Below are 57,671 nucleotides of genomic sequence, written 5' to 3'. Positions count from 1 at the left end.
AGGAAACGGCGCTTTGACGGCGAATATATCAACCGAGGAAGAAATTGCCTGAGCTTTTTCGGAGTTCAACCCCAAATACAATAAAGGATAACTGATGATGAATAATGTTACCAAAGCTGTTCACTCGATCACAAAAGAGCAAATGATCGAAGCCCTTCGGCCTATTACCGATCCGGAGATTCGGATTGGGATCGTCGATCTTGGACTCGTATACGATGTTGACATAAACGATGCCGGTGAGGCCAAAGTCAAAATGACGCTCACTAGTCCGGCCTGTCCGTTCGGGGAGATGATCATCGCGATGTGCCACCGGGCCATAGAAGAGCTCGATGGTGTTACCAAAGTCGATGTCGTTATTGTCTGGGAACCAGTTTGGGACCCGAAGGAGATGGCCTCAGATTTGGCCAAAGACCAGTTGGGTATCTGGTAGGATATGCTGCCTTTCCTTTTCTCTTATTTCAAAGCGCCATTGTATCGTCATTGTTAGTTGAATATGAGGGTCTAACCTCATATCCCGCTTGTCTCATTTGAAAATTATTTCACTTGATTTGGCTCTCTAATCAATAAATATTACTCAAGACCTATCATAGTTGGACAAGTGATATGCCCTTAGAAACTGAGTATGGAACCTAAAGAGAACAGAGCGGAGATATCGTCGCTCCGCATCGACAAAAGCCGCAAATTCGACGATCGTCCCAAAAGCAATGTCTGGCGGTATCTGTTGGCCGCAGTCGGCATAGTTGTACTGATACTTGTCTACTTCCAGTTTCGTGAAAAAGTCGTTCCGTCGACCAAAGTTCAATCGACGTCAGTGATCCTCTTAGGCGGCTCGGATGCAACCGCGGACCTTGTTGCGACAGGGTATGTGGTGGCTCAACGTATGGCCGAAGTGGCGTCAAAGGGAACAGGCCGGCTTGAGTATCTGGGCTTCGAGGAGGGGGATACCGTATCCGCGGGAGAGGTAATCGCGCGTCTTGATAATAATGATATGAAGGCAAATCTCAATGTCGCAGCGGCGGCTCTCCGACAGGCGGAAGTTGACACACTCAATGCAGGACGGGATTTTCGCAGACGGAAGGCATTGCTCCAATCAGGAGCTATAACGAATGCGGAGCTTGAGTTATCGGAGACAAACTATAACAATGCTCTGGCACGAGTGCAGGGCTCGGCCGCAGCGGTGACAGTAGCCGAGGTTAATCTCGAAAATACATTTATCAGGGCGCCGTTTAACGGCACAGTGTTAATGAAAAATGCCGATGTTGGCGAGATTGTCGCTCCGTTTGCATCATCGGCTTCATCGAAAGGTTCAGTGGTCACCCTTGCCGATATGAACTCACTCGAAGTGGAAGCCGATGTCAACGAGTCTAACATTGTAAAAGTACAGATCGGCCAGCGATGCGAGATTGTTCTCGATGCTTACCCCAGCGTTACCTATGCCGGTCACGTGAAAAAAATTGTGCCCACGGCAGATCGCTCGCGCGCGACAGTACTTACCAAAATTGCATTTGATGAGATAGATAAGAAAGTTCTTCCGGAAATGTCGGCGCGGGTCAATTTCTTTACTAAACAAGAAGACACAACCAGCGCCGAGGTCAATGCAATCGCCGTCGATAAAGAGGCAATAACAAGCCGTAATGGACAAAGCATTGTTTTTCGCATCGACGGCGACCGCGCAACTGCGGTTCCGGTTACAACTGGCAGAGAACTCGGAAGGCTTGTCGAAATAATAAGCGGGCTATCACAGGGTGATCAAGTTGTTCTTTCCCCTCCGGGCAAAATGACCACCGGACAAAAAATAGAATTATCATCTTAATAGCATAGTAAAGGTTCTCTGATGTCAAAAGCTATCGTACAGGTCGATTCAGTTTACAAATCGTATTACCGTGACAAGCTCGAAATCCCCGTGTTGCGAAATATTTCGCTTAGCATTCCTGAAGGGGAATTCCTCGCCCTCATGGGACCCTCTGGTTCCGGCAAAACGACGTTGTTAAATCTGATTGCCGGGATTGACCGCGTTTCCGAAGGTCGGGTCAGGGTCGGTGATGACGATATTTCCAGTCTCTCCGATTCTGAGATGGCTAAATGGCGCAGCAGACATATTGGATTTATTTTCCAGTTTTATAATCTCATGCCTGTGCTGAATGCCTTTGAAAATGTGGAGCTTCCTCTCCTGCTGACTAAGCTTAATAAAGTAGAACGTAAAAAGCAGGTCGAAACAGCCCTTGGGGTGGTGGGGCTCGCGGATCGTATGAAGCATTATCCCAACCAGTTGTCAGGGGGTCAGGAACAACGCGTAGCCATTGCCCGTGCCATTGTCACCGATCCTGATCTGATACTGGCCGATGAGCCAACTGGCGATCTTGATAAACAATCGGCCGAATCGATAATGAATCTGCTCTCGCAACTCAATCGGGAATTTAAAAAGACAATCGTCATGGTCACCCACGACCCTCGTGCCGCTGAAGCCGCGCATGTGGTCAAGCATCTCGATAAGGGGGAACTGGCCAAGTCATGAAAATACTGAAGCTCATCACGAGAAACGCCGCCCGCCATAAACTCCGCACTATTTTGACGATTCTGGGAATGGCAATAGCGGTGATGGCATTTTGCATCATTCGGAGCGCGGTTGATGCATGGTACAGCCAGACGGAAGCATCATCTCCGAACCGACTCATCGCTCGCAATGCCGTCTCGTTGATTTTTGACCTCCCCCTCGCATACGTAGAGAAAGTTAAGCAAGTTGAAGGTGTGACGGCAGTCTCTCACGCCTCGTGGTTTGGCGGAGTGTATGTCGACTCGCGCAACTTCTTCGCAAAATTTGCGGTCGATGCCGAAACGTATTTCCCGATGTATCCGGAATACCTTGTGCCGCCGGACCAATGGCGGGCATTCCTTGCCGAACGGAACGCTATAGTTGTGGGACGAAAACTCGCCGACCGCTTCGGATGGTCAATTGGGGATCAAATACAGGTTCAAGGTGATATTTACCCCGGCACATGGGATTTTGTCATTCGAGGTATTTATACCGGAGCAAAAGAAAATACCGATGAGTCAACCATGTTTTTTCATTTTGCCTATCTTGATGAACGCATGCGGGAGGAGATGCCGGGAAGAGCAGGTAAAATAGGCACATTCGGTGTGACCATAGCCGATCCTTCACGTGCCGCACAGATTTCGGATAGAATAGATGCCATGTTTAAAAATTCACTCGCTGAAACAAAAACCGAAACTGAAGAAGCTTTCACATTGGGCTTTATCTCCATGTCCGGCTCGATTATTCTTGGCCTGAGGATAGTTTCAATTATGGTCATTGGCATTATTTTGCTCGTCTTGGGTAATACTATGGCGATGACCGCGCGAGAACGGCTGAAGGAATATGCCGTGTTAAAAACTTTGGGATTTGGCACAAAGCATCTGGTCAGCCTGATATTTGGCGAGTCAATTTTTATTGCCTTTTTAGGTGGACTGACTGGATTGGGATTAACGTTCCTTATTATTCCTCTGATGCGTAGCGCCATGAGCAATTTCCTGCCAACAATTCCGCTTACCGACCTGACGATTATTTTCGCATCCCTATCCGCTCTTGCTGTCGGCGTGCTGGCGGCAATCTTTCCGACTATAAAGGCCCTCAATACAACAATTGTTAACGGATTACGGACAATAGATTAATATGCCATTACTCATTAGTTATTCAATAAAGAATGCCTTTGCTCGAAAGCTCACATCAACGCTGACCATTTTCGGTATCGCTTTAGTGGTGTTTGTCTTTTGTGCGGTGCTCATGCTGTCAAACGGTCTCCAACAGACATTAGTTGATACCGGGAGTGACAACAACGCCGTTGTCGTACGCAAGTCTGCAAATACTGAGATTGTCTCTATTTTGCCCCGGGATATGGCTGATATTGTAAAATCTGATCCGGGGATTGCCCGAACCGAAGACGGCACGCCCAAATTCGCCGGTGAGATCCTTGTGCTCATCAATCTGATAAAACGGTCAAACAACGAGCCGAGCAATGTACCGGTGCGCGGAGTGAGTGACATCTCGATAGCGATTCGGCCGAATGTGAAAGTAGTCGAAGGACGTATGTGGCAGCCGGGGACATCAGAAATTATCGCCGGAGCAAAAGTCTCGAAGAATTTCAAAGGGTGCGGCATCGGTGAAAAAGTCCGTTTTGGCCAACGTGAGTGGACAGTAGTTGGAATCTTTGAAGCCGGGGGTTCGGGTTTTGAATCAGAGTTGTGGGGAGACGACGATCAGCTCATGTCCGCTTTCGAGCGGCCGGTGTTTTCATCGTTCACCCTGCAATTAGCACAAGGCGAAACTATCGATGAGCTGAAGAAACGGCTTGAGGCAGACAGAAGACTCACAGTCGATGTGATGAGCGAAGTTGATTATTACAAAAAGCAATCCAAAAGCTTTACCGATTTCATCAATATCCTCGGCATGGTTATTTCAATCGTCTTTTCTCTGGGTGCAATTGTTGGGGCGATGATTACCATGTACGCCTCAGTGGCAAATCGCACAGTTGAAATCGGCACACTTCGCGCCCTTGGATTTAGCCAAGGTTCGGTCCTGTTCGCCTTCTTAATAGAGTCATTATCTATTGCCACCATAGGCGGTTTAATCGGAATTGCGTTGGCTAGTTTTCTCCAATGGATGGAAGTGTCGACGACTAACTTTGATACATTCGCAGAGATAGCCTTCCCATTTGAAATGTCGGCTCAAATAGCCGTAAACGCGCTCATTTTTTCTGTGGTAATGGGAATTGTCGGTGGCTTCCTTCCTGCGGTCAGCGCGTCGAGACTTCGCATCATAAACGCCCTGCGCGCAAAATAAGCACGTCGGGAACTTGTATTATACGTCGTGTGTTGATACTTTTCAAGCCTGCCTTGTTATTTCAGATTTGTGACAGCGTAGTAGAGTTGCAGGTCTTATTTTGGGATGGGGAAAGGGTCGTTTGAATGCGAGGCGAGTATTTTAGAAGGAAAACTCTTGGAAGATTGTCGAATAATTCTTATTTCGGTATGCTAACAAATAACACCACCCGGCATCGGGCCGAACCATGAGCCGCGTATGAACGGCCATACTATTGCGAGAAAGTTTTGAATTTGATAAGTCGAAGATCGGATAACCGGGCGCAATCATCACATTTTGCGATGTTTGGTATTTTTTTGATGTCAGCGCTTCTTTCCTTTACTGGATGCGGGGAGGATCAATCCGCCGAAGGCGGACCGGGTGGAGGCGGCGGTGGATTCCCGCCAATACCTGTTGAAATGGCGGCTGTGAGCCAGGAAACAGTGACTGATCGTTTTGAAGCTGTCGGTACTGTCGAAGCAAACGATGCCGTCACAATTGTATCACAGATCGACGCCTTGGTGAGGGAACTTCCCTTTCGCGAAGGGCAAGCAATCGCCAAAGGAGCAGTCATCGCACAGCTTGATGACGCCCAGCTCCGAGCCGAAGAAGCCCGCGCAAATGCTGTTTTGACTCAGCGGCAAAATGCATTTGATCGTATTCAAAAGCTTGTTGAGCAGCAGCTAAGCGCCCAGCAGGAACACGACGATGCCACCGCTGCGCTCAGTGTTGCAAAAGCGGATGTTGCGCTTATTCGCGCCCGCCTTGATAAGACACGCATTACCGCCCCGTTCTCAGGTGTCGTGGGCGCTCGTCAGGTCAGCCCCGGCGCGTTTATACGATCAGGAGATCCAATTACTGATTTGGCGCAACTTGATGAACTTCGAATTGTCTTCTCGGCGCCGGAACGTTACTACCCCCTATTGAATCGAGGGGCACAGGTCACAATCTCGACTTCTGCCTTTCCTGATTACGAACTCACCGGAACTATCGACATTATTGATCCAGTTGTCGACCAGTCAACGCGAAGCACAAGTATCGTCGCCCGTGTCAAAAATACAGACAGAAAATTTCGTCCCGGTATGTCGGCCAATGTGGCCGCAGTTCTCAATACTCGTGAAAACGCCCTTGTCATTCCAGATCAGGCTGTTTTTGTAGAGGGCGACCAGTCATGGGTGTTTGTAGTCGGCCCCGATAGCTCGGTTGCACGAACGCCGATTACTACCGGCTCGCGCCAGCGAGGTTCTGTCGAAGTCACATCGGGGCTCGAAAGTGGTATGAATATAGTCAGCGCGGGACATCAGAAGCTCTTTTCAGGGGCGAAGGTGATGCCTTTGCCTACCGGCGCGCCAAATGATTCGCAAACTCCAGCGGCGGCAGGTGGGCACTGAAGTTAAGCGAGATTTCGATCAATCGGCCTGTATTAGCCATAGTGATGAGTCTGGTTATTCTCCTTTTTGGGATAATTTCATTTACACGTCTGCCAGTAAGAGAGTATCCCGATATCGACCCGCCGGTGGTGACCATCACGACCTTCTATCGCGGAGCCAGCCCGAGCGTTGTCGAGACCGAAATCACAGATATTCTTGAAGAGCAACTCTCGACTGTTGAAGGTGTGAAAACGCTCACCTCCTCGAGCCTGGAGCAAGGCTCGGTTATAACCATTGAGTTTGAGCTTGGACGAAATGTCGACGAGGCTTCAAACGATGTCCGTGACCGGGTGTCGCGCATACGCGGCCAGTTACCGCGAGAGGCCGAAGATCCCGTTATCGAAAAAGTTGACGCCAACGCCCAACCGATAGTCTGGCTTGCACTTTCAAGTACCAGACACACAAGTCTTGAATTGACAGAGGTCGCGGACCTCATTTTAAAAGAGCGTATTCAGCGTTTTACTGGTGTCGGCTCAGTTTTTCTGGGAGGCGAGCGCCGCTACGCGATGCGCGTCTGGCTTGATCCGCAGAGGATGGCATCGCGCAATCTCACCACCGCCGATGTCGAACGGGCCATCGCCCGTGAAAATGCCGAAATACCAAGCGGGCGTGTCGAAGGAGCAGGGCGTGAATTCTCCGTTCGCACTCGAGGTGATTTAGTTACCGCCGAAGAATTTGGCGCGCTTATTGTCGCTCAGAGAGGGGATGAACCGGTTCGCCTCAGAGACATTGCCGATGTTATGGTCGGCGCTGAAGACGAGCGGACTGAAGTGCGATACGACGGTCTGCCTTCGGTCGGACTGGGAGTCATCAAGCAATCCCGGGCAAGCACGCTCGATGTGGCCGATGTTGTCATTAACGCTTTGCCTGATTTGCGCAAGCTACTTCCTGATGGAATGACAATCAGCGTTGCATATAATTCCGCAACTTTTATCAACGAATCGATAAATGAAGTGACCGACACGCTCTTTCTCGCCCTGATTTTGGTGGTTTTGGTCATTTTGGTCTTTCTCAAAAGTTTCCGCGCGACGATCATTCCAACAATCGCTATCCCGACATCGATAATCGGCGCATTCGCGGCCTCGTATTTTCTCGGCTACACGATCAATATCCTGACCCTGCTTGCGCTTGTACTGGCCATCGGATTGGTTGTCGATGACGCTATTGTTGTCTTGGAAAATATTTATCGCCACATGCAGATGGGAAAACCTCGAATGCAAGCGGCAATGGATGGCGCGAAGGAGATTGGTTTCGCGGTGGTTTCCACAACAATCACACTTGTGGCAGTCTTCGTTCCGCTTGCCTTTCTTGAAGGGAATGTCGGGCGGCTGTTCAACGAATTTGGCGCGTCGGTGGCAGTGGCTGTTCTTATTTCTGGCTTTGTTGCGCTGACACTGACGCCGATGATGAGTTCAAGAATTCTCAAACCGTTGCATGGGGCTAGCACCGGACGCACTTCTAAAGCCTTTGACTCAGCCTTTGCCAAGCTCGATAGCACCTATGGTCGAGTTGTTGATGGCGCGCTTCGTCACCGCGCTCTCGTTATAGCAGGCGCGGCTGGACTCGTTGCCATCAGCGCGTATTTATTTATTAAGCTTCCCAGCGAACTGGTACCGACCGAAGACAGAGGTCACGCTTTCGGCATTGTCATCGCGCCGGAAGGTTCGACGCTCGAATACACCGACCGCTACATGCGTCAAATAGAAGCAGTTGTGATGCGTTTACCGGAAGTTGAAGGTGTGTTCACAGCAACAGGGCTCGCCTTCGCCGGGCCGGGGCGTGTCACCAATGGTTTTGTATTTATTGCCCTCAAACCACGCGACGAGCGGGGAAAATCACAGCAACAGATTGTGGGTGAATTATTCCCCCAACTCTTCTCGATTCCGGGCGTATTTGCATTCGTCATCAATCCGCCAAGCCTCGGCGGTGATTTCAGCAATCCTGTTTCCTATGTACTTCAGGCTCAGACGTATGATGAACTTCAGGTCGCTGTCAACACCATGTCCGCCAAGGCATCCCAACTTGGTTATCTCATAAATCTCGACACAGACCTGAAGCTAAATAAGCCGCAACTTGATATAACCATTGATCGTGAGCGCGCGGCAGGACTTGGTGTATCGGTGACCGATATCGGCACAACCCTCGAATCATTCCTCGGTGGGCGCGTTGTGACTACTTTCAAACGGGGCGCCAAACAGTATGATGTCATTGCGCAAACGAGACCAATAGACCGTTCGACACCGGATGCAATCGACGAAATCTATGTTCGCGGAAGAGGCGGGATGGTCCAGCTTGCAAGCGTTGTCAATGTTCGCGAAACGGTCGCGCCAAAGGAACTGAATCACTTCAATCGCGTTCGTTCGGCGACTATTTCTGCTGGCCTTGCTCCGGGAGTCACGCTCGGACAGGCCCTTGATGACCTTGATCGTATTGCACAGGAGGAATTGTCAAGCGATGTTAAGACCGCCCTCTCCGGCCAATCTCGGGAGTTTCGCGAGTCTTCGAGCGCGCTGTATTATATGTTTCTCCTGGCCGTCATTTTTATTTTCCTTGTGCTGGCCGCTCAGTTTGAAAGCTTTGTACATCCGATGACAATTTTGCTATCAGTCCCCCTTGCCATTTTTGGTGCGCTGCTTTCACTTTTTCTTTTCGGCCAGAGCCTGAATATCTATTCTCAGATAGGGCTTATCATGCTTATCGGGTTAGTGACCAAGAACTCAATCCTGATTGTCGAGTATGCCAATCAGCTTCGGGAAAGAGGACACGATATCGTCTCTGCCGTCGCTGAGGCTTCGCGGATTCGTTTGCGTCCAATCCTGATGACATCGTTTGCGACTATTTTCGGCGTCCTGCCGATTGCGATAGGTCTCGGCGCAGGGGCGGAAGCCCGACGTCCTTTGGGTATTGCCGTCGTGGGCGGGATGGTCTTCTCTACTTTCCTCACGCTTGTCCTTGTACCCGTAGTCTACTCCCTCCTTGCTCGGTTCACAAAGGGACACCGCGTTGTTATGTCCGAGGATACCAAAGAACCTGTCCCTGTTAAAATGGAGCATTGAAATTACCGAGTCTTTGATCTAAGTTGTCAAAAATATTCCAAACCAGCCGCAAAAACGGGTGGTTTTTTGTTTACTCTCGGTCCCTAAACAGGCGTGCAGTCACCTTGAGCCGTTGTACACGATCCTTTTTTGATAAGTTCTAATGCTTCTAAATCCTAAGATTGAACTGTGGTTTTATACATGCATCGTATCAGAATGCTCGAATGTGAAGATATGCCATAGAATCAAATGATTCGGAAATATTATAGGCGTTATGCCGTATAAAGATGTGTTAATTGCAGATGCTGGTACGACAGCCTTGAGCCTGTTGGTTAGGGCGCTATTATGGATCTTGTAGAATCTATACGAAGATTAGATAAACACTCTAAACTCAGTTGTTAGCTGTAAAGGAGTCGAATATGCTTGGCACTCTCATCACTATTTTGTTAGTCGTCGCAATTGTCGTCGTTTTAGTGCGCGTCATTCGCGGCGGTCGGCCGGTTTAGCGGTACTTGAAGTCGGCGCGGCAAAAGACGCGCTCTACAGGAGGATTCTATGAATACGAAAAAACGTGCGGGGATAGTTCTCATAATTGTGGGAGCTCTTTTGCTGGCATTTCAGGGTGTCTTGTTTTCTGACAACGAAACAATCGCTGATGTCCCGGGTGGCAGTATAGCTGTCGAAGAAGATCGGACCTCGCTCCCAGCCATCTTTGGAGGCTTGGCGCTCGTTGGCGGTATTATCATGCTTCTGGTTGGCTCACGCACAGATGATAATACACCGGTCCGTGTTCGACGCGATGACAACATTCGAACAGCCTAATATTCGAATTTCAGCAATCGTGGAGCGTTACTCAAACCGTTCCACGACTGTTTCTTTTATCACTACTCAATAACTTGATAATCAGCTAAGAATGGTAGGGCGATTCGGCAATTCATTGCTGTCGCCTTCCAGTCGTGGAAAATGCAGCGCAAGGTCCTTGCCGACTTCATCGATTGCCTTGATCATGCCTTCGCTGTGCTTATGATCGCTCAATCCCTTGACAATGAAAGAATGAATCTCGTCCCATCGCTGTTGTGTAATTTTCTCCGCGATGCGCTTGTCGGCGATAACAGCCGCTTGTGATTCGGCCAGCGAAATAAATAGCAGCACACCCGTCTTGCCGCGAGTGGGTGTGAGTTGAGAGAATAAAAGAAGACCGCGGTTCCATACCAGTTTTCGCTTTTCTTCTCGGCGGCCAAACAGAAGCGGAAAAAGCAGATACCCCGCAACAAAACCTAAAATGGCACCGAGAGCCCCCTGTGCAAAATTGTAAGATATCCCCCAATTGTTTTCTTGGGTGATAAATAGAGCAAGCCACAATCCTGCCAGCGCAAAGGCGGCTGAAACAGAAAGCCTATACATTGTCCAGTTGCGGGAATAAGGCGCAATCTGGACCGCGATCTCCCCTTCTGTTTTTTGTTCAGCGCGGTTAACCGCTTGCTCAATTGCCGCAAGGTCAAATTCGGAAAAATATTTCTCAACGAGCCTTTTCATATATAATCCCCAGTAGTTTCAACCTACCAGCCTCCGCTCGCGCCGCCACCGCCTGAAGAGCCGCCACCAAAGCTAAAGCCACCCCCACCGCCTCTCGAGCCGCCACCAAAGCCTCCCAGCATTCCACCACCTAATCCTCCGATAAAGGGCCCGCCGAATGATCCAAAACGCCTGCCGCCAGGACCCAATCGGTTTCGTCTCATTCTTGAACGAAGAATAAAGAATAAGGCAAATAGTGAGAAGAGAATTGCTGGGGATAAACCCCTTGATTTCTTCTTTCTGGCCTCTTCCGGAATCACGTACTCGCCGCCGATAGCCGTAATTACTCCTTCAATTACCGACAGTATCCCCGAGGGATAATCACCTGAACGAAAATGCTCGGCCATGAGTGAACTGCGGCCAACCAGCCGACCAGATTCGAGGTCGGTTAGTTCCCCTTCAAGTCCATAGCCAATTTCAAGACGCGCTTTGTGGTCATCGACCGCTATCAGGAGAAGCACGCCGTCGTCTTCCTTGCCCCTACCGATTCCCCATTTCTTGTAAACATTGGCCGCAAAATCCTCAAGGCCCTCATTGTCAAGGCTCTTAATTGTAAGTATCCCGAGTTGGTGAGAAGATTGGCTGCGATACTGTTCAATGAGTGCGCTTAGCTCTTCTTCGACCTGACTGTCCAGAATGTCTGCGAGATCGGTTACCGGTCCCCGATAGGATGGCACTTCGAGGGCGGCTGCTGTCTTCCACATCGCAAAACAGCACACAGCCAAAAGTGTGAATTTAAAATATCGCCGCAAGTTTTTCATCTATCTATTTATCTATTTCTTATTCGGATCAAAAGCATCCCGAACGCTTGGAGCGGTTTGGGCCTCCGAAGTCGCCGCAAAGTAATCACGCTGATATGGGAATCCAAAGATGGCTCCGGCGATGAGTGCTCGTATCCCCGTTTGACGATAGGTGTTGTAATCGCGAACGATTTCATTGTAGGTTCTTCGCTCCTGCACAATTCTATTTTCGGTTCCTTCGAGCTGAACAAGCAAATCAGAATACAATTGCTCACCCTTTATCTCAGGGTATCTCTCAGAAACCACATTGATGAACGAGTTTAATTGTCGTGAGAGTAGCGTCGAGATTGAATCGAGCAATTGCGGGTTCTGGGTCAGCAGCGCCGAATCACCCGAGGCTTTTAAGTCAATGACGCGCTGGCGCATGGCAATGACTTCGGTGAGTGTCTCTTGTTGGCGCATCATAAAATTATCGACCGATGCCACCAAATTCGGCACAAGATCAAATCGTCGTTGATAGACATTCTGCACTTGGCTCCATTTTTCATCAACCGCCTGCGATCGGCTGACAAGAGCAGAACGTCCTCCCCAAATCATAACAGCCGCCAATACAAGCAATCCAACGATTACCAACAGGACGATTCCTGATTTCTTCATTATCATTTCCTTTCATACACATATCTTTTCCACTCGGTTTTGAGCCACTCTTGATTTACTCATAAACAGAATGGCGCATTGCCTACTCAAGGGGTGAAGATACATTGACAGCAAATGAGGGTCAAATGGATAATGCAGGTCAATCTTTTGAGTCGGTGTGAACCAAACCGGTGTGGCATCGCTCACGATAGAGCTGACCGATGACCGCGCCGAGAATAAAAACAATCCCGGTATAATATATCCAGGTCACAATAATAAGCGCAACCACATACGGACCGTACATGTCTTCAAGTGAGAGCGCATTCTGGATATAAAATCCGAATGCCTTTTGCGCAATGACAAGAAGCGCCGCCGCCGCAAGGGCGCTTACCGCAATGGCTTTCTTTTCGAGTCGCTTATAGGGAAGAAGAAAATATAAAAGAAAGAAAGCGGCAAAAAGTGTCACGACCGAGCTAACAATCATAACAAGTTGGTCAACGATCTTGAATTCCGTATAGTTCCCGGTATTTAACCAAGCAGCTTTATCAATTACTGAGTTCAGGAGAGGCAGAAGGGTGATTGAGAGTAGAATCAGCAGAAGGAAGTAAAACATGAGTTTGAAGTCGCGGAGTTTGCTCAAAATGATTGATTCTGTAGACCGAATATGATGAATGGCGTTGAGGATAGTCCTCATGCTGGAGAAGAGTGTTGTGGCGGCAAACAAGAGTGATACAAGGCCAACCAGGCCCAGCGTCTTTTTATCTTCGCCGTATGCTTGTGCACGACCTATGAGTAATTCTTTTGTCGCTTCGGCATATTTCGGATAGGGAATTGCTTGATCAATCATAGCGCTTAAGTCCCCTTCAATTGCGGCTTGCTCGACGACCATGCCCAACACCGCATAAGCGCACAACACCATAGGGACAATGGTAACAAATAATGAAAAGGCAAGCCCGCTTGAGAGAAGAAAGATTGGATGTTCATCAAACTTGTGATAAAGGCCTCCCAAGTAATGAGAAGCAAAATCTTTGACATTCACTACCAGTTTAGGAAAGAAGCCCGCCACCTTTGAGGCAGGCGACCGGGAGATTGAAGAAGCAGCGGCCGGGCCAGAAAGTGCTTTGTGGTGTAATTCACCTTCCCCGAACACTTTTCCACTCTGTGATTTCATATTTCCCCTGTATGCTCCTCTTCTCTCTTTATACGATGGAATAGAAGAGAACAGGGAATCTTAATTCTTTAGAATTAGTTGCTTAAATTGGCGGTGTCGGTTTTGGCATTGGAAAGATCATCGTGGCCTAAGAGCATTCCCCAAGGCTGTAATGACTCACTTCTATCAAAAATAACTTTTAGAATAGCTACGATAGGCAGGGCGAGAAAGAGGCCTGGAAGTCCCCAAATGAGACCACCAATCAATACGCCCATGATCGAGGCCAAGGCGTTCAAGCTTACTTTCGAACCGACAATTCTGGGCATTATTATATTGCCGTCGACAAATTGTATGACTACAAATATCCCTATTACCGCCAGCGCGTACCACGAAGATTCCTTGGTTATGAGAGCCACGAGCGCAGGGAGTACACTGCCTATTAGCACGCCTATATATGGAATAAGATTGATTATGGCTATTATTATTCCCAGCAGAACGGCATAGTCGATACCAAGCAGTAGCAATGTCACAATTGAAATAACAGCGATAACTGCCGTTTCTATTAGCAATCCGACCAGATAATTCTGTATGACGCCTCGAGTATCACCAATTACCGTTCGCACATCTTTGCTGTCAGTTCTGCTTGTTCCCGCAATTATTTGAACAATAGACTCGACAATAAGCGGCTTGTAGAGAAGCAAAAGAAAGACATAGAGAGGCACTAAAGTGATTATGACTAATATATCGGTTATGACGAGAAATGTCTGCCCAACAAGCGATGCGCTGCCTTCGAGAGCAGTAGAAGCGCGCTCTCTAATCCACGCTATCTGTTTTTCGGTCTGAATGCCGAATTTTTGCTCCACTGTCAACTGCGTCTCATCAATAAACTCTGAGAATTGTGTTTGAAATCTGGGGAAGTCTTCTGTAACCCTTGCTACCAGAAAAATGATAAAAATCAACACTCCCGCGACAACGGCTATGGCAATGAGCAGCGTCATCGATATGGATAAAGTCTCTGGCACCTTTTTTTTATCGAGAAATCTCTTAATTGGATAGAGCAGTGCAGCGAGCAGGACGGCAAAGGTAAATGGAATAAGAATGCTTTTGCTTATATAGAGAATGAAAAAGATTCCAATAATTCCAAGCACAGTAATAAAAGTCCGGGTGGATCGTTGAATGCGGACGTCTGTTACCATGTCTGAATGCTCCCCTTCTTCCTGGTCGTTCTATTTCCTAATAATTTTATTTCGGACGTATAGGCTGTAACACAATGACCGGCTGTCCGGTCTTCCTCGCAGCCTTCTCAATCTGCTCATTTGCCTCTTTATGGTCTTCGTGGTCTGCAGTTGGAGCCGTATGTTTCTGGATTGCTGTAGGCTCATAATTGAGTTTAATAAACATGGGAAAGTGGTCTGATCCTAATTTCGCAAGACGTTCAATCTCCACAAGCTTGAAATGATCCGAATGAAAGACATGGTCGAGCGGCCAGCGGAAGAAAGGTATGTTGGCGCTGAACGTATTAAAAAAGCCGCGTCCTATTCGCGGATCAAGCAGACCGCTTATTTTTTGAAAGAGAGCCGTCGAATGAGACCATGCGACATCATTGAGATCTCCGGCGACAATTATTGGCAAACGTGAGGATTTTACGGATTTAGCGACAATCAGCAATTCGGCGTCCCGCTCAGTGGACGTATCGTTTTCCGTGGGACTTGGGGGCTTAGGATGCAGACAATGCAATTCAATGTGCTCCCCTGAAGACAACCTGACAATCGAATGGATCGAGGGGACATTTTTTTCGATTAGAAACTCCACGGTCGGATTGATTAGTTCTAAGCGCGACTGTAAGAACATGCCATAGAAGTTGTCCAGTAAATGCGATACTGAATAGGGATAAGATTCATCCAGAAACTTTAGCCTCTCCTGCCACCATTGGTTGGTTTCGAGTGTTAGAACAAGATCGGGATTTTTCTCCTGAATAATTGACAGCAATTGCTCAGTATTGCGATTGTTCATCAGCACGTTGGCGACAAGCAGACTGATTGTGGAGAGTCCCGGTGAAATGACGCACTTTTGAACCTGCACCTTCGACAGGAGGGTATATGGATACATGGACATGCTTTGAAAGAAGACGGTCAATCCAAGGCCGGCGATAAATAAGTTTTCAAGAAGTGAAAAATTATCGAAGTGCCACAAATAGACCACGAGGCAGGCAAGGGTAATAAGAGCTATTTGGCCGCGAGGAAAGTCAAAGACTCGTATCCACCATGCATTGGTCCGAACCGTTGGAAGGATTGTTGCTACAATCATGAGGATTCCCACGATTAACAATGCTATTTTCATGCCCATTTTCCTCAACCTTCTCGAAGACAGAACGAGTTATTTACAACCCAAAAGAGTTCTGCTTCTGTTTTTTAGCAGGATACGTATCCAAAAATCCAGAAGAGGATGACAAATATGAGGATAGTTGACAAGCATCCACCGCCGAGCTTCTTAGCTCCGTATCCGGCCAGCAAGGCGCGAAATATTCCCCTCATAGTCCGTTCCCCCCTCCTGTCATTGTCAATCACGCAAAGGAAAGCGAATTACTCTTCACAAATCTTTAAAGTAATGGGATTGAATTCAACGATAAAATGCGAATCATCACGCGTAGTACCACAAATATCGTCGCCTTCGGTCTGTCCCATGGCCCTGATTACGCAAAGATCAAAGCTCTTGCTGTCATAGTCATTATCTTCATCATTATATTTCCACTCTTCCGTTTGAGAACCTTCAATTCGGTCAATCTTCCATCCTGATGGAGCAGTAAAGCCGAGGTATAATTCCTGTGAGGTTTGTGCCTTTGAATTATCTTCGCTATCCTCCTGAATTTCCATAGAAATTACCGCCCAGAGCTCTTTACCGGAATTCCTGAGAACCAGCTCAATCAATATCTTGACCTCGGGGCCACTCCCTCCTCCGGTGATTGGACTACCATCATTGCCTACTGCAAGACTGCAGTCACCTTGCACCAATACTGGCCAAAATGGACCGTGCACTCCAACTGTGTGCCCGATGTTCTGACATTGTGGTACAGGAGCTGTGATCGTTATGTATCCAGACTCCGTCTTAGTATCCGAACCGCATGAGCCGTTTACTGTGAGTTTGACGGTGTATGTGCCTTCTGCAGTATAGGTATAACTCGGATTGGCCCCGGTTGAAGTTCCGCCATCACCGAATTCCCAGGAGAATGTGTCATAAAGTCCTGTGGATGTATTTGTAAAACTGACTGTTAAGCCTGGCATGCCTGAACGTGGATTTCCTGTAAAATTGGCAATGGGGGACGCACAACTAACAGTAATATAATTGTTCTTAACTTCTGTGTCGGATCCGCCCGACCCCAGCACACTGAGGGAAACATTATAGGAACCATTCGATGTATATTGGTGAGACGGATTTCTTTGAGTCGAGGTAACCCCGTCTCCAAAACTCCATTCTCGAGATGAAATTGATCCTGTTGACTGGTCACTAAAACTAACACTTAACGGACTATTACCTGACCTGGGACCTGCGCTGAAAGCCGCTCGAGGCGCCGGTGAGGCGACGGCAATATACCCGCTCTTGGTTGTCGTGTCTGAACCATCGGGGCCCAGTACCAGTAACGAGACATCGTAAACCCCAGCCGACGTGTACTGGTGGCTGGGGTTTGTTGATGTCGATACCCCCCCATCTCCAAAAGACCAGACATTCGCGCTGATATCGCCAGTTGAGCTGTTTGTGAATTGAACAGTCAAAGGGGGTGCGCCGGAAAGCGGGCTCCCGAGGAATTCAGACGTGGGCCGGACATTTTTTACTTCGATAAAGTTGGTGCGTACCAGTTCGTCCGACCCACCGGGCCCGGTGACTTTCAGCTTTACTGTATATTTCCCTTTTTGATTGTACGTATATGACGGGTTCTTGCTTGACGAGGTCGCCCCGTTGCCAAAGCTCCAGCGATACGTTGAAATCGTCCCTGATGACGTGCTCGTGAACTGTACCTTGAGTGGCTTGGGTCCGGAGGTAGGCGTGGCCGAAAAATTTGCCACAGGGACATTGGTTGTAGCAGAGATATAGTCTGTTCTGATAGATGTATCTGCTCCCGTCGCTCCCACAACAATCAATCGAACTGTGAAGCGCCCGTTGCTCGAATATGTGTGACTTGGTGTTTGAGCATCAGATGTCCCGCCGTCGCCGAAAGACCATTGATACGATGTTATACTGCCTGTGGATTGATTTGCAAATTGAACCGCGAGGGGACTGTTTCCCGATGTTGGCGATGCCGTAAATTCAGCATTGAGAGGCGCGGGACCAGTTGTCGCTGTGATGAAATTTGTCTTTGTGAGGGTGTCTGTTCCAGCCGAGTCACGACAGACCAGCGTCACACTGTAGCTTCCCTCTCGTGCGTACACATGTGACGGATTATTCTCAATTGATGTCGCGCCGTCGCCAAACGACCACGAGCGTGAAATAATATCCCCCTGAGTTTGGTTTGTAAAGGTGACATTAAGAGGTATATTCCCGGTTGTGGGATTTGCCGAGAAGGCGGGGCCAGTAACTACTCCCGGGTTAGGTGGCGGATCATTGAGATTGATATCGCGGCAACCTGTCGTCGTACAGGAGACTGCGACGGAAACCAATAGAATCGCAGTGTACGCTCCATAGAGTGACTTGCATTCTCTTCTCCACATTGCAGCTGTCTCCTTGTCTTAAGAGTTACGAAACGATTGTATCCTAGCCTCTTTCCCTCCTTATTTTTACAGCAGACAGGCAGTTATGTACCGATTTGCAGAAGAGAATACATCTAAGGATAAAAATGGCTCATCCCTGGGCTTGTTAAATAGGTCCATTTTAGATGCTCGACTACTGGTCTCTGGTCACCCTTGCGCTAATTCCGGTAGTCGCTCATGAAACAGATAACTTGAGCAACAAAGAGTATTTCGGTCCTGTTCATGGTTATGCAGCAGAACCGAAATATTCAACTAATGTAAATCGTAAACCAACCTAAAGGTTAAAGCATGGGATAAACTGCCCATACAAGTATCGAGCCGCGAGTTTAGCGTGAAGTCGGTCGCTTTACACTCTCACATGCCCCTTTGGCTTCAGGATTTATATAGCTTTCGGCAATGGATGAGAGCTTTTCGTCGGCCGCATGTTCCTCTCTGAGGGTTTCATCAAAAAGGGTAACGACCTTGGTGAGGCCCAGAGTTTCTGCGAACGTGCGAAGCGAACCGTAGGTGGCAATCTCATAATGTTCGACTTTTTGAGCTGCGCAAATAATACCGGCATCAATTACTTCCGGAGTGCCGTCCATATTCATAATTTCGGTTGCTTCTTCAACCAATCCTTCCATTGCCGGACATCTTTTCCCTTGGGCGGATATGCCCAATTCTTTAAAAACGCTCTCCAGCCGGATAACCTGATTTTCAGTCTCTGTAAGATGGTTTTCCAAAGCTTGTCGAAGTTCTTTGGACTCTGTCTTCTTCATCATCTTGGGGAGTGCCTTGGTCAACAGTTTTTCCGCGTAGAATATGTCTCTTGTTTGATCAACAAGAAGATCATGCAATGTTTCAAGCTTAGACATAATTTCAATTCCTTTCAATTGTTTTGATATACAGCACAATCCACGTATTAGGGTTGTGCTGGGTCATATGTATAAACGGGCGAGAAGCCCTGATAAAAAATCTGGATTTATTTAACTTTTGCGCACAGTGTAAACTGTATGTTTCTTGCCAACGATGGCACGATACAGCAACAAAAGAAGAACCGCGCCGATAAAGCCAGCTGATTGATCATCAGGATATAAACCGAGTATTTGGCCGAAAAATGTTGCCATTACCGCGCCAGCGACACCAAGCAGTGTGGTCATGATAAAGCCACCAGGGTCTTTACCAGGCATAAGGAGCTTGGCTACCAAGCCAATGACAATTGTTGTAATAATCGACATATTCTCCATCTCACTTTCAGTTATTGTTTAACGCCGAAGCCGCATTAGAGCGTAACTCCCGAGCCCCTCGGATGGGGATTATATTCGACATGGGTCCGTTTTGTCGACGGTTCGCATTTATAGGCTTTGAGCAGCCGCCCTTGCGATGTCACTATGCGCTCTTCAGGTTGTGATTTTAAATCCCAAAACATATTGTTTCCCCTTTCACGCTCGATTATCACGCTTCGATTATTCTACTCCTGGTATTGATTAGAACAATCGACCATCAATCTTTCATGATAAATCTACCTTACATCCCCTCTCAGCGAAATCGGCCAAAGTGACCAAAATAGGAGTAGTCCCCTGGGTTAGTTTTTCCCTAACCCAAGGGATACTGCTTCTCTACTGTTCCTGATCCATAGAGGACTGGGTTACCGGTGCGTCCGGGTCGACAGTCTGGCTCAAAGTGAACTCTCTAAAGCGGAGCTTTTGCATGTATTCATCTTTTTGTCCAGACTTTGCTGCGTTCGCTTTTTCGGTATAGGCTTGACGGGCTTCATCAACCGACATATTTCCGGTGATGATGTCGTGAGCCAAGTTAAGGGCCAGAAAGTTATTCTCTTCCTTGTCGCACCGGGCTGTCATTGTTCCTTTGGTTCTTTCAACAATAAGACTGCCGTCGAATTCTGCCAAGTCGTCGTACATTTCAGTCGGTACTTTGTACGCTACTTCTTGAGCAAGCATATCGGTGTGTGGGAAAGGGAACCGGTGAGAAATTTCTTCTTTGTCCACCTTGATTCCGACCCAGGGGCCTTTATCTTCCCAAATCAAACAGTTCGCGCCAACAACCTGAGGCTGTCCATACTTCTGAATCATTTCGGTTGCTGCATTGCGAGATGCTTCAGGCCAGTCGGTAATAACACGCTCAGCTCTCAGTTCAGACTTCATTGCGCCGTTATCAGACATGGTGTTATCATCGTCTGGGGCGTCATCATTTTTCCCCATTGAATAGGTTATAGCCGCGGTGACGAGAATGCCTAGGCAAAGGGCAACTATCAATTGTGGGTTGAATTTGTTTTTTGTCATACTTTTTCCTTTCAAAGTATTAATGACGGTTGTCGAGTTTTCCGCATGCCATGCCAAAACGAATATGTAACTTTTTCGTGTGACTGACACGGCACTGCTATCTCCAAGAAAAAGATAGCTGCTCATCTTTCTTATAGCATTTAGACCATAAAGTTGAGGCTCACCCAAAATGCTGAAAAGAGTATTAGCACCTCTGAGCGCCAAAAGTGATTAATTATTTGAGAGGATATATTATTAGCATTCCAGCCGAGAACTGGTGTGTATTATATGTTAACGAATCAAGGGAAACGAACTAATTATATATTTGAGGTTTTTGACACATTAAACATAGAGAAGGAACGCTGGTGATCGAACAAGCAGATATTCTCGATGCCGAGATGCATCTTCATTCAGGTATTCGCAAAACTCCTTTTCTCGATTCGCGTTACTTCAGCCAAGTAACAGGCGCGGATGTGTGGCTGCTAAACGAAGCCGCCCAAAGAACCGGCTCGTACAAAATCCGCGGGGCTTGGAATGCCATGAGGAAACTGTCGCCCACAGAGTTAGGGCGCGGCGTGATTACTGCTTCAGCTGGCAACCACGCTCAAGGAGTGGCGTTGGCTGCAAAATGGATTGGCTGTAAGGCTACTATTGTTATGCCCTTAACAACACCGCTGGTCAAAGTCGACCAAACCCGATCGTATAACAGTCCAGCCATTCTCCTTTACGGGGAGAATTATGACGAAGCCGCGGAGCATGCCGCCCAACTTCAGCGGAAAACTGGCGCGACCTATATCCATCCTTTCGACAATGACGATGTTATTGCCGGTCAGGGTACAGTCGGGCTGCATATTCTCAGACACCATTCTGATGTAGAAACAATTATTGTTCCCGTAGGCGGTGGCGGGCTTATCTCAGGAATTTGCGTTGCGATAAAAGCGGTTAATCGGAAGATATCTATTATAGGAGTGAACGCCTCAGGCGCAGCCTCAGCGGCGAGGTCATTCAGGGAACAGTCACGAATCCGGCTTGATAACGTAAATACAATTGCCGATGGCATCCGTGTCCAGCAAATAGGGGAACGGACATTTGATATAATATCAAAGTATGTTGACGATGTTTTAGAGGTTTCCGATGACCAAATATGCGAGGCTCTACTTTTACTCGAAGAAAAGCCCAAGCTGATTATCGAACCTGCCGGAGCGACGGGCGTGGCGGCGCTGCTTGCCAGTGCGGAACGATTTGCGCGAAAAAAGACAATGGTTGTTCTCACAGGGGCAAATGTGGATTTCTCGGTGATGCAAAAGCTTATGGCACACGCTATGCGTCTGTCTGGGAGATTGACTACAATTGAAGTTCAACTGGCTGATAATATGTCGTCACTGGCGGGATTAACAAAAATCCTCGCTGACGCACAGGGAATAATCATCAGTATTGATCTCAGGCGCAATAAGGTTGGTATGCCTCTCGAAAGAATGGTCTGCATGTTAGACCTGCAGGCAAGATCGAGTGGGCATATGCAAGAGATCCTCGACGCGATGAGAAATGGTGATATGACATTCTTCATCGTCTAAAAGTAGCGAATTTTTATTTCTTATGTATTGTTGTATTGCCGCTTAAATGGTATACTGATGTGTATTTATGACTGACGAAACTTTTGAAGCCTCCGCTTATCAATCTATTTTTGTTAAGCTATTCAGTAATCGCTACCGGGCGATGCAGCTTCTCCTTGCCTGCTTTTTGATTACTTCGACTGCTGCAAGAGTTATTCTCGTTATTGCGAACTTTTCGCAATTGAGTGATTCTTGGCTTTTATTGTTTCCGGCTCTGGGGATTGGCTTTTGCTTTGATTTAATCGCTGGACTTTGGTTGCTACTTCCTTTTAGCTTTTTCCTACTTGCGGCGCCAGACCGTTGGTTTAGCAGAAGAGCTGTCCTTTGGACTTGCCAATTACTGCTCTTTGTCTTCATTTTTAGCCTACTCTACCTCGGCGCAGCAGAATACTTTTTCTTTGATGAGTTCAGCGCGCGTTTCAACACAGTGGCGGTCGACTATCTTATCTATCCCCATGAAATATTTGTTAACATGTGGGAAACTTTGCCCCTTGCAAAAATCTTAGCCGCTACCTTTCTCATTGCCGGCTCGGCATTTGTGATGTTACGCAAAAGATTCCTTAGTCTGCTCATTCTTAATACTTCGATGCGGGTGCGGTTTCTTTTTTTCGGGGCGCATTTCCTACTCCTTACAATTGTATGCTTCGGATGGGACATTCGATACGCCCGCATAAGCGACAATCGGGTAATAAATGAACTCGCATTAAACGGCCTGTATTCGTTCGGGTCAGCAGCGAGAACCAAGGAGCTCGATTATGATCAGTTTTACGCCCGGCTACCCGATTCAACCGAGGCATTTTCCAGACTAAGAAGAATCCTGTCGGCTGATGGAAGCAGATTCATTGATTCTGCTGATCAATTATCGATTGACAGACTAATTGTAACCGGCAAGCCGCCGCGTCCCTTAAATGTGGTTATTATTTTGGAGGAGAGCTTTGGTTCCAAATTTATTAAATCGCTCGATTCCACAGGCCCCGGAGTTGCCACTGAGTTTGAGAAACTTGCCGATAACGGCCTTCTTTTTACTCATATCTATGCAACCGGCAATCGTACCGTGAGAGGCATCGAAGCTATCCTCGCAAGCTTTCCGCCGCTTCCGGGCGAATCGATCGTGCGAAGGCCGGGCGGGCGTAATGTTTTCACAATTTCTGCTCTGTTGAAGTCATTTGGTTACTCCACTGCGTTTATATATGGAGGCCTGGCCTATTTTGATAATATGGGAGATTTTACTTCGTCGAACGGATTCGAGCAGGTTTTAGACCGAACCAACTTCACCAAAAAGACTTTTACTACCATTTGGGGAGTGTGCGATGAAGACCTTTTTGACAATTCACTGATTATCCTTGACAGCCTTCACAGGGAGAACAAGCCTTTCTTTTCGTTATTATTGACAGTCTCAAATCATTCCCCCTATACATTTCCAGACGGCCGAATTCCCACCAATCCAAAAGAGCATACTCGGGAGAACGCTGTGAGGTATGCCGACTATTCACTTTCCAAATTTCTGCATGATGCTGAATCTCACCAATTTTTTGACAGTACAATATTTATTGTCGTAGCAGATCATGGCGCGCGTATCTATGGCTCCCAAGAAATACCGATGGATTCCTACGAGATACCCCTGCTTTTTTACGCGCCAAAGATCATCAAGGCTGGTCAACGAAATAATACCCTTGGTTCACAGATGGATGTGGCTCCTACAATAATGGCGCTCCTACAATTCCAATATATGAGTCAATTTTTCGGCCATGATCTCCTTTCCGCCCCAAAATCTGCTGAGCGCGCTCTGATGAATCATAACCGAGACATTGCTCTTTATTCGAAAGGTAAGCTTGCTGTTCTTGGTCTAAAACAAAGGACAGAATTGTGGAAACATGACTCCGCAAGCGGAGATTTTTCACCGCTCCCGATTTCCGAAGACTCTTCATTTGTGCTTGATGCCGTCGCTTATTTTCAAGGAGCCTATTATTTATTTTCTCATCGTAAACTTCACCCACCGGATCAAAGCCCGCAATTATAATTGCGGCGCGCAAATTCCCGAGGAAATTAGATTGTTCTTGTGACTTCCGCAATCAGTTCGTAATTTATTGATTAATGACTTCGAAGCGAACCAAATCCAAGCCAATGTCCAATCGATCTTCGATTCTTTTTATCATCGGTTCGCTACTTCTTGCAATCGCTATCATTGCATCGGCATTGCTTGCGACAAAGTATATCTGGGCTGTGCATTTAGTTGGTTGCGGCGAAGGCGCGGGTTGTGATTGGATACTGAAAAGCCAATGGAGCAAAATCGCCGGTCTGCCGGTCGCATTTCTCGGACTTGCATACTTTAGCGGATTGCTGATTCTCTGGCTTGGTTCCAACCGGACAGGTGTCTTTTCCGCTATGTCCGTAATCGGGCGTGTCGGTGTCCTCGCCTCAGTCTTTTTCTTAATGGTAATGCTCATTGAAGGACATTTTTGCATTTGGTGCGGAATTGCGCACTTCGCCAATATGCTCTGGTGGTCTGTTCTTGAATTCCGCGTAAGAAAAGAGAAAAGGTTGGCTTCGTCGACTTTACGGACTCTTGCGCCAGCGGTAGCAGTATTTATTTTAGTCCTTACCGCCACGAAGCTTATGCAGGGACGAGAAGCTAACATGGCGCAGAATGAAGCCCAGCGGAAAGCTGTTGAGTCAATTGCTAAAATCGGCGCCCCGAAACAGCCGATCGATTCTGCACCGCCAGAGTCTGCGGGGATGCCATCTCCCGTGAAGCAGACCGCACAATCGCCACCTCGTTTTGGGGGGCGTTATTGGAGCGCGGGTGAGGACAAACCAGTCAGACTTGTTGTTTTTCAAGATTATCAATGTCAGCTTTGCTTTGACATCGAGTTGGAAATAAGAAAAATGATGTCGGAGCGCACCGATTTTTCCCTTTCTGTCAAGCAATGGCCATTTGATACCGAGTGTAATAAATATCTTCTTACCGAGAGCCCCCATCCGGGTGCGTGCGATGTTTCGCGCACAGCCGAGGCGGTGGGCATACTTGGCGGTGAAAAAGCCTTTTGGGAAATTCATCACTGGCTGGTAGATCATGTAGGACAATATTCTGAAGCAGAACTTGTCGGGAAGTTAGTGCTTCTCGGGATTGACACTACGGCATTTTTCAGAGTAAAAGCCAGCCCGGCCATTGACAGCCTCATTTCGGCTGACATTGAAGAAGGGATGGCGCTGGGATTGAAATTCACTCCCATGGTCTTTGTAAACGGCTACGAAGTACAAGGATGGCAGTCAGCCGGAGCCCTGCCTGCCGCCATAGACAGAGCGGCGGAAATGGCTCAAAGCTCTCCGCGTCCAAACGATAATCCCGAAAATGCGATCGACAGGCTTTTTGCCGAGTGGCTTAAAAAGCCTGCGGTGATTTTCTCCCTCTGGGAAAATGACAATATGCGTGGTACACCCGCTCTGTCAGATACAGTCATGGTATTTGGCGATTTAACGTGTCCGTATAATGCCGCAAGCGAGTCCATTCTTCAGGATGCCATGAAGGGGCGGTCGAACATTTGCTATGTTTTCCGCGATTTCCCTCTTGATTCGAGCTGCAATGAGTTGGTGAAAGCCCAGATCAATCCTTATGCCTGCGATGCCGCACGGCTCGCATCGGCGGCGGGACGTGTGGGAGGGACTGACGCCTATTGGAAGATGCACCAATGGGTTGTGGGCCATCGCGAAAGCTTTACACTATCTCAGATTGAAGAGGCGGCTGCCGAATGCGGCCTGAGCAGCCCTTCGCTACTCGCAGCCATGAAATCCCCCCAAGTTGCAAATCACCTCCAGATGTGTCTGGGGTTGTCCAAGGCCATGGGAATTCAAATGTCGCCCACTATCTTCATCAACGGCAAACAGCTTCCTGATTGGCGCGCTCCGGGGTTGCTCAAAAAGGTCATTTCTCATATCTCGGAGCCTGTCATACGCTAATTTCGCACGATTCCACCATGCGAGGGATGGGTGTGAAAGAAATCTTGGCAGCAACCCATAATATTTCTTGACATAAGGCTAACGAACACTTATATATATGCTATGCGAACGTTAAGAGTTGCCGTTGATGCATCGCCTTGTTTGCTCAGGCGTCTTGCTTGCCCGGTATCCTTGTCTTGTCTGAGTGGAAACGCGAAGCTCCCGACACCTCAGAAAATGAGTTGATTTTTTAGATATTATGGTAAACCGCAGTCGAATAATCTTGGCTGTATTAAGTTCATTTCCCGAAATGGTGGAGGGTATTATGTTAAAATCCAAAGTCGCACTTGCGGCTATGACTCTGGTCCTCATCTGTATCTGTAGTCAGGCCGCCTGGTCACAAACCAGCGGTGCCTGTTGCTTGCCAGACGGCTCATGCTTTGCCACAACTCAACAAAATTGCGGTTCTGCTGGGGGAGTATGGACCGCTGGGGGCTGTATTCCAAGCCCATGTCCGCCAACCCCGACCGGGGCTTGCTGTATTCCAGGAGCTCTGTGTCAAATATTGGATTCGGCTCACTGCGCTCAGGCCGGTGGCACATACCAAGGCAACAACTCCACTTGTACGCCTGATCCATGTTTGGCCGCTGGCCAGACTGGCGCCTGCTGTCTGCCGAGCGGAGGATGTATTCAGGCAACACAGACCGATTGCCAGGCTGTGGGCGGTACCTTCTTTGGAGTTGGAACACCATGTAGCCCTATTCTTTGTACGAATGTCAACAAAGGAGCCTGCTGTCTGCCGAACGGGCAATGCGTTATCCTAAGCGCGACTGATTGCCATTTGCAAAACGGCATATATCAAGGCAACGGATCAGCGTGCGTGGCCGGTCTATGTCCTCAGCCGCCACGTGGCGCCTGTTGCTTGCCTACGGTTGGTTGCGTCCAGTTGACGCAGGACGAATGCAAACAGCAGGGTGGCATATTCTTAGGTGCAAATGTCCCATGTACTCCTGCCACATGTCAGCCCCCTATTCAGGATGGCGCATGTTGCCTGCCGAACGGCACTTGCATTATAACGTTGGCTGTCGACTGCCAAGCCCAAGGTGGAACATTCCAAGGACCAGGCACGACTTGCGCTGGAGTGCAATGCCCTCAGCCGCCGAAAGGAGCATGTTGTATCCCCGGAGCCGGCTGCGTCCAGTTATCGCAGGACAGTTGTAAAGTATCAAACGGCATATTCTACGGTCCCGGTGTTCCATGCAGTCTGAATTTATGCGGAACCACCGAAGGAGCCTGTTGTCTCCCCGACGGAACATGCTTGGTCATGTCATCGACTTCATGTCAGCTCAAAGGTGGTACATTCCAAGGCACAGGAACAGTTTGTACGGGCGTCACCTGTCCGCCCATATATACCGGCGCCTGTTGTCTGCCGAACGGGAATTGTATCCAGACTACTTGGAAAGTCTGTAAAAAGATCCATAAAGGTGTCTGGTACGGTTTTGGAACCAATTGTTCAATGGTAACTTGTGTACAGCCCGATATCGGCGCTTGCTGTCTGCCGACCGGAATTTGTATCCAGACTTCGGCCTTGGACTGCGAAATCCGTCACGGCGCGTGGCAGGGCAACGGAGTGAGTTGCACTCCCAATCCTTGTAACCAGCCTAAGGGAGCCTGCTGCATCAACGGCTTCTGCTACCAGATGAAGCAGAAGGATTGCTTGGCGCAGAATGGCGTCTATTATGGTGATAATACTCCGTGCTTGAAGAAAATGTGCATCTCGTTCTTCCAGCAGGGCGGATGCTGCCTGCCGAATGGACTCGGATGTGTTGTTACAACTCCTTCCGACTGTCAAGAGCGTGGCGGATCCTATTTAGGCAATGGGGTGCCTTGCACACCAACTAGCTGTCCGACCATACCGCATGGCCGCTCTATGCCACACAGTCTTCATGGCAGTTGTTGGTTGCCGGACGGCCGCTGTATAATGACATCGAGTCTCCTGTGCGTCGCCTTAGACGGAACCTATCAGGGAGACGGAACTCTGTGCGCGCCTCACTTGACCGGAACCCAGTGTTGCGTTGGCACAGCCGGAAATGTTGACTGCGACCCTGAAGACGTTATCGACATTTCTGATTTGACGTACATGATCGATAATCTCTTCATCAGTTTGGTTCCCTTCTGTTGTGACGAAGCAGGAAATGCCGACGATGATCCAAATGGTGACGTCGACATAAGTGATCTCACGCGAATGATTGATCATCTGTTCATTACGCTTGCGCCACTGCCGCCTTGTCAATAGCGGATTGGCTCTGAGCAGAACTCACTGACCCTTACCGGCCGGCCTATCAATTCCGATAGGCCGGCTTTTTTTATTATGATTGGCTTGATCGGCGAAGATGTAATTTTTATAGACCATAGAAAAGGAAGCATTTCTTCCCGAATATGTGGAGTAAAGGTAACAGGAGCAATGCCGATATCAATACTTAGGAGTCAGACCCGTTAAGCCTAATCTAAAGAATCGCCTGGCTCTTACCGGGTCTATCTTGCGCGAAGTCATGATCGCCATAGTGATATTGGGGTCGGGCTTACACGGAGTGACTCCACTTATTGCTCTATCGCGCAATTGATTGAATGTTTGCAGTCTGAGAGGAGCTTTAACAGGCCGCGTTTGGCACATATTCCTTCCTGCGTCGGCACAAACAAGTTACAGGATTTCGCGCAAACTCCTTGACAAGGAAGCTTTAAAAAGCTATTTTGACGCTGGAAAATGATATGCAGGCGCTGAAGGATTTAGTTGATTGCAGTCCACCCGAGCAGTATATTCATAGTAGGTATCTAAGATTTTTAACCTTAAACAGACATTACCGATTATTGCCTCCACATTTTATTAGTTGGGCCGCGCGAAGATTAGTGAGTTGTACCATGATCAAGACAATCCTTTGGATATTCGTCGTTATAATGGTTTCTAATTTAGAATTGTTGGGCGCCCCCGTATCTGGCGTGGTAACAAACAGTCAGACCGGAACGCCAATTGCAAACGTTGTCGTCAAAATACTGCAAACAAATGACAGCACTCAAACTAATTCTGCCGGCTATTATCTGTTGAGCGACGTTGCCGATGGCATGTACACGATGCTTTTCGGCGCTCAGACCTATCAGCCACTCATCCGATTGAATGCGCAAATTGGAGTGTGCTGTATTGGTAATACCGGCAACACAGACAACGACCCAGCTGACCAAGTTGATATTTCCGACCTTACAATGCTCATTAGCCATCTTTTCGTAAACCTTGCCCCTCTCGTGTGTCCTGAAGAAGGAAATATCGATGGAGATGCGGGGAATTCCGTGGATATAAGCGATCTAACTGCGCTTATAGATCACTTATTCATCAACCTTCAGCCCACGTCAGCGTGCCGATGACCTGTACTAGCCATATGAATTTATCAACTCATGGAGATTCCAAATGATCAAGATAGCTCTGAAGGTGTTGGTCTCTGCAATGCTGTTTATCATTGCAGGTGTCGGCTCAGTATCGGCAGACACGACTTTTATAAATGTATCACTCATCCCAACGGGTACCTTGACCGGGACTGCAACTCTCATGGGAGGAGGCGGCCATGGCGGGATTTTCGTTTATGTAAGCGGTACGAGTATCGTTGGAACGACCAATCAGAGTGGCAATTATACCATAATTGGTGTCCCTTATGGGACGTATACTTTGACTTTCACAAAGGCTGGGTATACGAATCAGAATCGCACGGGACTCATTATATCATCGGCTGGACAGGTGGTTAACGTTTCCGGGGTAAGCCTTGTGCCTAACAGTGAAACAGAGGCGAAACTGTTTGGTGATGCCCTGCGATTATATAGTTACGATCGATATTCCGAGTCTATCGCAGCATTAAGAGGATTGATCGCGGCCAATCCGACCGGCAAATATGCAGCTGCTTCCCAATATCGTGTAGCCCTCGCGTTCGGCTCTGAGGACAAATATGATTCTGCGATTGCGGCTTTGGCATCACTTATTACAACTTATTCTTCAGACAGTTTGGTGCCCCATGCCTACTATTGGCGTGGCTCGTACAAGGATGCTAAGCTCAATTACAGTGGCGCTCTTGCGGACTTTCAGCAAGTAGTTACTTCATATTCGTCTTATCCAGTTGCTGGGCGCGCACAATACCGTGTGGGACGTTCACAAGAAGAGCTCGGGAATGTTTCGGCAGCGATAAACGCATATTTAGCGGTCGAAACTAATTATCCAAGCTCGCCCGATATCAAAGCCGCAATTGTCAATTCAGGCTGGTTGTATTATACCTCTGACCAATACCCCCAGGCGATAACCCAATTCAACAAGCTTTTGAGCACTTACCCAACAAGTGAGGAAGCGTCGAAGTCCAGTTTCTATATTGGGATGTGTTATTACAATCAGGAAGATTTTGCCACTGCCCTAACAAAATTCAGTACCTCAATCAGCTCTTACCCCATTGGCCAGTACCTTGTCGATGCATGGTATTACCGTGCCCACTGCAAATACAATCTTGAGAGTTACACTTTTGCCCAGGCCAAAGCTGATTACCAGAGCATTATTACCAACTTTCCGAATTCTGATAAAACCGCTCATGCTCGCTATTATCTAGGCAATTGCGAGAGCAATCTTGGCAACTATCTGGGTGCCATAGCCGCCTACCAGGCCTTCATCGCCGCTGATCCGACAACGGACTGGGTGGCGAATGCCCGAGACCGTATTGCAGGGGCCTATTACTCTGATCAAGACTACAACAACGCTCTTACTGCCTATGTCAACTACTATACGCTTTACCCCGGAACTAAGGCAGCAGGTGACGCTCATTATTGGGCAGGTCGCTGCTATGAAAAACTATTTGGCACTGTAGCCAATTCCCAGGCGCATAGCGAGTACTGCACGGTAATAACCCAGTATCCCAATTGCGAGAAGCTTCCTAATGCAATCGTACATCGAGATGCTGTTGGAAACGCCTCTTGTCCATAAAAATTAGCTATAGTTCACGATGGCTTGTCGGCATGCTGCCTGCATTTCTGGTACTGACCGCCTCGGCTATGGCGTTCTTCAAAATTGCGTACTTGGGCTATACTCTTGATGTGATCGCCCCTACAGAAAGCTACTTTCTGGAAACTGTGATGGAATTCAACGGTCATGGTACGGGAGTTGCAATCTCAATGGCATTGCCGGAGAATCTTCCCAACCAAACTGTTAGTGACGAGGCCTTCCATTCGGCGGATCTGAAATTCGACATTGTTATGAGAGAAGGCGACCGGCGAGGCCACTGGAAACGAGAGTCAGTAACTGGCCGAAGGCGAGTTGCCTACACGGCAACGGTCGTGACAAAGAATCTGGAATTTATAATTGATTCGACTCTACAAACCGTACAGGTAATCCCCGACTCGGTCGCAAAAAATCTCCTACCAGATTCGTTAAGTCCATCCGACCATCCTGAGATTTCTGGACTGGCGGACAGTCTCAAGCTGTCTGCCAACGGCAATTTGTTAACGAATATCAAGCACATGTATCAATTCGCGAGTCACGGACTAAAATACGTGCAGTATGCAGGCACAACTGATGCCCTCACTGCTTACCGATTGAGGGAAGCCTCGTGTGGAGGAAAGTCGCGACTCATGGTGGCGCTGGCACGCCATATAGGCATTCCGGCAAGGCTTGTCGGCGGCAAGATTCTGAACCAGGGGCAGTCACGCGCAACGCACGTCTGGGTGGAGCTGTACGTAAGCGGGTATTGGGTGCCGTTTTGCCCTACGAACGACTACTTCGCGAAACTTCCGTCGAACTATCTCGTGCTTTATCATGGTGATCAGCCGGCGATTACCCATACCCAGGATATAAACTTCAAGTATTATTTCAATCTAAAAAAACGCCTGATTCAGAAGACGGCGGGAACAATTTCCGGAGCAGACAATCCGCTGGATATATTAAATATTTGGGCAGCCTTTGAGCGAGCTGCTATATCGATAGAGTTGTTGCGGATTATTTTGATGCTTCCAATCGGCATCCTGGTCGTTGTAATGTTTCGAAATTTGATTGGCGTTGAAACGTTCGGTACCTTCATGCCGGCCCTCCTGGCAGTTGGCTTTCGAGAGACAGGTCTCCTCATCGGTGCTGTTATGTTCGCAGCGATCATCCTGTTCGGCCTGTTAATCAGGCTCGTTTTGTCGAGACTCCAGTTGTTACACATGCCAAGATTGGCCATTATCTTGACTACGGTGGTACTTTTCATATTGGGCATGACTATTGCGGGCGTGAAGTATAATTATCTGGATGTCGCTCGAGTGGCGCTCTTTCCAATAGTTATTCTGGCGCTGACAGTTGAGCGCTTCTTCCTTATAACGGAAGAGTTTGGAGCAAAGCACGCTCTTCGGCTGTCGGTCTTAACGCTGTTTGTTGCATCATGCAGCTATGGTCTTATGTCCTGGCGACTTCTGCAGTCAATAGTCCTTAGCTTTCCTGAGGTACTCTTGGTCGTGATTGCCGTCCACATATACATCGGCCGCTATTCGGGATTTAGAATCATGGAGTATTTCCGTTTCAAAGAATTGTTGGTGCGAGCTTAACATGAACCGGGCTGAGCTCAAGCATCTTTTGCCCTCAATCAAGGGAGTATTGGGAATAAACGCCCGGAATCTTGACCTGATTTATACACACAATAGAAGAAACTGCTTTCCAAATGTCGACGACAAACTGCGTTGCAAAGAACTCCTCAAGAGCGCCGGCATCCCCACTCCGACAACCTATCATATTGTGAGTGGCCGCGAATCTCTCCTACAATGGGAATCGGCATTAAAAGACATGGATTGTTTTGTCATTAAGCCGAACTGCGGTTACGGTGGAAATGGTATCAAACTCATTACCCGTTCCGAATCCGAATATCTTACCTCGGGCGAAGAATGGACAGCTGAAGACATTGCTTTCCATCTTATGCAGATTCTCAACGGTGCCTTTTCACTGGACAACGCTACAGATACATGCTATTTCGAACAGACCGTTGTTAACGACATTGGCTTGGAACCCTTGATACCGCCAGGAGTGGAGGGTGTTGGTGATATCCGAATTATTTACAAACTTGAGAGTCCTCTCATGGCGATGCTTCGTCTTCCCACCCGTGAATCGAACGGAAAAGCAAATTTGCACCAGGGCGGCATAGGAGTCGGTATAGACCTTTTGTCTGGTCTCACGCTCAACGGTGTACATCATAATAATGTAATTCGTGCACACCCGGATTCGAGTGCGCCTCTGGCAGGCCAACGCATTCCCTTTTTTGCTGACATGTTGGAAATAGGGTCAGCAATAAGTGAGCTTGTAGGTCTTGGTTACATAGGCGTCGATTTTGTGTGCGACGCGCATCAGGGTCCGTTGGTCCTGGAGGTTAATGCTCGTCCAGGGCTGAATATTCAACTGGCAAATGGGTCAGGATTAAGGTCAAGATTATGAAATACTATGTTGCAAATTTGGTTGCATGGATAACTGCATCTGCGGTTATAGTTTTCGCGATAGCGAAAAGCGGATCAATCGATGATTCGCGACATGAAATAATTCACGTCGACGGCAAAACATCAACACAGGCTGCAAAACTGCAAACAGCAGCAGAACCAGCAAGGAATGACGGTGACTCTGTCTCAGCTGCCGACTCTGAAACGGATCAGGAAATCGATGGCAGTCGGGACCCGTTCGCAGTAGCCTATAACGACTCTGCCTCTGTGTTAATAGGCAAAGAACAGTACAAAAAGGCTGTCTCATACTTGGAGCGCGCTATAGCAAAAGATACCCTGTACGCGCGCGCATGGTACAATTTGGGACTTGCATTTCATAAACTGAAAAAAATGGGCGATGCAACCAAGGCGTACCAGAAGGCAATTGCCATTCGACCTCACTACTATAAACCGAAATACAATTTAGCGTCACTCTATATGTCAATCGATGCCAATGAGGAGGCTCTAACCTGGTTCAAGAAAGCTGCCGAAACACGTGGTTCTGGAGAAGCAGCGCCCGCCCACTACAATATAGGCGTACTCTATCACCGACTCAATAATGACAAAGAGGCAGAAAAGAGTTATCTGGAGACATTGCGTTTTAAGCCCGGTCATATTGAAGCACGTTACAATTTGGCGCTTATTCGAATGGACGCGGGCGAGTACAAAGAGGCAGGCGAAGACTTTGAGAAGGTTATAGCCCTTGGCTTTCGAAAAGCGAAGGTATTTAACAATCTTGGGGTCTGCTATAGCAAGCAGGAGCAGTATGAAAAGGCAGTGAAAGCGTACGAGAATGCGCTTTCAATCGATTCACTTGATGCAGGCACGTACTTCAATTATGCCATAGCAAGTAACAGAGCAGCAAATCCCGACCGGGCGATCAAAGCTTATCGACGTGCTCTCAGCCTTGACCCCGTTTATCAGCAAGCGCACTACAATTTGGCCATCCTCTTGGAGGGTGTCCATCAGATTGACAGCGCGAAATCTCACTATCGTGCCGCTACCGTGGCGGAGCCTAACTACACAAAGGCCTATTTTGGCCTTGGGCAGCTCTACTACGATCAGGGTCGTTATGACTCGGCGGAAATTGCCTACCGAAAAGTAGTTGAGCTCGACCCAGAAAATCTCAAAGCCCTCTTCAATTTGGGCCTTGCGTGTACTAAGCAGGAGAAACATGAAGACGCAGCGAAAGTCTATCTTGAATTGGTTAATCAGGATCCAGCTAATACCAAAGGGTTAAATAACCTGGGCGCGGCGAGCTTGAAGATTGAACAATTCGATTCTGCAGCTGCGTATTTTACGAGATTAATCGTGTTGACTCACTCGGCTGAAGCTTGCTATAATCGTGCCAAGGCCTTCAATGAACTGCGCAAATATGAAGATGCAAAAGCAGATTATCGTGAAGCCATTAAACGAGAACCCACCTATGCCAAAGCATACCACAACCTCGCTATATTAGAAGAGAAGTCAAATAATTTGACTGAAGCCGTGCAACTCTTGCTGAAGGCGATTGAATATGACAATGACAACTGGAAGTCTTATTGGAAGCTCGGCCAAGTCTACGTGAAACTGGACCTGCTTGATAAGGCTCGGGCTGCTTACGCAAAGGCAGCCGAAGCAAATCCCGAATCAGAAAAGTTTAACAGTGAATATCGTAGCCTAATGAGTAATAACTAACAACACCATATTATGCGTCCTTATCTCTTCCTCGTCTTCCTGATTTTTCTTGTTGATTCCGCTTTCGCAGGGTCACGCTGGGATCTATTTGGATCGTACAATGGCCTCTACGAATCGAACATATATCATGCCTTTGACAAGTCCATCGAGAAGTCCGCGTACGTGAATGCCTTATCGGCAAAGGTGAGCTGGAAGATGGGTGGGTATCGATTCATGCACAGAGCAAACGTGTTTGCTGAATACAATGTGTATACCAACTACGGTAACCGCAATCATGGTTCTATAGGACTACAATATCGGCCAGCGTTTAGATATTGGTCCAGAGGTCGTTTGTCAGGTGATTTTGTCTTATCTCGGCGCAATAAGGACTTGATAGACGACACTGGCACACTTCAGACACGAACATTGAAAAGATGGGAACATGCAGCGGCACTGTCCCATCGTCTGGACTTGGGTCGTTTTGAACTTGGACAATCTGTCGATTATGAGCGACTGAATTATGATGAACAGAGCGGTTCAACTTCATATGATTACGACGGTTGGACAGCAAAACTCAGTGCGCAATATCAGCCTGCCGATTGGCTTAAGCTGTTGACCGAATTCAGTTCAGGTCATCGAGATTACCAAGCTCGAAAGACATATTCTATACGCTCTGGACCCTACGCGGGTAAGCCATTTCAAATTCGGAACTTTCGAGAACATGTGGTTGAGGGAAGAGCGTATATTAATTTTTGGGGGCGCAATGAGGTATCTCTTTTTGCCGAGTATGCCTTACGGAAAGACAATTTCGAAAATTTTTATGGCTATATCCAGCGCCAATACTCAGCAACCTTCAAACTCTACCTGTGCGAGTATCATGAAACAAAAATCATGTTTGAATTTAAGAATAAGGATTATCCAAATTACTGGAACAATTCTATTGGGCGTGCCAAACGTGTACATATTTATTACACAGATTTCCAATTCGAGCACCGTTATGCGTTAACGAATAAGATTGTCTTGCTCGGAAGCTTCAGAAACTACAATAAGGTATCCAATTATCGGCTATACGATTATCATGACGTTACTGGAGGTATGGGAATTGAGGTTACGATATGAGCGCCGTAAGAACGGTTTCGTATGTAAACTCTGCTAACGCCAGCCTTGCTCGATTGCTTCGTCGTTTTTGTTTGAGTTTTCTTCTATTCTTATTGATTGTCTTCATATGTGCACCGTCATTTGCTTCGGATCCGGACGCGACAAGCCGTTATCGACATATGGCAGAGCAGATAAGAGCGACTTTTGATAAAGCCTTGCCAACTTTTAGTTCTTACGTTCAGCGACACTATGCGATGCGCATGTACCGCGCTACCGGTGACACAGCTTACGTTCCATGGTTGGTCAATCATGCTAAATACGCCATAGCAAAGGTGCAAATAGATGTCGATTCTTTGAACAATCCGCACTATTTCGCACGACGCATTGCTGAAGAGGCAGAAACTTTTGAAAGAGATACGCGAAAAAACCGTCTTCGACGTGCCATGTTCAAAAAATGGGACGAGGAACTCGTCTACCTTGAACTCCTAAGTCAGCTGAACTGGCTGGCCGATTACGGTTTGGATTCGTCGACGGTTGGCCCCCTCATGGCCCGTGCGCGCGCAAAAATCAGTCAGCACGATTTATCTAAATTCTTGCTTGATCCCGACGTGATACGTGTTTATGCGGCCAAAGCCGTGAATTTCGTGTACTTCCTCGAACATTTGGGTATCGCCGACATTAGGAAAGAATACATGGAGGTGTTTCGAGATGTTTTTGACCGAATGCCCGACAATCGTCTGGATGAGCATCGTTACTCAGACAAGATTTACGGATTAACGCACATTATTCTTGCCGCAAGTCAATACTATCAACAACCGGTTGATTCTGCAGAGTATGGATGGGTAACTGACCGCTTAGAAGCGCGTATCGATAAAATTTTGAAAGAGACTTCTTCGGACATTATCGTGGAAGTTGCCCTCTGCTTCTGTTTGACCGGTCAGGAAAATCACCCGATTGTAGAGCGATGCAAGAAAGTCTTGTTGAAATCATTTGATTCCAAAAAAGGAATGATTCTTTCCGAAACGGGCAACAAAGACCTCTCGCAGGGTGAGCACCGAAACGTTTTGGCGTTCATGCTTTTCGCCCGGCACGACACGCTGTACCCTGGACCTCTTTTAACTCGTTATTTCTAATAGGAAAGACACTTCAGGAACAAAGACACACCTATCACATCGAATATCACACTCCTCGCCATGTCCAATCGCCCACCTTATCTTTACTGGCGGAGTAAGATGCGGTTGACGTTACAATAGACAACCCTATCCTCAATTCTCCGTTCTCGGAGCCAACTGGACATTTCAAGTTCGATAATGAGGGGATCACAAACGAGATCGCCGAATCTGGGCGAGTAAGTTCATATTTTGTACCGATAGCACGCTCAAAAAAGAAGGCACGTCAGCTTGATTTGAGACCGAGTGGACTAAAGATCGAATCGAAGAAAAAAAAACGTCAACCGCATCCGCGAGCGTGTGAGTCTTTGGCGGCTTCCGCTACAAAATCCTCGAACAACTTGGCTCAGACACGATGTCACAAAAATCAATTTTGGACTTGCAGTCGACCTGATTTGTAATCAGGCTGTCGGACAACTATTGGCCCACGTCTCACTTAGCATTTCGGCTTGCTCCAAGACCGTCTGAGTGGCTTTCTCCTGTTTGTATGGCGGATAGCTCATCGCAAACTTTTTGTGAGAGGCATCATGCCCATCGTGTCACTGAGTATCGCATTAATTCTGCGGCTTGACTAAAGCTTCACTGCAGACAATTCAAAGAATCGCTCGGCACCTGTCCGCGCTTGACCTCTGATCCATTCGGTCGCGAAGGCGATGAGCTTCTTAGAACTTACACAAAGTGCTTGCGCTCTTTACGTTACCCAAAAACCGATGGAACAAGCGAGAATACTGAGATTAGTGCTTTCGAACTATGTGATTAAAGACCTAACTCCTTATCCCACATATAATGCGGCATTCGATGTGGTGGTAAACAGTAGTAAATCAGAATTATTACTGGGAGACAGGGACTCGAACCCCGATTCTGCGGTCCAGAGCCGCATGTCCTACCATTGAACGATCTCCCAATCAAAAACGGGTCGACCAATATAAAGAACCAAAGGCCAAAGTCAACCCTCATTGCCCAAGCGTGTGCCGCTATGACGGCGAATAACACAAAGCCGCGAACCAAAGCTATTTGAATCTATGACAAAATAACAATGCCTGACCCTTTACTGTGAACACAGCCGTTTTGCGTCTAATCTCATTGCGGACAGCCCGCGTCTCGCCTCTCTTCACGAGAAGATCACTGACATCATAGGCGCTGCCAGTGCTGGTCAAACGAATTGTGTTCAAAAGCGGGACAACTGAGACAGAATTGCCGATTGCGTTCTGTATGGTATACGATTCATCACGGAGATACACGATTTCATGCCCGGGATTTACCAATCGTATGCAAGGACGCGTTCTTTTTGTCCCGAACGAGTCGGATAAAACCAGAAGAAATAGATTTGCCACAAAATGATCAGGCTCGCCCACACCGGGCATGATTATATCTATATGCTGTGTGCCGCTTTTGAGGCAGTAAACAAGAGCCGCATGGGTGTCGGTCATATCTTTCTCTCGAGGAAGAGGAAAGATTTGCGTTTTTTGGGGGAGACTTTTGGGGAAAGGGACAATCGAATCAAAATCGCCAATTAAAAGATCAGGAATAACTCCCAACTTTTTACAAAACCAATACCCCCCATCCACAGCAACGACATATTTCCCACGGCACAGCTTTCGGTACCATAGAAAGTTTCCGTCGGGATACTCGCCGTTAGTGCACAGCACACAACTATTCAGCTTTGTGGATCTATTTTTAATATTTGCCATGCAATTAACGAGTGCGCTACGAGAACAAGGCGAGCCTTGCCGCGCCGAGAAGAGGGGTTTTTTCTTCGATGATAATTCCGATTGGAATATCGGCAAGCAGCGATTCCATTTTCCCTTTTTTGCGAAAGCGCTCCATGAACTGAGCCGTATCCAAGGCCGTGACAATCTGCGGGGCTATGAGGCCGCCGATATAAATGCCGCCCAATGTCATTCCTTTCAACGCAAGGTTTGCGGCCTCGGAGGCGTAGCAATCAATGAAAATACTCAGAGCGCGCTCTGCATGAGGGTCTTTTGACGATATCGCATGTTCAATAATTGCCGCGGCTTTGTCATCGGCATTCTCATACCACTCCGCGCTTGTGGCTCCCCGGTCATCGAGGATGAATTCGTAAATTGAAATCAATCCCCTGAAACTCACCACATCCTCGACCTCGACTGTTCCGTTATTCGCGTATAAATATTCCCACAGCTTATGTTCCGTCTGGTTGGCAGGCGCGAAATCTGTGTGACCGCCTTCGGAAGCATGGGGATACGATTTACCGTTCTCGTGAAATATGAGCGCTTCGCCCAAACCATTTCCCGCTGCAATAAGGCCAACATTACCCCCCGAAACTGGCTTTCCTGCGTTAATCTGAAAGAATTTGTCGCTTCCAAGATGGGATAATCCATGGACAGTAGCAACGATATCGTTCACAAGCACAACTTTCGCAAATGAAAATTTTGACTCTATGTTTTGCGAAGCGATGAGCCAGCGAAGTCCGGTGGTGCGGACTTCGTTATTGATAACCGGTCCTGCAACTCCGAAACATGCAACATCAATTTTGGTGGTGCTTTTTTTGAGGTACAGTTGGAGAATAGATTCTAAATTTGAAAAGTCGCGGCTGACGAAGCTGGACTGCTCATAGAGGACCATCTCATTGTTTTCGGAGCGCACCCGGGCAAGTTCGACCATTCCGCCGCCAATAAATCCTGCAAGCCGCTCTAACATTCGGTTGACCCGCGCTGTGACTGGTTAAGCAAAGATGCCGCTGCTGAATCGAGCATCCACACTACTCGTCTGGCATTTACACGCGAAACAGGAAACCGCCGTGCATCATCTTTTTCGTCGAACACCGCTTTGACAATATTTGCCTTGTCTTTTCCGGTGACAAGCAACAATACACATTTCGAGGCATTGATAAGCGGCAGGCTGAATGAGACTCGCTGGCTGTTTTTTGATGTAACCCATGGCGCAACGATAATTTCATTTTCGGGTGATTCAAAATCATAGTCCGGAAACAGAGAAGCGGTGTGTCCGTCATCCCCCATGCCTAAAAGAGTAAGATCGACTGATGGCACGGAATCAGGAGCGATTGCATGGTTTTCTCTTATAAGCGCCGCGTAGCGTTTTGCCTCTAAATCTAAATCTGCCGCGTCTCCTTTGACTCTATGGATTATTCCCTCTGGAATCCCAAGAGGTTTAAATAAATAATCCTTGGCCGTTTTATAATTGGAATTCGAGTCATTCCCCCCCACCGCGCGCTCATCGGAGAAATAGAATTCAGCTTTTGATCTAATAAGCTCGGCGACATCGGAGATATTTTGTAGCGCTTGATACATGGCTATCGGTGTGCTTCCCCCTGATAGGGCAATGGAGAAACGCCTTTTTGTGTCATGGGTTTTCAAACGCTCTATAATAAAGAGCGCCACGGCGGTTCCGACAGATTGCTTGTCCGGGAATATACTAATCTCTACATTGTTCATCTGGCAAAAATCATGATAAGATGTTTGAAGTGCAGTCTCCCTTGGCATTTCATCCTTCAATCACGACCGCCGTACCTGAAGCCGCAACCATCAGCATGTTGCCGCCGCCTATCGTCTCGTAATCAAGATGCACGGCAAGAATCGCGTTGGCTCCGAGTTGTCTGGCCTGAGTGGTCATCTCATCAATTGCGATTGTTTTTGCTTTGGCAAGCTCCTGCTCGTATGCCTGTGAGCGTCCGCCGACAATATCACGGATACCGGCGAAGATATCTTTGAATATATTAGCGCCAAGGATTGCTTCGCCACTTACAATTCCAAGGTAGCGGGTTATCTTTTTTCCTTCGAGCGTCGATGTCGTAACAATAAGCATTTCTCTCACCATTTGTTTATTTTGTTTATGCTGTAAACGAATCAATATCATGAAGTGTGGTACGAATGACCGTGTTAGCCGTTTCGTATTCTTCGAATTCGACTCTTTGCTTTGAAGCATTGATGATATAGCGACCGAGTGTTGTCTCGTTGGAGGCTCGACGACAGGTGACGCCGTCCATCTCAAACGAGAACTCACGAGGCATGTCTTCGTTGTCCCACGCGCCGCTGGACAGATCGATATTGGCGGATGTTCTATCTATGAAATCAAATTCGATACAGGCATTTGATGTTTCGGGCTTGCGAACGAAATCAATGTGCGAAACTCCCATAGGCGTCCTGACTTCTACCGACATTGAGGCCCGCACCTCACCCCCTGATTGAACGAGCCGCGAAATAATCCAACCGAAGAGCAGCAAAGCCTCATCTCTACATTCCTTCGAAAATAGCACTCGGCAGTTGGAAAGTGTGGTCGCGCGGTTTTTCGCCATACGCGCTGAAAAAAGCGTACTTATAAGTTCACGGACTGGCAGCAGTTTATACCATAAGAGAGACAAGCGAGGAATTGTCGATCGAGCATTACGTTCATCGTCGTTACCAAAAAAATAACAACTCGAGAGATTCGCGATTGAGCTATCGAAGTGCGGTGTAGAGGAACTTAGACGGCAATCCACTGTCAGCACTGGAACCGAATCAACCAACAGAGATCGGACCGCACCAGCGATATTGTCTGAACGAGCCGGATCAGAGAGAATTTCTACAATCTCCCAGCAGACAACGGAATCTGTCTCTTCGTTAAAGGCACAGGCAGTGCGGACAAATGAACAATAGGTCTTCAATACTTCATCGATAACGATCAGTAGTATCCGCGCTGGCTGCATTTTTGCAAGGTCATTGGCCAGGTTCTCGGCCTCAGGACGCTTTAAGGCATCGGTAACAATTATGACATTGGACAGACAGAGTTTGACCATCGGTCTGTTCTCGCGATCCTGATGATTTGTCTTCTGCCATATTTCATTGAGCCGCGCTTCAATACGCTCGGCATTGACTGGCAGATACCCGCCATCGAGAATTTCATCATCATCGGATATTCGTGTTGAGTTCATAGCCTCAACCATCTCCGTCCATCGCGGGCAACAAGTTCATCGGCCGCAGTCGGTCCCCACTCACCAGCGGGGTAGATATGAAGCGGAGCATTATCCCAATGCTTGGTAATTTGGTCGATAATTTTCCATGACAAATCCACTTCGTCTTCGCGGGCAAACAATGTCGAATCGCCGGTGATGGCATCAAGAATGAGGCGTTCATAGGCTTCGGGCGAAGCCACGCCGAACGATTCAGAGTACATAAAATCCATGCGTACCGGAGCTATTTGCAGAGCCTGCCCGGGTACCTTTGCTCCAAGCGAAAGCGAAATGCCCTCTTGTGGTTGAATTCGCAGGCGAAGAACATTGGGCGTCAGATTCTCGCACCCCGAGAGATCAAAAAGTAAATGCGGCGGGGCTTTGAACGTAATCGCGACCTCGGTTACCCGTTTGGGAAGTCGCTTACCCGCGCGGATGTAAAACGGTACACCCGACCAGCGCCAGTTGTCGATTGTTATTTTCGTCGCTACGTAGGTCTCGGTCGTGGAGACGGACGGGACATCTTTTTCTTCACGGTACCCTTTGACCTTCTCTCCGCCGACCGAACCGGGGCCATACTGACCGCGGACAACATGGGTGCTGATTTCTTCGGATTTGAGATAGCGGACAGCTTTGAGCACTTTGGCTTTTTCATCACGAATGGCATTGGTCTCAAATGATGCCGGGGGTTCCATTGCGATAAGGGTGAACACCTGCATAATATGCGACTGGATCATATCCCGAATTATGCCCGAACTGTCAAAATATCCTGCCCGAGAGCCTATACCCAAAGATTCAGAAACAGAGATTTGAATATTGTCTATATATCGTCGATTCCACAGCGGCTCGAAAATCGAGTTACCGAGACGAAAGACGAGTATATTTTGAACAGTCTCCTTGCCGAGGTAATGATCAATGCGATATATCTGTTTTTCATCAAATGCCTTGTGTACGGCATGATTGAGAGCTATGGCAGACACAGTGTCATGTCCAAATGGCTTTTCGATAATAAGCCGTGACCACCTTGGGCCATCGGCGATTGGCGTAATAAGTCCCGAGTGGTTGAGGTTTGAGATTATTGGCTCAAATGAATCAGGCGGAGTCGCAAGATAGAATAGATTGTTTTCGGGTGTCATCAAAGAAAGCGCATTCATGCGAAGCCGCTCCTTTAATTGACGGTAACCCGGTTCATCCTCGAATGAACCGATCACATAGCTGAGTGTGGATAAAAATTGCTGAAGCTGCTCGTCTGAATCCGGCTGACGACGTGAATACTTTTTGATACCCTCGGCCATTTCGGCCTGAAATTCACGGTCTGTTTTCTCGCGCCTTGCGTAGCCAACAATATTAAACGGCTGAGAAAGAAATCCATCCTTGTAGAGATTGAAAAGCGCCGGGATAAGTTTTCGTTTCGTAAGATCTCCCGATGCCCCAAAGATGGTCAATGCGAACGGCCCGGCTTGGCGAAGCCGCATAAAGCGGCTGACAAAAGGATTGCCTACTGTTTCAACTGCCTGCCCCATTATTTCCCTTTGACTGCATGTCCACCGAATTGGTTGCGAAGCGCCGCAAGGACTTTCGCCGAAAACGAATCTTCCTGACGCGACCGAAAGCGGGTCATAAGGGCATACGTGAGCGAAACGGCGGGGACATCACGGTCAATCGCTTCCTGTACTGTCCACCGTCCTTCGCCCGAATCTCCGACATACCCTGTCAGTTTCTCTAACTTCGGATCCTCGCTGAATGCCCGCTCGGCCAACTCAAGCAGCCACGAACGAACAACTGAACCTTGATTCCACAGGTGGGATATCTTTGAAATATCAAGCGGGTACTTTGAAGCGTTGAGTATCTCAAAACCCTCGGCATACGCCTGCATCATTCCATATTCGATACCGTTATGAATCATCTTTACATAATGTCCCGCTCCGGATGCTCCAACATGAAGGTAGCCGTCGGGAGGCGCAAGGGTTTTGAATATCATCTCGGCCGTCGTAAATGCGGTTTTCTCTCCGCCGATCATCAGACAGTATCCGTTTGCCAGCCCCCAGAGGCCGCCCGATGTGCCAGCATCGAGCAGTATAATTCCACGTTTGTCAAGTTGAACTCCGCGCGCCACGGTGTCATGGTAATTTGAATTGCCGCCATCAATAATAATATCGCCGGAACCAAGACCCGAGGCGACTTCGGTTATGACACTATCTGTTATTTCGCCAGACGGAACCATCACCCAGACGATGCGAGGAGCAGTTAACTGTTCTGTCATTGCCTGGATCGATGGCGCTCCTACCGCGCCAGTTTTTTCTATCTCGTTAACCACTGCCGGATTATTATCGAAGACGGTCACATCATGCTCGCCTCGACGAAGCCGAGTGACCATATTGAAGCCCATTTTCCCAAGTCCTACAAAACCTAATTTCATACAGTCGTTCCAACTCTCTGCAGCAATCCCGAGATTGTCTTTGTTACGCCCGCGGCATCGATACCGAGCATTTTATAGAGGTCGTCAGGTGTACCCGAAGAAGCGTAGTGTGTGACACCGAGCTTGGTGATTGGACGGCATACGCCCGATTCAAAAAGTGCCGCGGCAAGAGTTGTTCCAAGGCCAGTCTTGATGTTATGATCCTCAAGGGTTACTATCTGCGAGTACTGTGATAACGCATCAAGGTCGTCGCGGTGCAGGTCGCACCAATCGGAGACAGAGACGAGCGATATTCGTTTGCCGTCTTTTGCAAGTCGATCCCAAGCCTGCATTGCATACGGCAGCATATTTCCAGCGGCAACAAGAACAAGGTCTTCGCCCCTTCGAATTGTCTCCATCCGCCCATACCGATAGCGATAGTTCTCGCCAAAATATGCCTTCCCATCCTCGCTTGTGACCACTGGAATTACCGCCCGTCCCATGATAACCGCAAAATTACCCGGATTAGAAAGGACATAGCGGACGATTCTATCGGTCTGGTTGGGATCTGCGGGGGTGATAACTTTCCAGCCGAAAGTGGAGTTCAATAGCGCAAAATAATCGATACACTGATGGGTCTTCCCGTCTTCTCCGACATTCACGCCTGAATGGGTGCAGAAGAGTTTCACATTGGCGTGGTTGATGTCGTTCAGTCGCGCTTGATTATATGTCTCATCGATTCCGAATACACCAAAATCCGCCCAAACCGCGAGCGCTTTTTCTGCCGAAAGGGAACCAACTGTCGCGGCTGTACTATGTTCGGTAATTCCGCACTGGAAAAAATTCGCCGGATATTTCTTCGCAAAACCGTCGGTCTTGACTGATTTTGACAAGTCGCAGTCGAAAACCCCCATCACAAAATCCGGCCGGGATAGATTTGCATCGGCGACAGATACTAAGGCTTTCCCCCATGCGCTTCGATTATCGCTCTTTTCATCGGCCTTATAATATATTGGCTGGCCGGTATCGACACGGGGAAAGTCAGCATGCTTCGTTTGGAATGGCGGCGGAGGCCCCTGTTTCCGGCGAGCCAACAGGTCGACAACATTATCGACTAAATCCTCTCCAGTCAGGCAAGCCAGCGCCTCTTTCATCTGCTCGGCTTTGATTGCGGCTCCGTGATAATTTTCATCATTTTCCATAAAACCGATTCCTTTGCTCATTGTTGAATGAGCCAGAATCACAGTTGGAGCTTTGTCATATTTTTTCGCTTCATAAAATGCGCCGTAGACTTCGTCGAGATTGTGAGCATCGATTTCTACCACCCGCCAGCCATCGGCTTCCCATTCCCCTTTGATATTCTGCGGTAGAATATCCGTGATTTTGCCGGAAATTTGGAGACCATTGTAATCGACAACTGCCGTCAGCCGAGAGAGGTTGAATTTCATCGCCACTCGGCGGGCTTCGCTTATCTGTCCCTTTTGCTGTTCACCGTCCCCCATCAGTACATACGTGTGAAAGTCCTGCTTGGATAGCTTTCCATATATTGCCTTGCCGACACCGACAGAAAGCCCCTGTCCAAGGTTGCCTGTGTCCCACTCAATGCCGGGAACTGACCGTTCGACATGACCTTCGAAAGGAGAACCGGCCTGACGAAATCCATAAAGCGCGGGTGCGACATCAAAAAATCCGGCCGCCGCAAGCGAGACATAGGCGCCGGGCGAGGTGTGACCATGGGAAACAATAATTCGGTCGCGATCATCGCGATACGGATTTTTAGGATCGACATTAGCAGTTGTGTAAAGCATCAGATAAATCTCGAGTGAGGACATGGAGCCACCCGGATGCCCTGAGTTTGCTACTGTAGTCATCTTGAGTATATTGCCTCGTGCCTGACGCGCCATTTCGGTGAGTTCTGCGCGCCGCTTGGATTCGAGTTTGGCTTGGCGAAATCCGCGCCATGTATCAAAAGTCATTTCCGTGTTACCTTTCCTAAAGAGTACAGACAAATATTTATCATTATAATGCAGCTGCTACTTGTTTCAGCCCCTTTACCGGATCGCCGTCAATTGAAAGTACCAATGTTGGCAGTTTGCGCACGATAAGCGCTTGGGCGTCTCCAAAAGCCTGAGCGGTTATAAGCTCCCCAAAATCAAACGATTGATTAGGAATTGCCAGCGCTGGGTACTTTTTCGAAACCAAAATTATGAACATCCCTTCTGCTGCCCCACCCTTATACAATTGCCCAATTGAATGCAAAAAACGCGGCCCGTATCCTCGCAGAGTTGCGGCTTTGGTCTTACTGCGAATCTTCGAACGGATCGTTCTCAGGGCTATTTCGGTTTTCTCACTTGACGGAAAGTAGTTCAGGATCGCGACATATTGGGGAGGCTTTACGCTCGCAAGAAACTGGGCTAAGATTTGGCGCAACGACCCCGGCTGTTTTCGAGAAACTTTTCGGGCTGGGAGCGAAGCCAGCAAAGCGCATTTCCCCCAGTTTCCGGCTGGTTCGGAAAACGGGAAATGACCGAGTTTCTCAAAATAATCCAAAAGCTGCTTTGTACGGTTTTTGCTTTCGGTGACGTTCGGTTCATCAAAAGGATTTATTCCCATATGCCAGCCGCATACTGCCGTGGCAAGCTCCCACAATAAAAATTGTCCGCTGATTTCTTCTATCGAACCAAGGACTATCTCGATATAGGGCAGTTTCTTTTTGATGATTTGTCGAAGCAGATTGCTTTGGCGAGCGGGCTTTTCTTTAGACATTCTCATGAAAACAAATAGCCGGTCTGTGCCATAATCCTGCACCCGCGCTTCGGGCTCATTCTCAATTGGTATAACACCTTTTCCCTCTTTGCCGGTCGATTCGGCGACAAGTTGTTCTATCCATGGCACAAGCGGCGATATTTTTTTAGATGAAAGAAAGGTGAGCTTGTCTCGCTTACTTTGTGCGGCGACAGCCATAAGCGAGCCGAGAGCCAGCGCTGGGTTGGTCTCATCATTTCGCTCGCTCAGGACATTCTGCATTGACAAGGCTGAGTCTATCAACGATGAGAGGTTCACACCAACAAAAAATGCCGGAACAAGCCCGAAATAAGAAAGAGCTGAATACCGTCCTCCAATATCAGAGGGATTGAGAAATATTGCGCGGTATTTATTGCGCTTGGCAAAGGCATGCAAATCACTGTTTTTGTCGGTGATAGCAACAAATTGCTTACCGAACTGTGTGAGACCGTTTTGTTTCAATCTCTCAATAAAAAACGCTTCATGCGAGCGTGTCTCTATCGTGCCACCCGATTTCGAGGCAACTATAAAAAGGGTTTTTTTGAGGTCAATCGAACGCGCCACTCGTGAGATAACCCTCGGATCGGTAGTGTCAAGCACATGAAACACCTTGAGCTTTTTGTGACCGCCAAAAATGTGATACAGCGACTCGGGGCAGAGCGATGACCCGCCCATTCCCATCAGAACAATCTGATTGAATCCATCCTGAAAGACTTTTTGGCCAAACGATTCGATCTCTGAGATTTTCCGGGACATAAGCGTTGCCGAGTCTACCCAGCCTAGTCTATTGGCAATCACTTCTTTTACTTTAGCTTTTCTTGTGAAGACACCCGCCTGACGAGTCATTATAAAAGAAGCCAATTTTTGTTTAGAGGAGCGTGACAATGCGTCCTCATACTGTCGGGCAAAATTGCCCGCTGATATTTTTATGGAAGTTGTTGGTATCATGATTTCTTGGGGCTGACGTTTAGTGTTGAATAAATATCCTGAAGTCGCTGTTTCTTATTCTGTGCGCCAAAAAAAGCTGTGCCCATCACCAAGACATCCGCTCCGGCTGCGACAATCGATGCGGTATTAGTCAAATCGACGCCGCCATCCACCTCGATTTTGGTGGAAAGTCCCCTCCGATCAATAAATTCTCTGGCAGAGGCAATTTTTTGTAATGCTGATGGGATGAATTTCTGTCCCCCGAACCCGGGAAAGACCGACATGATGAGAAAAAAGTCGAAATGCTCAAGGTACGGGAGCGCTCGCTCGACCGGCATATCGGGATTTATTGCCAGCCCGGCCTGCACGCCGAGCTTTTTTAACTGCGACGCATGAGCCTGAGGATCGGGATGTATCTCAAGATGAAATGTGATATTATCGGCGCCAGCGCTGGCAAAGGCTTCGAAATACTTTTCGGGTTCTGACAGCATGAGATGAACATCGAGAAAGACATCGGTCAGCCTGTCGACCGTTTCAACCACAGCCGGGCCATATGATATGTTGGGGACAAAATGACCATCCATGATATCCAAATGCAGAATATCAACACCCGCCTGCGTGGCATCGGTGATTTCAAGTCCAAGTTTTGAGAAATCAGCGGCTAAGACAGATGGAGCGATACGTGTCATGCGGCAAATCTGTCGCATTCTTGGCCTTGATGCAACCGATTTTTCAAATGACTTTCGAAGTCCATCAATCGTCGCCCTGGAAATAAGAGGACCTATTGTCTTGACCGAAGACGCGGTTTCGCTAAAAATACCCCAAAAAGTGCATCACACTGGAGCAATAATTACTTCGGGTATGCCTACTGCACGACGACTGTTCCCTGCATTGTTTCTGGGTGCAGTCGACAGAAGAAGGAATATGTCCCCGCAGTGTCAAATGTATGCTGGAAAGCGCTATCCTGTTCAATAACTCCGCTCTCGAAGAGTGTTGTCGGGGTTCCGGACGTACCGCTCGTGACAGTATGTTCGATTTCCTCGATATTTCTCCATGTTACAGTGGCACCCGGAGAAACGGTGCGCATCAATGGATTAAACTGCAGGTTTTGCATCCAAAACTCATCTTCTGGCGGAGCCAACGCCGACGATGGATTTGACGGAACCTCCTCGGCAGGAGCAGACGTTTCATCATTGTGTGCGCATCCTGCTATTAGAATGGCTCCGAAACTTAATGACAATGCAATCGCAAAATATAAATGAGAGAGTTTATTTGCTCTCAAGTCTTTCATCCTCGGTTTAATTACTCTTTCCATATTCCGTAACCCTCCCATTTTAGTGCTCAATGAAAAAAATTCTGTATTTTCTCCTGTATGCGCCCTGTAAGTCCAGAATGGACATTTGTCTCTGTAAAGCTACCGAACTCTGTTCCCGATTGCCTTTCTGGCATACTTTTGCGGATCTTCGTCAAACTGGCGTTTACAATCCGCACTGCAGAAATAATATGTCTGATTCTCAAAATTTGAGTGGCCTGCAGACGATTCCTCAGTCACCGACATGTAGCAAACTGGATCTACAAATTGTGTCATATTACACTCCTTTCAAAAATGATATAGGGACGCCTTTTCCTCAATGAATCGCGAAACGACTTTGTCGGAGGCCTAAATCCCTCAACCCCTGAGAAATGGCGAACTGCGCTAAGAATTATACCACGCTATGAACCTGTTTGGACGAAAGAGAAGCCTGGCAATTGGCTAGTTGGAGTTCCAGAGAACGGCAATTCGCCGATTTAAATGAAAATTATATGGGAGGGGTAAATCTTCGAAGCTCAGCTGTCATCTAGCGCACATATCGCGCGGGATCGGTAACTGAGCCGTTTAAGGCTGAGGCCGCCGCGGTAGCCGCTGAACAAATATAGACTTCAGATTTTAATTCTTCGCCGCGGACCATTAGCCCTCTGTCGGCCGTCACTAGGGCTTTCTCGCCATCAGCCAGGTATAGCGGAGAGAGAAGCGCGCTGATATCCTGAGCGGGTTGGGTCACTGTGGCGCCGGCTTCGATGAATAGGCGCACAAGTCCCTTCTTGAGGGCTTCAAGATAAACCGACCGCGAATCCGGCACGATATACATTCGGCAGTCATCGGCAATCTGTTTTCCCTTCAAAATATCAGCAGCGATGCGGAGTTCCTCAAAGCGGCCGCCTCCCACCGAACCAAGAATTATCTGGTGGACAACCATCCCTTCCATTTCCGTAACAGAGCGGATCGATTCAAAACCACCCGGCCCCGCAACAAGGGGCGTAAATTGATCGACTGTGAACTGATATTGGGCATCATACTCCGCGTCTTTATCCGGAATCACCGGGTGTATGCGGCTTCCGGTGCGGCCGGCTAAATACCGACGGGTGGTGGCGTCGTATGGGCATATTGCCGCTGTTGACCCAAGATTGCCGGCGAATGCGGCGAGAGTCAGCCGCTCATTGATAGTCATTTGTCCGACAATTGAACCCCCAAATTCTACTATTTTCTCAGTGGCGCCCGTTCCGGTGAGTTGCTGGATGATGGCAAGCATGATATCAAGCGCGCTTACTCCGCGCGGACGTCGTCCTCCGATAGCAATACGCACAGTCGCCGGCACAGTCATCTGCAGTTTCCCTTGTGCCCAAACTGGAGCGGCCTCCGCAGTTCCGATTTTTAAGGCCAATCCACCCATACACCCATAGACGGAATTGGGCTGATCTGTGACAACCGCCAGTTGACCCGGCAGGATATATCCGTTCTCGATTGCTATTTCGTAGCCTGCGCCGTCATGATTATCATAGATGTTTTTGACAGCCTGTCTTCGAGCAAAATCGTAGATGAGCTTTCGAAGATTCGCAGGGCTTTTTGTGGTCTGCGGAGGACATGAACCAAGCGAAAAGAGTACCTTGTTGGGATTCCAGACATATTCGACATTTAGCTTTTTAAAAGCCTGTATAATCTGGCTGGCCTCACAGCCGGACAAAATGAGATCAGGCTCGACTTCCAGGACTGCGCCCACCGGAGCCTCCTGGACACCAGCAGCTTTGGCGAAAATCTTTTGGGCCATAGTCCGTTTGCCATAGAGGGGCACCCCCTGTCCGTTGGTTTTGGAGCCGGGGAAAGCAAGTTCGAGCTGTTCGAGTTTGAGAAATGCCGGTTTATCCTTGAATCCATAGCGCCGCCGCCAGTTATAAAAAGCGGCTTTTGAAATTGCCAAATCAAGACCCGCTTTTTCATCATCGCCATATCGTTCCCAGAGATTGCGAACATCACTCTCGGAAAATTTGGGAAGCGCGTATTTTGGAATGTTTTTTTTGCGCCGCCAGTACGCGACAAGATATGCCGGAACACCGCCAAGACGCTCTCCGATTTTCTCATCGGTCTTGTATAGCTTTTGCAGTTGTTGCAGTTCGATTTTGGTGGGTATGTTCTTGCGGCGTTTCATAACTTGTCAAATTCTTTTTTCAAGCGGTCGTAGACCCCGTCGAGCGAGATCGAGATGACTTTCGTTTGCCCGATGACTGGCATAAAATTCGTATCACCGATCCACCGTGGCACAATGTGCATATGTAAATGCCCGGGTATGCCCGCCCCGGAGGCTTTGCCCAGATTCATCCCAAGGTTCAGCGAATGCGGTTTAAGAACTTTCTTGAGAATCGCTGCGGTTTTCTGGGTGAGTTTAAAGAATTCCACCGATTCTGACGGATTCAACTTTTCAATCTGGCCAACATGCCTTATCGGGACAATCATGGTATGACCACCGTTGTATGGGAATTTATTTAAGATAACAAAGCATGATTGACCTCGATAGACGATAAGGTTTTTAATCGAATCCCGCTCCTTCAGCCTGCGGCAGAAAATACAACCCTTTTCTTTCTTCTTTAAAATGAAGTCTGCCCTCCACGGAGCCCATAAAGTATCATTAGTCATAGTCGCTTAGTATACACATGTTTCACACAGTCGAAAAGCGATATGTGCATATCCCTCCATCACGCTTGTCAGCAAAGACTTAGCCGTTTGCTTGAGATGGTGCAAAGTTGCTGATATCATTTTATGGATAAATGAAGGGCTTACATGTTTAACGATTTACATTTACAGGGTATTGAAATTCAAAATCGGTGATTAGCGATTTTGATGAGCTGCAAGGAAATGGTCAAGCTTATCAAAACATAGTCAAGATATCTTAATGATATCACTTCATAATCAAGACCTTCAGTCTGATTCTTCACTTCGTGTTCGGACTTGGCCCTCAACAAATTTTTTCTTGATATGCAGTTCAATCAATTCAAGACAGTCGCCTGCGTTGAATCGGCCGATTGTCCCGGTACTATAGCATGCTTCGGCAACTGTTCCATCAGGACACAGCACAAATCCAGCGGCATGAAGGTATTCCTTCCTATCATTAAAATAAGCACCGGTCACTCGCGCGAATTCGCGTGCTTCCATGCCATAGGCTATAGGAAAAGTCAGATCGAGTTTGTCGATTGTTTCTCGTGCGGTTTCAACAATATCCGTTGATCCTGCAATTATCGCAACATTATGAGTTGTGAACTTTGAGAGATGCGTCTGAAAGTCAGCCAACTGCTGACGACAGTACGGTCAGAAAAATCCACGATACACAATAAGCGCTGCCCAATTTCCGCGGAGGTCATCGGGGAGTGTCAGATGATTCCCTGAAACAAGTTGAAGCCCTACACGGGGGAATGGGTCGCCGATATCCAGTTTTCTTGGGATTTCCTCTACGGTCAGAAATCCGTGTTGCCGATTTTCGTTCTTATGAATATCCTGCGTCATTGTACAATGTCTCCAGCGTGTAAGGGGATACCTACATCTCACTGAAGATTTATACAAAAAAGCTCGCGTCAATGTCTCAAGGCGACTCATTCTTCAGAAAGCTTGAATGAAGTTTCCTTCTGAGGAGTAGATTCGTGCTCGAGGCTGAGCGCTTGCCACATTAACGCCGGCGGGATTGAGGCCTCGGCAAGCAATTGGTCATAGAACTCACGCTCGCTAAAACCGTCGCCATCGCGCAACGACATGGCATCACGAAGATTCTCTATTTCTTGTTTGCCAACTAAATACGACATCCATACCGTCGGTGTGAGTGTGTATTTTCGCACAGACTTTTTGAGATAGTCTTTTTCGGCATCGGTTTTGGCGTCGAGCACATCGACCATCCAGTCAACACACTGACTGTATGTAAACTGCCCTGTATGCAACTTCACATCAGCTACAATTCGGGCGGCGCGGAAACGTATCCCGCCAAGAATCGCAAGCCACTGCGCGGGGTCTTCATTCCCGAACAATCCGGCATTGTACATCATCTCCTCGCAGTAGAGCGCCCAGCCTTCTATCATCATCGGATTGGCCTGCCATTTTCTGATCGGATCAGGATGAGCTGAAGCAATTTGCATCTGGAGATGATGCCCGGGGAATGCCTCGTGGACAACTGAGCCCTTGAAGCCGCGGCGGTGAACAAAGCGGTAACGAGCTTCTATCTGACTTCGATCTAAACTATCTGGCACAGGCCGCACGTAAAAATATCCTTGCTGAACAAGATCAAAGGCACCAGCTGGCTGATAGGCTATTCCGGCAACCATTGAACGTAGAAACGACGGCGTCTCAACTACATCAATAGGCGCTATGTCGTCCGGGACCGTTATGAGGTCATTGACTTGGATGAAAAGTTTCACCTGGTCGACTTCCCAGCCATAATAATCGAGAATATCCCGTTTGTTGAATGCGGCGGGTGTAAAAACCGAATCCTGTCCATTCTGCTTGTTCTCTTCGATATATGTCTCATATGCGGAATAATCTTCACGCGCCGATTTCAATAACTCTTCGCCTATGGCAAGCAACGAATCGGAGTTATAGGACAGAAAATATTCATGAGCAAGCTTATAATCGAACGCACTTTCCCCGATGGCAAATCCTTTTTCAGGGCCGGGCTTGATTGCACTGAGCGATGTCATGAACGAACTCATCGCTTCGCGCGCGGCGTCTGACACTGCACGAATTTCTTTTGCCTTCTTGGGATTCCCCTTTATCAGACTCTCTGCGGCTTCCTTATAAAATTCAATTCCTGACTCGAGCGATTCTTTGGCAAGCTCGATATAGATTGCAGGCGGATTTTTTATGTTCACAGATGCCGTTGCAAACAATTTCGGCACGGCGCGCATACGCGATAGAACTGAAGCGAGCCGTTTAGGGTTTTGAGCTTTATCTGTCAGAAGAATTGAGTAGACGCCATTCACGGCTTCATCGACATAATGTTGAGGCGACTTTTTATACCAGCCGATTGTCTTGAGATCCTGCAAGGCTATCTCCACATTTGATCTGACGAGTTGGAAATTAATGGACTCCCGTGGCGACAAACCCGAAGTCGTAAATGATTTGAACCGGTTATGGAAGGTCTCAAGTTTTTTTATGATCTCGGTGACGGACTTGGGCGAATAGTCGACCAGAGAACCGTCATAATCATGAACACCCATCTGGGTTGCGTTCACCGGATAGAAAGCCTGCAGCGTTAAGAGGGCTTCAGTGGTAGTCGATTCAATTGTCGGCTTTTTGACCGCCTTCTGTTTTTTCTTAGAAGCGGCGATAGAATCATGCGAAAACGAAAAGGTAAGAATGAGCGCGACAAAAAGTAGTGTCCAACGTTGCATGGGGACTCCTTTAATTCATTTCAACTCTATAGAGGGAGAGTCGGCCTCTTGAGGGTAACTCTTTACTGGTGAAAAAAGACGGCTGCAAGCTCGATGTGTTTAGTATGAGGAAACATGTCGATCGGAGTAACTTTTGGCAATGTATATCCTTGCGAGACAATCTCTTTGGCGTCCCGTGAAAATGTCGCCGGATTACATGAAATATAAAGAATTTTTTCAGGCTGTAATTCAAGCGTCCGTCTGAGAGCTTTGGGATGGAGTCCCGCTCGGGGTGGGTCGAGAATAACGGCATTGTACTTATTTGGAAGGCCAAGCTGGCTTTTGAGGAAATCTTTGACATCCCCTTCGAAGAAATCGATATTTGAGACATTATTTATAGCCGCATTTTCCCTCGCCGCTACAATAGCCGCCGGGACAAGCTCGACACCCAATACACTGTTCACCCTATCCGCGGCCAGAATCCCAATCGCTCCGGCCCCGCAATACAGGTCAAGAAGATTGTCTGTTGGTTGCATGTCCAGCATTTCAAAGCCGGTCTCATAGAGCTTTTCTGTCTGGTAGCTGTTTGTCTGAAAAAATGAGTTGGCACGAATTCGAAATATCTTATCAAAGAGTTTTTCTTCGAGATATCCCGGGCCGTGCAAAATAATTTCAATCTCTCCGGCTGCGATATTTGACTTTTGCCCGTTCTGGTTATGAACGATGGTTACCACTTCGGGAAACTCGGCAGTCAGGCTGTCGACAAGTTTTGTCTGCTCGGGCATATCACCATAATTGGTGACAATATTCACCAATATCTGATTGGTGTGCGTCCCTTCGCGGATGACAAGAAAACGGAGAAAGCCGGCATGATTTGAGACATCATACACGGGAATTTTATGCTCGATAACGAAATCGCGAATCCAGCCAATAACCTGATTGGCTCGCTCCGAAGTCAGATGGCAATGGGCAACATCAAAAATCTGATCGTATCTTCCGCGATGATGAAGACCGAGAGTAAATCCCAACGATGTCGACTCATCGACATGGAATGAAAACTCCATTTTGTTTCGATAACGAAATATAGGGTCAGCTCCAATAATCGGACTGACTATTGACGCGTCCAACCCCCCGAGCCTCTGAAGGCAGTCTCCAACTTGTTTATGCTTATAGTGCAACTGACGATTGTAATCAAGATCCTGCCATGAACATCCCCCGCAGATGGCAACATGGTCGCATCTCGCCTCAACTCTATCAGCGGATTTGGTCACAATCTCTGTTACCTGTCCGACATTGTAGCGGGCTTTTTGTTGGACGATATTGGCTAGCACCGTTTCGCCGGGGATACCGTGATCAAGAAAAACCACTTTACCGTCCATATGCCCGACCGATTTTCCATCAAAGGCGAGATCGGCAATCTCAATGAGCGCTTGTTTGTTATTCATATTCGGTACAAAGATATGCAAGTAGGATTAATGTTATTCCCAACGGGGTTCGGTATGCCGACAGAGTAAATCCGAACGCGAGCAGTCGGCTTTCTCGAGCTGGATTGTGCCATGGCCGATGTTGAATTGTTTGCGGAGCATGGCGTTAATATTGACAATCGTATCCGGTCCGGATTGGAAATCCCTCTCTTCAAGACAGATATGACATGAAAGAGCGATTTCATTTGAAGACAGCGACCATATATGCAGGTCATGGACATCAGTCACCGGCGAAATACGAAGGATTGCATCGTAGACATCGTCAAAATTGACAGTCGCAGGTACCGCCTCCAAAAAGATAAGAGTGGCATCGCGAATCACCATATACGATGACTTGAACAACATCAATGCAATTATCGCCGAAAGAATCGGATCGATAATAACCAAGCCGGTTGTGATAATTATGATACCGCCGATTATCACCGCAATAGATGAAAGCATGTCATAGTACATATGAATAAAAGCGGATTTCATATTCAGTGATTTCCCTTTTTCCGAATGAAGAATCCGCACTGAGAATAAATTCCCAAAAAGCCCGATAGTGGCTATGCTCAGGAAAAGCCAAGGATCGCTCAAAGCTTGGGGGTGCAAATATCTCTGCCATGCCTCATGGATAATAAACACGCCGATAACAACCAACGCGACTGCAGAAATAAAGGCGGTCATGACTTCGATTCGCTTGTATCCGTAGGTGGATTTTTTGGTTGCGGGCAATTGCGAGCCTTTCGCGCCAAGCAATGCAAGTAAAAGTGCGGCAACATCGGAAAGATTGTGCACGGCATCAGCAAGCAAGGCGAGGTAACCGGTCACAAGTCCGCCGATGAACTCGGCTATGGTTATTCCGGCATTAAGAAGAATTGTCCAGAGGATTTTCTTCTTTGAGACATCTGTAGTATGAACATAGGCCATAGCTGTATATAACGCCAAAACAGGGGGATAGTTAGAGAAAAGTTCAGGCGGATTTCGTCGTATTTTTATCAACTGTTCTCTTGTTGCTGTTCTCTTGTTGCTGTTCTCTTGTTGCTGTTCTCTTGTTGCTGTTCTCTTGTTGCTGTTCTCTTGTTGCTGTTCTCTTGTTGC

General features: G+C 47.8%; 49 protein-coding genes, 1 tRNA gene and 1 pseudogene (1 of these 51 running past the window's edge). 20 read left to right on the top strand and 31 right to left on the bottom strand.

Annotated features, from left to right (window positions below; translation table 11 throughout):
* From SGI97_04555 to SGI97_04515, 9 genes are all read left to right on the top strand, one after another.
* On the top strand, positions 1-52 hold the end of the coding sequence (locus SGI97_04555; GenBank protein MDZ4723160.1) for an SUF system NifU family Fe-S cluster assembly protein. Its footprint begins 434 nt before the window's first position; 52 of the gene's 486 nt are visible here — the last part of the coding sequence; its start codon lies off the left edge, out of view; the stop codon is at positions 50-52.
* A 42-nt stretch (positions 53-94) separates the two neighbouring features.
* Positions 95-430 carry an iron-sulfur cluster assembly protein gene (locus SGI97_04550; GenBank protein MDZ4723159.1) on the top strand — a complete coding sequence of 112 codons (336 nt, stop codon included), beginning with the start codon at positions 95-97 and terminating at the stop codon, positions 428-430.
* A 192-nt stretch (positions 431-622) separates the two neighbouring features.
* Positions 623-1,813 carry an efflux RND transporter periplasmic adaptor subunit gene (locus SGI97_04545; GenBank protein ID MDZ4723158.1) on the top strand — a complete coding sequence of 397 codons (1,191 nt, stop codon included), beginning with the start codon at positions 623-625 and terminating at the stop codon, positions 1,811-1,813.
* A gap of 21 nt (positions 1,814-1,834) precedes the next feature.
* Entirely contained in the window at positions 1,835-2,515 is a 681-nt protein-coding gene (locus SGI97_04540) for an ABC transporter ATP-binding protein (GenBank protein MDZ4723157.1), read from the top strand.
* Positions 2,512-3,669 carry an FtsX-like permease family protein gene (locus tag SGI97_04535; protein ID MDZ4723156.1) on the top strand — a complete coding sequence of 386 codons (1,158 nt, stop codon included), beginning with the start codon at positions 2,512-2,514 and terminating at the stop codon, positions 3,667-3,669. Before SGI97_04540 ends, SGI97_04535 begins: the two co-directional genes overlap by 4 nt.
* Before the next feature lies 1 nt (position 3,670).
* On the top strand, positions 3,671-4,837 hold the full coding sequence (locus SGI97_04530; protein MDZ4723155.1) for an ABC transporter permease: 1,167 nt from the start codon (positions 3,671-3,673) through the stop codon (positions 4,835-4,837).
* A gap of 272 nt (positions 4,838-5,109) precedes the next feature.
* On the top strand, positions 5,110-6,246 hold the full coding sequence (locus tag SGI97_04525) for an efflux RND transporter periplasmic adaptor subunit (protein ID MDZ4723154.1): 1,137 nt from the start codon (positions 5,110-5,112) through the stop codon (positions 6,244-6,246).
* On the top strand, positions 6,243-9,341 hold the full coding sequence (locus SGI97_04520) for an efflux RND transporter permease subunit (GenBank protein MDZ4723153.1): 3,099 nt from the start codon (positions 6,243-6,245) through the stop codon (positions 9,339-9,341). The genes SGI97_04525 and SGI97_04520 overlap by 4 nt, the downstream gene beginning before the upstream one ends.
* A 534-nt stretch (positions 9,342-9,875) precedes the next feature.
* Positions 9,876-10,142: a DUF3185 domain-containing protein gene (locus SGI97_04515; GenBank protein ID MDZ4723152.1), complete on the top strand. Its 267-nt coding sequence runs from the start codon at positions 9,876-9,878 to the stop codon at positions 10,140-10,142.
* Between the two features lie 81 nt (positions 10,143-10,223).
* On the opposite strand, the gene SGI97_04510 is transcribed toward SGI97_04515, so the two are convergent.
* The 11 genes from SGI97_04510 to SGI97_04460 form a co-directional block, all read right to left on the bottom strand.
* A complete protein-coding gene (locus tag SGI97_04510) occupies positions 10,224-10,856 on the bottom strand; it encodes a hypothetical protein (protein MDZ4723151.1) in 633 nt (210 codons plus the stop codon).
* 23 nt (positions 10,857-10,879) lie between these two features.
* On the bottom strand, positions 10,880-11,656 hold the full coding sequence (locus SGI97_04505) for a TPM domain-containing protein (protein ID MDZ4723150.1): 777 nt from the start codon (positions 11,654-11,656) through the stop codon (positions 10,880-10,882).
* Between the two features lie 12 nt (positions 11,657-11,668).
* Positions 11,669-12,292, bottom strand: coding sequence for a LemA family protein (locus SGI97_04500; protein ID MDZ4723149.1), 624 nt, complete (start codon positions 12,290-12,292; stop codon positions 11,669-11,671).
* Between the two features lie 139 nt (positions 12,293-12,431).
* The gene (locus tag SGI97_04495; GenBank protein MDZ4723148.1) at positions 12,432-13,442 is read right to left on the bottom strand and encodes a YihY/virulence factor BrkB family protein; all 1,011 of its coding nucleotides are present in this window, start codon (positions 13,440-13,442) and stop codon (positions 12,432-12,434) included.
* A 74-nt stretch (positions 13,443-13,516) separates the two neighbouring features.
* Entirely contained in the window at positions 13,517-14,617 is a 1,101-nt protein-coding gene (locus tag SGI97_04490) for an AI-2E family transporter (protein ID MDZ4723147.1), read from the bottom strand.
* 46 nt (positions 14,618-14,663) lie between these two features.
* Positions 14,664-15,761 (bottom strand): endonuclease/exonuclease/phosphatase family protein, encoded by a 1,098-nt coding sequence (locus SGI97_04485; protein ID MDZ4723146.1) that lies wholly within the window; start codon positions 15,759-15,761, stop codon positions 14,664-14,666.
* Positions 15,762-16,003: 242 nt separating this feature from the next.
* Positions 16,004-18,124, bottom strand: coding sequence for a PKD domain-containing protein (locus SGI97_04480; GenBank protein MDZ4723145.1), 2,121 nt, complete (start codon positions 18,122-18,124; stop codon positions 16,004-16,006).
* A gap of 365 nt (positions 18,125-18,489) precedes the next feature.
* Positions 18,490-19,017 (bottom strand): ferritin-like domain-containing protein, encoded by a 528-nt coding sequence (locus SGI97_04475; GenBank protein MDZ4723144.1) that lies wholly within the window; start codon positions 19,015-19,017, stop codon positions 18,490-18,492.
* Positions 19,018-19,128: 111 nt separating this feature from the next.
* Positions 19,129-19,380 carry a GlsB/YeaQ/YmgE family stress response membrane protein gene (locus SGI97_04470; GenBank protein MDZ4723143.1) on the bottom strand — a complete coding sequence of 84 codons (252 nt, stop codon included), beginning with the start codon at positions 19,378-19,380 and terminating at the stop codon, positions 19,129-19,131.
* 44 nt (positions 19,381-19,424) lie between these two features.
* Entirely contained in the window at positions 19,425-19,571 is a 147-nt protein-coding gene (locus tag SGI97_04465) for a hypothetical protein (GenBank protein MDZ4723142.1), read from the bottom strand.
* 190 nt (positions 19,572-19,761) lie between these two features.
* Complete coding sequence (locus SGI97_04460) at positions 19,762-20,571, bottom strand: hypothetical protein (protein ID MDZ4723141.1); 810 nt, start codon at positions 20,569-20,571, stop codon at positions 19,762-19,764.
* A gap of 218 nt (positions 20,572-20,789) precedes the next feature.
* Between SGI97_04460 and ilvA the strand changes: the two genes are divergently transcribed.
* The 11 genes from ilvA (at position 20,790) to SGI97_04405 (ending at position 37,372) form a co-directional block, all read left to right on the top strand.
* Positions 20,790-21,998, top strand: coding sequence for a threonine ammonia-lyase (ilvA, locus tag SGI97_04455; protein MDZ4723140.1), 1,209 nt, complete (start codon positions 20,790-20,792; stop codon positions 21,996-21,998).
* Positions 21,999-22,065: 67 nt separating this feature from the next.
* Positions 22,066-24,057 (top strand): sulfatase-like hydrolase/transferase, encoded by a 1,992-nt coding sequence (locus SGI97_04450; GenBank protein MDZ4723139.1) that lies wholly within the window; start codon positions 22,066-22,068, stop codon positions 24,055-24,057.
* 74 nt (positions 24,058-24,131) lie between these two features.
* Positions 24,132-25,994: a thioredoxin domain-containing protein gene (locus SGI97_04445; protein MDZ4723138.1), complete on the top strand. Its 1,863-nt coding sequence runs from the start codon at positions 24,132-24,134 to the stop codon at positions 25,992-25,994.
* A 1,960-nt stretch (positions 25,995-27,954) separates the two neighbouring features.
* Positions 27,955-28,269, top strand: coding sequence for a hypothetical protein (locus SGI97_04440; protein ID MDZ4723137.1), 315 nt, complete (start codon positions 27,955-27,957; stop codon positions 28,267-28,269).
* Between the two features lie 623 nt (positions 28,270-28,892).
* The gene (locus tag SGI97_04435) at positions 28,893-29,390 is read left to right on the top strand and encodes a carboxypeptidase regulatory-like domain-containing protein (protein MDZ4723136.1); all 498 of its coding nucleotides are present in this window, start codon (positions 28,893-28,895) and stop codon (positions 29,388-29,390) included.
* A gap of 43 nt (positions 29,391-29,433) precedes the next feature.
* Positions 29,434-30,978: a tetratricopeptide repeat protein gene (locus tag SGI97_04430; GenBank protein MDZ4723135.1), complete on the top strand. Its 1,545-nt coding sequence runs from the start codon at positions 29,434-29,436 to the stop codon at positions 30,976-30,978.
* Positions 30,969-32,570 (top strand): UUP1 family membrane protein, encoded by a 1,602-nt coding sequence (locus SGI97_04425; GenBank protein ID MDZ4723134.1) that lies wholly within the window; start codon positions 30,969-30,971, stop codon positions 32,568-32,570. Before SGI97_04430 ends, SGI97_04425 begins: the two co-directional genes overlap by 10 nt.
* Position 32,571: 1 nt before the next feature.
* A complete protein-coding gene (locus SGI97_04420; GenBank protein MDZ4723133.1) occupies positions 32,572-33,447 on the top strand; it encodes a sugar-transfer associated ATP-grasp domain-containing protein in 876 nt (291 codons plus the stop codon).
* Complete coding sequence (locus SGI97_04415) at positions 33,444-35,162, top strand: tetratricopeptide repeat protein (GenBank protein MDZ4723132.1); 1,719 nt, start codon at positions 33,444-33,446, stop codon at positions 35,160-35,162. Before SGI97_04420 ends, SGI97_04415 begins: the two co-directional genes overlap by 4 nt.
* A gap of 195 nt (positions 35,163-35,357) precedes the next feature.
* Positions 35,358-36,260: a hypothetical protein gene (locus SGI97_04410; protein ID MDZ4723131.1), complete on the top strand. Its 903-nt coding sequence runs from the start codon at positions 35,358-35,360 to the stop codon at positions 36,258-36,260.
* Positions 36,257-37,372, top strand: coding sequence for a DUF3541 domain-containing protein (locus SGI97_04405; GenBank protein MDZ4723130.1), 1,116 nt, complete (start codon positions 36,257-36,259; stop codon positions 37,370-37,372). Before SGI97_04410 ends, SGI97_04405 begins: the two co-directional genes overlap by 4 nt.
* An 869-nt stretch (positions 37,373-38,241) precedes the next feature.
* On the opposite strand, the gene SGI97_04400 is transcribed toward SGI97_04405, so the two are convergent.
* The 20 genes and pseudogenes from SGI97_04400 to SGI97_04305 form a co-directional block, all read right to left on the bottom strand.
* Positions 38,242-38,312, bottom strand: a tRNA-Gln gene (locus tag SGI97_04400).
* A gap of 106 nt (positions 38,313-38,418) precedes the next feature.
* Positions 38,419-39,099, bottom strand: a complete 681-nt coding sequence (locus tag SGI97_04395; protein MDZ4723129.1) for a thiamine diphosphokinase — start codon at positions 39,097-39,099, stop codon at positions 38,419-38,421.
* Between the two features lie 16 nt (positions 39,100-39,115).
* Complete coding sequence (gene glk, locus SGI97_04390) at positions 39,116-40,087, bottom strand: glucokinase (GenBank protein ID MDZ4723128.1); 972 nt, start codon at positions 40,085-40,087, stop codon at positions 39,116-39,118.
* Entirely contained in the window at positions 40,081-40,842 is a 762-nt protein-coding gene (pgl, locus tag SGI97_04385) for a 6-phosphogluconolactonase (GenBank protein ID MDZ4723127.1), read from the bottom strand. The genes glk and pgl overlap by 7 nt, the downstream gene beginning before the upstream one ends.
* 49 nt (positions 40,843-40,891) lie before the next feature.
* A complete protein-coding gene (locus SGI97_04380; GenBank protein ID MDZ4723126.1) occupies positions 40,892-41,212 on the bottom strand; it encodes a heavy metal-binding domain-containing protein in 321 nt (106 codons plus the stop codon).
* Between the two features lie 25 nt (positions 41,213-41,237).
* Positions 41,238-42,317, bottom strand: a complete 1,080-nt coding sequence (locus SGI97_04375) for a hypothetical protein (protein MDZ4723125.1) — start codon at positions 42,315-42,317, stop codon at positions 41,238-41,240.
* Positions 42,314-43,858: a glucose-6-phosphate dehydrogenase gene (gene zwf, locus SGI97_04370; GenBank protein MDZ4723124.1), complete on the bottom strand. Its 1,545-nt coding sequence runs from the start codon at positions 43,856-43,858 to the stop codon at positions 42,314-42,316. Before zwf ends, SGI97_04375 begins: the two co-directional genes overlap by 4 nt.
* Positions 43,858-44,754 carry a decarboxylating 6-phosphogluconate dehydrogenase gene (gnd, locus tag SGI97_04365; protein ID MDZ4723123.1) on the bottom strand — a complete coding sequence of 299 codons (897 nt, stop codon included), beginning with the start codon at positions 44,752-44,754 and terminating at the stop codon, positions 43,858-43,860. The genes zwf and gnd overlap by 1 nt, the downstream gene beginning before the upstream one ends.
* The gene (locus tag SGI97_04360) at positions 44,751-46,709 is read right to left on the bottom strand and encodes a transketolase (GenBank protein ID MDZ4723122.1); all 1,959 of its coding nucleotides are present in this window, start codon (positions 46,707-46,709) and stop codon (positions 44,751-44,753) included. The genes gnd and SGI97_04360 overlap by 4 nt, the downstream gene beginning before the upstream one ends.
* Before the next feature lie 43 nt (positions 46,710-46,752).
* Positions 46,753-48,363, bottom strand: a complete 1,611-nt coding sequence (locus SGI97_04355) for a hypothetical protein (protein MDZ4723121.1) — start codon at positions 48,361-48,363, stop codon at positions 46,753-46,755.
* Positions 48,364-48,461: 98 nt separating this feature from the next.
* The gene (gene rpe, locus SGI97_04350) at positions 48,462-49,133 is read right to left on the bottom strand and encodes a ribulose-phosphate 3-epimerase (GenBank protein MDZ4723120.1); all 672 of its coding nucleotides are present in this window, start codon (positions 49,131-49,133) and stop codon (positions 48,462-48,464) included.
* 176 nt (positions 49,134-49,309) lie between these two features.
* Complete coding sequence (locus SGI97_04345; protein MDZ4723119.1) at positions 49,310-49,759, bottom strand: plastocyanin/azurin family copper-binding protein; 450 nt, start codon at positions 49,757-49,759, stop codon at positions 49,310-49,312.
* Between the two features lie 99 nt (positions 49,760-49,858).
* The gene (locus tag SGI97_04340; GenBank protein ID MDZ4723118.1) at positions 49,859-50,032 is read right to left on the bottom strand and encodes a YHS domain-containing protein; all 174 of its coding nucleotides are present in this window, start codon (positions 50,030-50,032) and stop codon (positions 49,859-49,861) included.
* Between the two features lie 250 nt (positions 50,033-50,282).
* Complete coding sequence (locus SGI97_04335) at positions 50,283-51,908, bottom strand: aconitase family protein (protein ID MDZ4723117.1); 1,626 nt, start codon at positions 51,906-51,908, stop codon at positions 50,283-50,285.
* On the bottom strand, positions 51,905-52,393 hold the full coding sequence (locus tag SGI97_04330; GenBank protein MDZ4723116.1) for an HIT domain-containing protein: 489 nt from the start codon (positions 52,391-52,393) through the stop codon (positions 51,905-51,907). The genes SGI97_04335 and SGI97_04330 overlap by 4 nt, the downstream gene beginning before the upstream one ends.
* 282 nt (positions 52,394-52,675) lie before the next feature.
* Positions 52,676-53,050, bottom strand: a pseudogene (locus tag SGI97_04325) (redoxin domain-containing protein).
* A 12-nt stretch (positions 53,051-53,062) separates the two neighbouring features.
* On the bottom strand, positions 53,063-53,257 hold the full coding sequence (locus tag SGI97_04320; protein ID MDZ4723115.1) for a hypothetical protein: 195 nt from the start codon (positions 53,255-53,257) through the stop codon (positions 53,063-53,065).
* An 86-nt stretch (positions 53,258-53,343) separates the two neighbouring features.
* Entirely contained in the window at positions 53,344-55,128 is a 1,785-nt protein-coding gene (locus SGI97_04315) for a DUF885 domain-containing protein (GenBank protein MDZ4723114.1), read from the bottom strand.
* A gap of 62 nt (positions 55,129-55,190) precedes the next feature.
* Positions 55,191-56,552, bottom strand: a complete 1,362-nt coding sequence (gene rlmD / locus SGI97_04310) for a 23S rRNA (uracil(1939)-C(5))-methyltransferase RlmD (protein ID MDZ4723113.1) — start codon at positions 56,550-56,552, stop codon at positions 55,191-55,193.
* Positions 56,553-56,585: 33 nt separating this feature from the next.
* The coding region (locus SGI97_04305) for a cation diffusion facilitator family transporter (GenBank protein ID MDZ4723112.1) at positions 56,586-57,671 on the bottom strand (1,086 nt) is incomplete at its 5' end.

The sequence above is a fragment of the Candidatus Zixiibacteriota bacterium genome (assembly GCA_034439475.1).
Classification (GTDB): domain Bacteria; phylum Zixibacteria; class MSB-5A5; order GN15; family FEB-12; genus JAWXAN01.
The sequence above is the reverse complement of the archived record's forward strand: the minus strand, read 5'-3'. Positions and strand labels throughout refer to the sequence as shown.

Excerpts from the sequence above, each read along its gene's own strand:
- SGI97_04550 (MDZ4723159.1), top strand. The coding sequence starts at position 95 with ATGATGAATAATGTTACCAAAGCTGTTCACTCGATCACAAAAGAGCAA.
- SGI97_04545 (MDZ4723158.1), top strand. The coding sequence starts at position 623 with ATGGAACCTAAAGAGAACAGAGCGGAGATATCGTCGCTCCGCATCGAC.
- SGI97_04540 (MDZ4723157.1), top strand. The coding sequence starts at position 1,835 with ATGTCAAAAGCTATCGTACAGGTCGATTCAGTTTACAAATCGTATTAC.
- SGI97_04535 (MDZ4723156.1), top strand. The coding sequence starts at position 2,512 with ATGAAAATACTGAAGCTCATCACGAGAAACGCCGCCCGCCATAAACTC.
- SGI97_04530 (MDZ4723155.1), top strand. The coding sequence starts at position 3,671 with ATGCCATTACTCATTAGTTATTCAATAAAGAATGCCTTTGCTCGAAAG.
- SGI97_04515 (MDZ4723152.1), top strand. The coding sequence starts at position 9,876 with ATGAATACGAAAAAACGTGCGGGGATAGTTCTCATAATTGTGGGAGCT.
- SGI97_04510 (MDZ4723151.1), bottom strand. The coding sequence starts at position 10,856 with ATGAAAAGGCTCGTTGAGAAATATTTTTCCGAATTTGACCTTGCGGCA.
- SGI97_04505 (MDZ4723150.1), bottom strand. The coding sequence starts at position 11,656 with ATGAAAAACTTGCGGCGATATTTTAAATTCACACTTTTGGCTGTGTGC.
- SGI97_04500 (MDZ4723149.1), bottom strand. The coding sequence starts at position 12,292 with ATGAAGAAATCAGGAATCGTCCTGTTGGTAATCGTTGGATTGCTTGTA.
- SGI97_04495 (MDZ4723148.1), bottom strand. The coding sequence starts at position 13,442 with ATGAAATCACAGAGTGGAAAAGTGTTCGGGGAAGGTGAATTACACCAC.
- SGI97_04490 (MDZ4723147.1), bottom strand. The coding sequence starts at position 14,617 with ATGGTAACAGACGTCCGCATTCAACGATCCACCCGGACTTTTATTACT.
- SGI97_04485 (MDZ4723146.1), bottom strand. The coding sequence starts at position 15,761 with ATGAAAATAGCATTGTTAATCGTGGGAATCCTCATGATTGTAGCAACA.
- SGI97_04480 (MDZ4723145.1), bottom strand. The coding sequence starts at position 18,124 with ATGTGGAGAAGAGAATGCAAGTCACTCTATGGAGCGTACACTGCGATT.
- SGI97_04475 (MDZ4723144.1), bottom strand. The coding sequence starts at position 19,017 with ATGTCTAAGCTTGAAACATTGCATGATCTTCTTGTTGATCAAACAAGA.
- SGI97_04470 (MDZ4723143.1), bottom strand. The coding sequence starts at position 19,380 with ATGTCGATTATTACAACAATTGTCATTGGCTTGGTAGCCAAGCTCCTT.
- SGI97_04465 (MDZ4723142.1), bottom strand. The coding sequence starts at position 19,571 with ATGTTTTGGGATTTAAAATCACAACCTGAAGAGCGCATAGTGACATCG.
- SGI97_04460 (MDZ4723141.1), bottom strand. The coding sequence starts at position 20,571 with ATGAGCAGCTATCTTTTTCTTGGAGATAGCAGTGCCGTGTCAGTCACA.
- SGI97_04450 (MDZ4723139.1), top strand. The coding sequence starts at position 22,066 with ATGACTGACGAAACTTTTGAAGCCTCCGCTTATCAATCTATTTTTGTT.
- SGI97_04445 (MDZ4723138.1), top strand. The coding sequence starts at position 24,132 with ATGACTTCGAAGCGAACCAAATCCAAGCCAATGTCCAATCGATCTTCG.
- SGI97_04440 (MDZ4723137.1), top strand. The coding sequence starts at position 27,955 with ATGACATCGAGTCTCCTGTGCGTCGCCTTAGACGGAACCTATCAGGGA.
- SGI97_04435 (MDZ4723136.1), top strand. The coding sequence starts at position 28,893 with ATGATCAAGACAATCCTTTGGATATTCGTCGTTATAATGGTTTCTAAT.
- SGI97_04430 (MDZ4723135.1), top strand. The coding sequence starts at position 29,434 with ATGATCAAGATAGCTCTGAAGGTGTTGGTCTCTGCAATGCTGTTTATC.
- SGI97_04420 (MDZ4723133.1), top strand. The coding sequence starts at position 32,572 with ATGAACCGGGCTGAGCTCAAGCATCTTTTGCCCTCAATCAAGGGAGTA.
- SGI97_04415 (MDZ4723132.1), top strand. The coding sequence starts at position 33,444 with ATGAAATACTATGTTGCAAATTTGGTTGCATGGATAACTGCATCTGCG.
- SGI97_04410 (MDZ4723131.1), top strand. The coding sequence starts at position 35,358 with ATGGGTGGGTATCGATTCATGCACAGAGCAAACGTGTTTGCTGAATAC.
- SGI97_04405 (MDZ4723130.1), top strand. The coding sequence starts at position 36,257 with ATGAGCGCCGTAAGAACGGTTTCGTATGTAAACTCTGCTAACGCCAGC.
- SGI97_04395 (MDZ4723129.1), bottom strand. The coding sequence starts at position 39,099 with ATGGCAAATATTAAAAATAGATCCACAAAGCTGAATAGTTGTGTGCTG.
- glk (MDZ4723128.1), bottom strand. The coding sequence starts at position 40,087 with ATGTTAGAGCGGCTTGCAGGATTTATTGGCGGCGGAATGGTCGAACTT.
- pgl (MDZ4723127.1), bottom strand. The coding sequence starts at position 40,842 with ATGAACAATGTAGAGATTAGTATATTCCCGGACAAGCAATCTGTCGGA.
- SGI97_04380 (MDZ4723126.1), bottom strand. The coding sequence starts at position 41,212 with ATGCTTATTGTTACGACATCGACGCTCGAAGGAAAAAAGATAACCCGC.
- SGI97_04375 (MDZ4723125.1), bottom strand. The coding sequence starts at position 42,317 with ATGAACTCAACACGAATATCCGATGATGATGAAATTCTCGATGGCGGG.
- zwf (MDZ4723124.1), bottom strand. The coding sequence starts at position 43,858 with ATGGGGCAGGCAGTTGAAACAGTAGGCAATCCTTTTGTCAGCCGCTTT.
- gnd (MDZ4723123.1), bottom strand. The coding sequence starts at position 44,754 with ATGAAATTAGGTTTTGTAGGACTTGGGAAAATGGGCTTCAATATGGTC.
- SGI97_04360 (MDZ4723122.1), bottom strand. The coding sequence starts at position 46,709 with ATGACTTTTGATACATGGCGCGGATTTCGCCAAGCCAAACTCGAATCC.
- SGI97_04355 (MDZ4723121.1), bottom strand. The coding sequence starts at position 48,363 with ATGACTCGTCAGGCGGGTGTCTTCACAAGAAAAGCTAAAGTAAAAGAA.
- rpe (MDZ4723120.1), bottom strand. The coding sequence starts at position 49,133 with ATGACACGTATCGCTCCATCTGTCTTAGCCGCTGATTTCTCAAAACTT.
- SGI97_04345 (MDZ4723119.1), bottom strand. The coding sequence starts at position 49,759 with ATGGAAAGAGTAATTAAACCGAGGATGAAAGACTTGAGAGCAAATAAA.
- SGI97_04340 (MDZ4723118.1), bottom strand. The coding sequence starts at position 50,032 with ATGACACAATTTGTAGATCCAGTTTGCTACATGTCGGTGACTGAGGAA.
- SGI97_04335 (MDZ4723117.1), bottom strand. The coding sequence starts at position 51,908 with ATGAAACGCCGCAAGAACATACCCACCAAAATCGAACTGCAACAACTG.
- SGI97_04330 (MDZ4723116.1), bottom strand. The coding sequence starts at position 52,393 with ATGACTAATGATACTTTATGGGCTCCGTGGAGGGCAGACTTCATTTTA.
- SGI97_04320 (MDZ4723115.1), bottom strand. The coding sequence starts at position 53,257 with ATGACGCAGGATATTCATAAGAACGAAAATCGGCAACACGGATTTCTG.
- SGI97_04315 (MDZ4723114.1), bottom strand. The coding sequence starts at position 55,128 with ATGCAACGTTGGACACTACTTTTTGTCGCGCTCATTCTTACCTTTTCG.
- rlmD (MDZ4723113.1), bottom strand. The coding sequence starts at position 56,552 with ATGAATAACAAACAAGCGCTCATTGAGATTGCCGATCTCGCCTTTGAT.